The organism is Sphingobacterium kyonggiense (assembly GCF_039536825.1).
GTDB classification, from domain to species: domain Bacteria; phylum Bacteroidota; class Bacteroidia; order Sphingobacteriales; family Sphingobacteriaceae; genus Sphingobacterium; species Sphingobacterium kyonggiense.
In genome coordinates this window covers 32,425-90,095 of sequence record NZ_BAAAZI010000001.1, presented here as the reverse complement: position 1 = coordinate 90,095, position 57,671 = coordinate 32,425, and the positions used below count along the sequence as shown (strand labels likewise).

48 protein-coding genes, 1 tRNA gene and 1 pseudogene are annotated in these 57,671 nt (G+C 35.8%); 37 read left to right on the top strand and 13 right to left on the bottom strand.

The window, feature by feature from the left end; genetic code table 11:
- Nucleotides 1–427: 427 nt before the first annotated feature.
- The 5 genes from ABD676_RS00405 (at nt 428) to ABD676_RS00385 (ending at nt 4,599) form a co-directional block, all read left to right on the top strand.
- Complete coding sequence (locus tag ABD676_RS00405) at nt 428–769, top strand: hypothetical protein (RefSeq protein WP_344672704.1); 342 nt, start codon at nt 428–430, stop codon at nt 767–769.
- A gap of 771 nt (nt 770–1,540) precedes the next feature.
- Entirely contained in the window at nt 1,541–2,374 is an 834-nt protein-coding gene (locus ABD676_RS00400; RefSeq protein ID WP_344672703.1) for a hypothetical protein, read from the top strand.
- Nucleotides 2,375–2,610: 236 nt separating this feature from the next.
- Nucleotides 2,611–2,985 (top strand): hypothetical protein, encoded by a 375-nt coding sequence (locus tag ABD676_RS00395; protein ID WP_344672702.1) that lies wholly within the window; start codon nt 2,611–2,613, stop codon nt 2,983–2,985.
- 591 nt (nt 2,986–3,576) lie between these two features.
- Entirely contained in the window at nt 3,577–4,197 is a 621-nt protein-coding gene (locus tag ABD676_RS00390) for a M17 family peptidase N-terminal domain-containing protein (RefSeq protein ID WP_344672701.1), read from the top strand.
- Nucleotides 4,198–4,206: 9 nt separating this feature from the next.
- On the top strand, nt 4,207–4,599 hold the full coding sequence (locus ABD676_RS00385; protein WP_344672700.1) for a hypothetical protein: 393 nt from the start codon (nt 4,207–4,209) through the stop codon (nt 4,597–4,599).
- Between the two features lie 48 nt (nt 4,600–4,647).
- Here the strand turns inward: ABD676_RS00385 and arsC are convergent, their stop codons facing one another.
- From arsC to ABD676_RS00365, 4 genes are all read right to left on the bottom strand, one after another.
- On the bottom strand, nt 4,648–4,989 hold the full coding sequence (arsC, locus tag ABD676_RS00380; protein ID WP_344672699.1) for an arsenate reductase (glutaredoxin): 342 nt from the start codon (nt 4,987–4,989) through the stop codon (nt 4,648–4,650).
- Between the two features lie 18 nt (nt 4,990–5,007).
- A complete protein-coding gene (locus ABD676_RS00375) occupies nt 5,008–5,652 on the bottom strand; it encodes a sigma-70 family RNA polymerase sigma factor (RefSeq protein WP_344672698.1) in 645 nt (214 codons plus the stop codon).
- A gap of 11 nt (nt 5,653–5,663) precedes the next feature.
- Nucleotides 5,664–6,047, bottom strand: coding sequence for a hypothetical protein (locus ABD676_RS00370; RefSeq protein ID WP_344672697.1), 384 nt, complete (start codon nt 6,045–6,047; stop codon nt 5,664–5,666).
- A 345-nt stretch (nt 6,048–6,392) separates the two neighbouring features.
- On the bottom strand, nt 6,393–7,025 hold the full coding sequence (locus ABD676_RS00365; protein ID WP_344672696.1) for a hypothetical protein: 633 nt from the start codon (nt 7,023–7,025) through the stop codon (nt 6,393–6,395).
- Between the two features lie 222 nt (nt 7,026–7,247).
- Here ABD676_RS00365 and ABD676_RS00360 point away from each other — a divergent pair, with 222 nt between their 5' ends.
- The gene (locus tag ABD676_RS00360) at nt 7,248–7,655 is read left to right on the top strand and encodes a VOC family protein (protein WP_344672695.1); all 408 of its coding nucleotides are present in this window, start codon (nt 7,248–7,250) and stop codon (nt 7,653–7,655) included.
- A gap of 53 nt (nt 7,656–7,708) precedes the next feature.
- Nucleotides 7,709–8,152 (top strand): VOC family protein, encoded by a 444-nt coding sequence (locus ABD676_RS00355; RefSeq protein ID WP_344672694.1) that lies wholly within the window; start codon nt 7,709–7,711, stop codon nt 8,150–8,152.
- Nucleotides 8,153–8,202: 50 nt separating this feature from the next.
- Here the strand turns inward: ABD676_RS00355 and ABD676_RS00350 are convergent, their stop codons facing one another.
- Complete coding sequence (locus ABD676_RS00350) at nt 8,203–9,375, bottom strand: PepSY-associated TM helix domain-containing protein (protein WP_344672693.1); 1,173 nt, start codon at nt 9,373–9,375, stop codon at nt 8,203–8,205.
- Between the two features lie 11 nt (nt 9,376–9,386).
- Nucleotides 9,387–11,699, bottom strand: coding sequence for a TonB-dependent siderophore receptor (locus ABD676_RS00345; RefSeq protein ID WP_344672692.1), 2,313 nt, complete (start codon nt 11,697–11,699; stop codon nt 9,387–9,389).
- 108 nt (nt 11,700–11,807) lie between these two features.
- Here ABD676_RS00345 and ABD676_RS00340 point away from each other — a divergent pair, with 108 nt between their 5' ends.
- The 8 genes from ABD676_RS00340 (at nt 11,808) to ABD676_RS00305 (ending at nt 22,340) form a co-directional block, all read left to right on the top strand.
- A complete protein-coding gene (locus ABD676_RS00340) occupies nt 11,808–12,779 on the top strand; it encodes a helix-turn-helix domain-containing protein (protein ID WP_344672691.1) in 972 nt (323 codons plus the stop codon).
- A gap of 1,286 nt (nt 12,780–14,065) precedes the next feature.
- Nucleotides 14,066–14,821, top strand: coding sequence for an SDR family oxidoreductase (locus ABD676_RS00335; RefSeq protein WP_344672690.1), 756 nt, complete (start codon nt 14,066–14,068; stop codon nt 14,819–14,821).
- A 63-nt stretch (nt 14,822–14,884) separates the two neighbouring features.
- On the top strand, nt 14,885–15,154 hold the full coding sequence (locus ABD676_RS00330; protein WP_344672689.1) for a hypothetical protein: 270 nt from the start codon (nt 14,885–14,887) through the stop codon (nt 15,152–15,154).
- 828 nt (nt 15,155–15,982) lie between these two features.
- Nucleotides 15,983–16,579, top strand: a complete 597-nt coding sequence (locus ABD676_RS00325) for an RNA polymerase sigma-70 factor (protein WP_344672688.1) — start codon at nt 15,983–15,985, stop codon at nt 16,577–16,579.
- Nucleotides 16,580–16,701: 122 nt separating this feature from the next.
- Nucleotides 16,702–17,715: a FecR family protein gene (locus ABD676_RS00320; RefSeq protein WP_344672687.1), complete on the top strand. Its 1,014-nt coding sequence runs from the start codon at nt 16,702–16,704 to the stop codon at nt 17,713–17,715.
- A gap of 282 nt (nt 17,716–17,997) precedes the next feature.
- Nucleotides 17,998–21,072 (top strand): TonB-dependent receptor, encoded by a 3,075-nt coding sequence (locus ABD676_RS00315; protein WP_344672686.1) that lies wholly within the window; start codon nt 17,998–18,000, stop codon nt 21,070–21,072.
- Between the two features lie 161 nt (nt 21,073–21,233).
- On the top strand, nt 21,234–21,677 hold the full coding sequence (locus tag ABD676_RS00310; protein WP_344672685.1) for a hypothetical protein: 444 nt from the start codon (nt 21,234–21,236) through the stop codon (nt 21,675–21,677).
- A 60-nt stretch (nt 21,678–21,737) separates the two neighbouring features.
- Entirely contained in the window at nt 21,738–22,340 is a 603-nt protein-coding gene (locus ABD676_RS00305; RefSeq protein WP_344672684.1) for a hypothetical protein, read from the top strand.
- Between the two features lie 375 nt (nt 22,341–22,715).
- Here ABD676_RS00305 and ABD676_RS00300 read toward each other — a convergent pair.
- A tRNA-Lys gene (locus ABD676_RS00300) sits at nt 22,716–22,788 on the bottom strand.
- A 197-nt stretch (nt 22,789–22,985) separates the two neighbouring features.
- Entirely contained in the window at nt 22,986–23,843 is an 858-nt protein-coding gene (gene prmC, locus ABD676_RS00295) for a peptide chain release factor N(5)-glutamine methyltransferase (RefSeq protein WP_344672683.1), read from the bottom strand.
- A 64-nt stretch (nt 23,844–23,907) separates the two neighbouring features.
- On the opposite strand from prmC, the gene ribD reads away from it, so the two are divergent.
- Nucleotides 23,908–24,957 carry a bifunctional diaminohydroxyphosphoribosylaminopyrimidine deaminase/5-amino-6-(5-phosphoribosylamino)uracil reductase RibD gene (gene ribD / locus ABD676_RS00290; RefSeq protein WP_344672682.1) on the top strand — a complete coding sequence of 350 codons (1,050 nt, stop codon included), beginning with the start codon at nt 23,908–23,910 and terminating at the stop codon, nt 24,955–24,957.
- 44 nt (nt 24,958–25,001) lie between these two features.
- Nucleotides 25,002–26,297, top strand: coding sequence for a DUF2851 family protein (locus ABD676_RS00285; protein WP_344672681.1), 1,296 nt, complete (start codon nt 25,002–25,004; stop codon nt 26,295–26,297).
- Here the strand turns inward: ABD676_RS00285 and ABD676_RS00280 are convergent.
- Nucleotides 26,286–26,936, bottom strand: a complete 651-nt coding sequence (locus ABD676_RS00280; RefSeq protein ID WP_344672680.1) for an ankyrin repeat domain-containing protein — start codon at nt 26,934–26,936, stop codon at nt 26,286–26,288. The genes ABD676_RS00285 and ABD676_RS00280 overlap by 12 nt on opposite strands.
- Before the next feature lie 588 nt (nt 26,937–27,524).
- Between ABD676_RS00280 and ABD676_RS00275 the strand changes: the two genes are divergently transcribed.
- From ABD676_RS00275 to ABD676_RS00240, 8 genes are all read left to right on the top strand, one after another.
- On the top strand, nt 27,525–28,091 hold the full coding sequence (locus ABD676_RS00275) for a UbiX family flavin prenyltransferase (RefSeq protein WP_344672679.1): 567 nt from the start codon (nt 27,525–27,527) through the stop codon (nt 28,089–28,091).
- 210 nt (nt 28,092–28,301) lie between these two features.
- On the top strand, nt 28,302–29,567 hold the full coding sequence (locus ABD676_RS00270; RefSeq protein ID WP_344672678.1) for a dihydroorotase: 1,266 nt from the start codon (nt 28,302–28,304) through the stop codon (nt 29,565–29,567).
- Nucleotide 29,568: 1 nt separating this feature from the next.
- Complete coding sequence (locus ABD676_RS00265) at nt 29,569–30,237, top strand: hypothetical protein (RefSeq protein WP_344672677.1); 669 nt, start codon at nt 29,569–29,571, stop codon at nt 30,235–30,237.
- Nucleotides 30,238–30,239: 2 nt separating this feature from the next.
- Nucleotides 30,240–30,863: a DUF4199 domain-containing protein gene (locus tag ABD676_RS00260; protein ID WP_344672676.1), complete on the top strand. Its 624-nt coding sequence runs from the start codon at nt 30,240–30,242 to the stop codon at nt 30,861–30,863.
- Between the two features lie 69 nt (nt 30,864–30,932).
- Nucleotides 30,933–31,883, top strand: coding sequence for a glycosyltransferase family 2 protein (locus tag ABD676_RS00255; RefSeq protein WP_344672675.1), 951 nt, complete (start codon nt 30,933–30,935; stop codon nt 31,881–31,883).
- 1 nt (nt 31,884) lies between these two features.
- A complete protein-coding gene (locus tag ABD676_RS00250) occupies nt 31,885–32,883 on the top strand; it encodes a glycosyltransferase family 2 protein (RefSeq protein ID WP_344672674.1) in 999 nt (332 codons plus the stop codon).
- Between the two features lie 317 nt (nt 32,884–33,200).
- Nucleotides 33,201–33,965 (top strand): MBL fold metallo-hydrolase, encoded by a 765-nt coding sequence (locus ABD676_RS00245; RefSeq protein WP_344672673.1) that lies wholly within the window; start codon nt 33,201–33,203, stop codon nt 33,963–33,965.
- A 108-nt stretch (nt 33,966–34,073) separates the two neighbouring features.
- A complete protein-coding gene (locus ABD676_RS00240) occupies nt 34,074–34,226 on the top strand; it encodes a lmo0937 family membrane protein (RefSeq protein ID WP_344672672.1) in 153 nt (50 codons plus the stop codon).
- 13 nt (nt 34,227–34,239) lie between these two features.
- Here ABD676_RS00240 and ABD676_RS00235 read toward each other — a convergent pair whose 3' ends face one another.
- The gene (locus ABD676_RS00235) at nt 34,240–34,929 is read right to left on the bottom strand and encodes a 2-C-methyl-D-erythritol 4-phosphate cytidylyltransferase (protein ID WP_344672671.1); all 690 of its coding nucleotides are present in this window, start codon (nt 34,927–34,929) and stop codon (nt 34,240–34,242) included.
- Nucleotides 34,930–35,023: 94 nt separating this feature from the next.
- Complete coding sequence (queA, locus tag ABD676_RS00230; protein ID WP_344672670.1) at nt 35,024–36,073, bottom strand: tRNA preQ1(34) S-adenosylmethionine ribosyltransferase-isomerase QueA; 1,050 nt, start codon at nt 36,071–36,073, stop codon at nt 35,024–35,026.
- A 266-nt stretch (nt 36,074–36,339) separates the two neighbouring features.
- Between queA and ABD676_RS00225 the strand changes: the two genes are divergently transcribed.
- From ABD676_RS00225 to ABD676_RS00190, 8 genes are all read left to right on the top strand, one after another.
- Nucleotides 36,340–38,796 (top strand): glycoside hydrolase family 31 protein, encoded by a 2,457-nt coding sequence (locus ABD676_RS00225; protein WP_425565258.1) that lies wholly within the window; start codon nt 36,340–36,342, stop codon nt 38,794–38,796.
- 30 nt (nt 38,797–38,826) lie between these two features.
- The gene (glgB, locus tag ABD676_RS00220; protein WP_344672669.1) at nt 38,827–40,743 is read left to right on the top strand and encodes a 1,4-alpha-glucan branching protein GlgB; all 1,917 of its coding nucleotides are present in this window, start codon (nt 38,827–38,829) and stop codon (nt 40,741–40,743) included.
- Nucleotides 40,743–42,158 carry a glycogen synthase gene (locus ABD676_RS00215; protein ID WP_344672668.1) on the top strand — a complete coding sequence of 472 codons (1,416 nt, stop codon included), beginning with the start codon at nt 40,743–40,745 and terminating at the stop codon, nt 42,156–42,158. Before glgB ends, ABD676_RS00215 begins: the two co-directional genes overlap by 1 nt.
- A 1-nt stretch (nt 42,159) precedes the next feature.
- Nucleotides 42,160–43,431 (top strand): glucose-1-phosphate adenylyltransferase, encoded by a 1,272-nt coding sequence (locus tag ABD676_RS00210; RefSeq protein WP_344672667.1) that lies wholly within the window; start codon nt 42,160–42,162, stop codon nt 43,429–43,431.
- Between the two features lie 334 nt (nt 43,432–43,765).
- Nucleotides 43,766–44,935, top strand: coding sequence for a SusC/RagA family TonB-linked outer membrane protein (locus ABD676_RS00205; RefSeq protein ID WP_344672666.1), 1,170 nt, complete (start codon nt 43,766–43,768; stop codon nt 44,933–44,935).
- On the top strand, nt 44,911–46,944 hold the full coding sequence (locus tag ABD676_RS00200) for a SusC/RagA family TonB-linked outer membrane protein (protein WP_344672785.1): 2,034 nt from the start codon (nt 44,911–44,913) through the stop codon (nt 46,942–46,944). Before ABD676_RS00205 ends, ABD676_RS00200 begins: the two co-directional genes overlap by 25 nt.
- An 8-nt stretch (nt 46,945–46,952) precedes the next feature.
- Entirely contained in the window at nt 46,953–48,788 is a 1,836-nt protein-coding gene (locus tag ABD676_RS00195; RefSeq protein WP_344672665.1) for a RagB/SusD family nutrient uptake outer membrane protein, read from the top strand.
- A gap of 14 nt (nt 48,789–48,802) precedes the next feature.
- Entirely contained in the window at nt 48,803–49,768 is a 966-nt protein-coding gene (locus tag ABD676_RS00190) for a discoidin domain-containing protein (RefSeq protein WP_344672664.1), read from the top strand.
- Between the two features lie 126 nt (nt 49,769–49,894).
- Here ABD676_RS00190 and ABD676_RS00185 read toward each other — a convergent pair whose 3' ends face one another.
- Together ABD676_RS00185 and ABD676_RS00180 are read right to left on the bottom strand one after the other, a co-directional pair.
- The gene (locus ABD676_RS00185; RefSeq protein ID WP_344672663.1) at nt 49,895–51,049 is read right to left on the bottom strand and encodes an EamA family transporter; all 1,155 of its coding nucleotides are present in this window, start codon (nt 51,047–51,049) and stop codon (nt 49,895–49,897) included.
- Nucleotides 51,050–51,054: 5 nt separating this feature from the next.
- Nucleotides 51,055–51,534: an Lrp/AsnC family transcriptional regulator gene (locus ABD676_RS00180; RefSeq protein WP_344672662.1), complete on the bottom strand. Its 480-nt coding sequence runs from the start codon at nt 51,532–51,534 to the stop codon at nt 51,055–51,057.
- Nucleotides 51,535–51,763: 229 nt separating this feature from the next.
- Here ABD676_RS00180 and ABD676_RS00175 point away from each other — a divergent pair, with 229 nt between their 5' ends.
- The 4 genes and pseudogenes from ABD676_RS00175 to ABD676_RS00160 all read left to right on the top strand — a co-directional run.
- Complete coding sequence (locus tag ABD676_RS00175; protein ID WP_344672661.1) at nt 51,764–54,688, top strand: FAD-binding and (Fe-S)-binding domain-containing protein; 2,925 nt, start codon at nt 51,764–51,766, stop codon at nt 54,686–54,688.
- Nucleotides 54,689–54,732: 44 nt separating this feature from the next.
- Nucleotides 54,733–55,374, top strand: coding sequence for a hypothetical protein (locus tag ABD676_RS00170; RefSeq protein WP_344672660.1), 642 nt, complete (start codon nt 54,733–54,735; stop codon nt 55,372–55,374).
- An 867-nt stretch (nt 55,375–56,241) separates the two neighbouring features.
- On the top strand, nt 56,242–56,874 hold the full coding sequence (locus ABD676_RS00165) for a hypothetical protein (protein WP_344672659.1): 633 nt from the start codon (nt 56,242–56,244) through the stop codon (nt 56,872–56,874).
- Nucleotides 56,875–57,059: 185 nt separating this feature from the next.
- Nucleotides 57,060–57,671, top strand: a pseudogene (locus ABD676_RS00160) (hypothetical protein); the annotation flags it as partial.

Below are 57,671 nucleotides of genomic sequence, written 5' to 3'. Positions count from 1 at the left end.
ATGGCTAATAAATACCTGGAAATAGGGTATAGCTATGTTTACTGAATTTTTTTTACCGAAAATAGATAATAGGATTACCTTGAAATGACGAATGAGTATTACACTTCCAAAGCTCCTTTTCCAACATCAAATTATAGATTATTCTTTTTATAGCTACAGCTATCTTAATTATGAATATTTAATGAAAAATCGCTCTTTACATTATTGATAAGGATGTAAAAATGATTATATGAGTCTAGTTTATAGCAAAATAAAAAGACAGTTTAAATACTATACGTACTTAATTCTTATTTAATTTCCACTTTTAATTACTATCGATTAAGAATAATGTTGTTTGTTATCGGAAATTTAATTTTAAAATATATAATATTTTTTTAAACTTTTATGTTGTTTATACGCTCTAATGGGAAAAGTTAACTCTATAATTATGAAAAAGATCAGGATTTATCTATTCTCATTGGCTTGTCTTATGATGGTTTCTTCATGTGCAGTTTATAATGATCGCTTCGACAACAATATGCTTCTTTGGAAGGATAAGCCTGAGGATGATGTTTATTTGGTTTATGGCCCTCCAATGCGTTCTCAAACTTTAAAGGATGGTAAGAAATTAGTATCCTATGATTATGAGTATCAATCAGGTCAAGAAAACGACTTCTGTATAGTAACTTTCACGATTGAAAATGAAGTCGTATTGAATGCGAAGTACGAAGGTGATTATTCTGCCATAAGAAAATATGTAAAAGGTCCTCAAGGGGTAACTGGTTTCTAACTTTTAGTTTTTGGACTTATTCAAGTATTTATTTTTAACAAATAGTATAATACCTCAGTTATTATTTTATCCATACCGATTAGAAACAGATCGGTATTCTTGTCCTTAGATTTTTAAGAAATTATTTAGTATTATGAATTGAATTTCATTTAAGTTTTCAGGCAATTTAGTATGAGTTTGCTTCGGGATTCTAACGGTATTGTCTCGTATCTTGTATGGATCTTGTTCGGATCTCGTTCGGTCGGAACCGAACGAGATCCGAAGGAGTTCCGAACGAGTTCCGAAGGAGATCCGAAAGAGTCTCAAAGCAAACTCCTAGAAAACCCCTAGGAAACACAAATAACACACGAAGAATATCATGTTAAATAAATAGAAAAGAACAAATGATGTCCCATTAGATTTCAATTAAAATCAGCAATTTTCTACAACTTATTTCATATGATATATGAGCTCGCCAAGGTTTTATTTGACCATAATACCTTTATTTATAAACAACTAGTTATTGAGTTCAAGTGTTTGTGTAGTTAATATTTTAGCTTTTCTGTGATATTTTTTAAATTTTACTTTTTAGATTGTGATAGTCGTTTTCTTTAAATTTCATACCTTGAGTAAAAAATTTCTTTAGAGGTTAATCCTCGAAGAGTTTTGCAAGTCTATATTCAAAAATCTGTTTATATGTTTTTAAAATTTCATTGCTAAAAACATAATAGGATTAATAATTAATGCGCACTTAAAATCTGAATTTACATTTAATAAATTACACGTAACTATATGAAAATCGCAGTCCTACTATTATCAGGTTTATTCCTGTTGCCGTTCAGTTCGAAATCAGAAACTACTGTTATCCCCGTAATTAACAAATCCAAAGTTGATTCCACCATAAATGAAAATGAGGAATTACTGATGATGATTGCAGAGAATCAACTTTATGAAGTCATATATAATGAAATTTTTGGAGTAGAAATCGGAAGTAATGTTCAATGGTTGAATGTTTTTGGTCAAAATGCTTTTGCCTCTTTTAGTAATAGTGATTATTTTATTATGGAGAATAATCGATCTGGAGGATTTGAAATTTACGATGATGAGAATAATTTTTTATCTGTTGCTCCGGATGTACTTAAAAATTACTCATTAGAAACGAATTCAGGGATATGGGTTAAACAAAGTAACAATGGTTTTAATAAAGCTTATTTTTCTAACGATAAAGGCCAGGAATATACCATGACTTTTAAGTTTAGTTTAGGTGGGAAGCAGGAGATTAAATGTCATAATGGATACCAAATAACAGTCAAAGGAAAATTGAATGGCAATTATAATATTACCGATAATGAGGGGCGAAAAATGACGATAATTTATAACCGCTCCGGGATAAAGAAATTATATTATGGTGATAGTTTGTTAAAGACCTTGGTTCTTCAAAGCCAACAGAGTTTTACAGTGCAAGATGGAAATGGTAAAAGCACAAATATTCGAACTCGCGGACGATTTAATGATATCATTATAACTTATCCGGATGGGGAACAAATATTTGTAGAAAACAGATATAGAAAACCAGTGCCACCTCCGAAAGTAGAAACAAAGACTGAAGCGAAACCTGCAGGTTAGTCTTAAGATTGATTTTTCATATAACATTCAAAAATCAGACTACTTTTTTATGTAGTTTCTTTGGGAATAGTATAAAATTGGAATCATCAAACGGAAAAATCTCCATGGTACTATTTTTGTCTTATTTACGCGAAAAATAGAAGTCAATTTTTCAGTAAATTTTTCACTGATACTGACTGCTATTAGGTCATATGATAGCAATAAATAGGTTTTGTTCAGGGTTTAAAAGATTGATTATGCAGAATGTAATGATAAATTTTAAAATGAGAATAATGCTTTTTTTGGCATTACCACTTTGTTTTATCCTATGGAATTGTACCGTACATAGGGAGGTAAACTATTACGAAGGGTATATTTTTAATCAACAAAAACAAGCTATTTCCAATATCATGGTTTATGAAGGAGATAGACCTGAAAATAAAGTGTTCACGGATCAATCAGGTTATTTTCAACTAAAAAAACCTATAAATGTGATATCTAATTTCTTAATGGTAAAAAAGGATACTCTTATTTTAGATTCTATTCAGGTCGTTCGAACTAGTGCTGGAGAACAGGTAAATTATGCATTTGTAGAAGGTAGGCAGGATACACTTTTTTTGAAAATAGAATAAGCAAAAATGTGTTTATTGGGTTAATAAGTAAAGAATGTCCTGAAAAATTTGCAAATTGATATTAAAAAAAATCGTTTCCAATTTAGCAGTAACATATATATTGTTTCCAATTATCTATATATATGATTATTGGGACAACATCTATTATCATGATTATATAGACAATTATAATAATAGATATCCAGATTTGATTTCCTTTTTAAGTAGAATTTATAATGGATTCTTTCTTTATTCATCCGTACTGTTATTATCGTTGATCTTGCTTCAATTTATTAAGGATAACTATCTTTATAATAAGCCGTTGTTTTTATTAAAATCAACATTAGTATATTCTGTAATTAATCTTTTTATCATCTTAATTACTGGGTATAGTTATCTTTTAACGTTGATATTTCCAGTTTCTTTTGGGGTGCCTTTTATATTTATACTGTTATTATTTTCTATAATTATTCAAGGAATACTCTATTTGTTGATAGATAAATCTGTGGAAAAACTAAGAAATAATTAAAAGTCAACAAACGTACTAGGATAAAAAGGGAAGTGTATCAAAGTACTATTATTCATATAAGATGAAATAAGAGAAGAAAAGAGATGGCAACACAAGAAATAAAGCGAATAAAGATTGGCAATTATAAAGGAGTAGAAATTGAGTTGCACACTTGGGATGCTGGAATGGCAGAAGTTGATTTATCCTGTGCCTGTATGTTTTCAGAGGAAGTGGGTATGGATGAGCCAATTGGTGGTCTTAAACATTTAAATGATGCGCTCGATGGGCGCTTATTTTCTTTAAGAAAGCAAGGTTTGTTTAATGGTTTTAAATCTGAGCTTTTATTGCTTGATTCGCTAAAAGAGGCTATTCCTGCACAGAATTTATTGATCATAGGTATGGGATCTCCGTTGGACTGGACATCGGAAGAAAGCGCGATAGCCATCGAAAAGGCGGTTCATACTGCCTACCAGTTACAGGTAGAAAGCGTGGCTATTGCTCCTGGGATTTTGGATACAGGTATAAAACCAAAAACTTATTTTTCAAAGGAAATGCTTGCAGCATTGATCAGCACTATCAGAAAACAACATGAATTATTTCAGTTGGGTTTGGTTCAAGCACCTTCTTTAAAAAAATGGGTTTTTGATGCAGGTTATCAGAATTTTGAAGAGAAGGGATTAAATTTTCAAGAGAATTTCCAACAGATTTTAGATTCAAATAAATAAGAAATTTATATGTCAGAGAAAAATATTAAAACCGAAGAATTACACATTACAGATAGTAAAGGCAATTCGAAAATAGTATTGGCAGTTAAGGATGATATAGCTACTATACAATTTAATCAAAAGGAGGGAAAGCCTGGCATGTCTATTACATTGGATCAAGATGGTTTAGCCGCTATTAAACTGGTAAACCCCAATCCTGAATTACCTTCAACGATTTTAGAAGTAGATGATAAAGGGACACATATTAGATTTGATCATCCAAAGGGCAATTCTGCCTATCTCTTTCTAAATAATGCTGGAGCTTCTGGAATCGTAATGAATGCGGCAAAAGAAGACCGCAGGTATCAAGTAGTCGTTTCAGAAAACGGAAAGGTCATCATTAAAAACATGGATGTAGAATAAACGTATTCTATAGACTTTAATGGACTGCGGTATTTGATGTTTTGGAAGTTATTTGATTAGTTCCATTATTTTTTCTGCTGGTCGAGCAATTACTGCTTTACCATGGTGTAAGACTATTGGTCGCTCAATTAAGATAGGGTTCTTTACCAGAATATCTATCCATTCCTCATCATTGAAATCCTTGTTTTCAAAGTTCTGTTTAAAAAGCACCTCGTTTTGGCGAATAATTTCTTTAGGGCTTTTGTTAAGTAATTTTAGAATATGAGTCAATTCCGCTTTACTAGGCGGATTATTGACATAATTAATTATTTCCGTTTCAAAACCCTGCTGTTTTATAAGATCAAGAGCACAGTTACTTTTGCTGCAATTTGGATTATGGTAGATTTTCATTTTTACAGATATTCAGCATTAAAGATCGTAAATTATTTGCATTGTCCGTTCTGTAAATGGATCGCAATAACGGAGGTTAAATTCGAATAACTCTTCGTTAGAATAGGATTTTTCGATTTCTTTTCTTAGCATAGCTTTGGCTCTATTAAGACGAACCTTTACATTGCTTTCTGTGATTTCCAATAAGCTGGCGGTTTCAGCGAGATTTAAGCCATTGATTTCTCTAAGGGCAAAGACCATTCTATAGGACTCTGGGATTTTTGAAAGAGAATATTCAATAATCTGTCCTAACTCATGACTTTGAATTGTTTTCTGCCCATCATTTGATGATGTGGAGAACATCGGGTTAAGGTTTTCTTGAATAGAGTCCATAGCGGTTTCATTTTTGAAGCTGAACTTCTGTTTTTTATGGTAGCAGTGATTGAGCATGATTCGCATAAGCCAGGTCTTAAAACTAGCACGCGTTTCGAATTGGGCTAAGCACTTGTAGGCATCGACATAGGTATCTTGCATGAGGTCTTGTGTATCTTCATGGTTAAAGTTATAGGCACGTCCAATTTTATACAGTTGGGCATTAAACCGCCTTACAATAAGTTCGTAAAGCGGTTTCTGTCCTTCTAAGACTCTCTTAATTATTTCGGTTTCTGGGAGTGGTTCCATCATTTGATTTCTACTTATTTCAGAATATTGCTAAGCTTAGCCATTGAAAGAGCAGATATCGCCATTACTAAATCTCTGACGGCAACATCTAAGTAATTCAAACTTGTTAATAGACTGATGGCTATTAATGCTAACCATGCCGATACAATATATCCGCCAATAATTGGTTTTTTCAATACAATAAGTCCTGCGACAATTTCAATAACACCTACTATTTTCATAAAGACTGCACCTGAAAAGGGTAAAATGTCAGCCATGGTCGGATTTAAATATTGCTCCCAATTGCAAAGCAAGTTAGTGAATTTGTCGGCACCTGCCACAATGGGAACTATCACAAAGAGGTATTTTAATACATTGACTACTTTGCTGATTTCCTGGTTTTTGATTGTATTTTCCATTTTCTTGTTTTTTTATTGCTTTTACAGATATAGGGTGATTCAGCTGGCAATTGGTTACAAGAAATGGTGACAAATATATTGTGGTCAATTAATATTAGTTATTGAATTAAAGGGGTTTTGGTATTATCTGTAGAATTAGTAAATGGATGTGTACTTAGTCCTAAATAGGAGGAAGAAAGGAGTATAGTTGAAATATCAAAGATCAAATATTTCGGGATTATGATCTACAAAAATTGAATGTAAGGTGATTTATTTGCCCCTTGTGAATCGGGGGGTATATGAGTAACTGATTATAAAAAATATTCAATAGGCTTGGGGTATTAATTGTCATTTGAAAATAGCAGCTTATTTAAACCATATTAAAACATTGGTTACATTGATCGCTCGAATCATTTGTGCCTGTTGCCTAATCCTTTTAAAGTTTTGTTTGATCATTGTGTTATTTTGACCAATTATTTCTTTCATTTGCGCCTGATTTACGTTTGTACTCAATTCTGTTTCGTATAAATTCAAACCCTCCTTAAGACTATCTGTTCGTTTATTATTCATATAGGACAATAAGTGAGAGACTGCGTGAAATGTTCTGTATTTTTCAGGAAGGATATCATCTTCTGCTAATCTATAAGCAATTTGAGACATTTCTTCAACTAATGGAGCGAAACGAATAGATGCCTCTTTTTTCATTTTCTTTCGCTTTAGATCATCAAGAATTGGACATAAAATAAAACGTACTACAATCACACCAAAGATTAGGAAAAATAAAATGTTCATGGGTTTTTGTCCTTCAGCAGTAAGTAATAATCTATTCAGGTTATAAAGAATTATACCAGCTAAGACTCCAAAGAAAAAAAAGAGTCGCTTTCTACTATAAAACATGATTCTATATTTTTCATTGTCTATTTTTTCTTGTATTGCTGAAAAATTACTCAATAATATATGAGCTTCGGAAAGGTATTGTTTTAAGTCTTGACGTTCCACAATAATCGTGTTAGTGAATATTAATTGATAGTTAGGTTAAATATATGGATTTTGTTAAAGAATTTAATCAAAAACAAGTATTTAAGTGTTTGTTATTTGCTATTTAATTGATAAGTACGATCTTGATCATGGGTTATGCTGTAATTTTTCTTGCCATAAGACAAGTTTAAAGAACAATTCAGTTCTTAAATTCGTAACACATATTAATTAAAAATTAGAACGATGTCAAAGCAAGTATTCATTAATTTTCCGGTCAAGGATCTGAACAAGTCAATTACGTTTTATGAAGCATTAGGCTTTACAATTAACCCACAGTTTTCAGATGATACCGGAAAATGTATGGTTTGGAGTGATCATATTTTTGTGATGATTTTGGGTCATGAGAAATTTTCTTCATTTACTAATAAACCGTTGGCTGATTCGAAGAGAAGCATTGGAGGCATTTACTCGATGTCTGTTGATTCTGTTGATGCTATGAATGGCATTATGGAAAAAGGATTAGCAGCAGGAGGATTTGAGCCAAATGAACCAAGAGATTATGGGTTTATGCAACAAAGAACGATTGAGGATCCCGATGGAAATACTTGGGAATTCTTCTTTATGGATTTTTCAAAATTGCCTACAAACTAATTATTAGGTTAGCGTGTATTATTAATCTACCCTTTTCCTTAAAAACTAAAAATATGGAACGAAGTAGTTTGATTGAAATGAACAATGTAGGGATTGTTGTTGAGAATTTAGATGATGCCATTTCATTCTTTCGTGAAATAGGTTTGACTCTTGAGGGTAAAGGTATTGTTGAAGGGGAGTGGGCAGGTCGTGTGACTGGCCTACTTGACCAACAAGTAGAGGTTGCGATGATGGTGACGCCTGATGGGCATAGTCGATTGGAATTATCTAGATTTATTAGGCCAGAGCCAATATCAGATCATAGAAATGCTCCAGTAAATTCATTAGGTTATTTACGGGTTATGTTTCGAGTGGATCATTTGGACGAATTAGTGACTCGATTAGTTCGTAATGGTGCCACATTGGAAGGAGAGATCGTGCAATATGAGGATGTTTATCGTCTGTGTTATATTCGAGGGCCAGAGCGACTCTTAATTGGCCTCGCCGAAAAAATATAAGTGCTCTTTTGGAACCTATAAGAGCCTGGTGCCCCTAATTAGTCGAACCATTAAGTTCCTTCAGTTTGAAAAATAGGATTTTGGGTTTTCGTTTTCTTCTTTTTTTTCTTTCGTCGTCCCCACCAAATAAGGAAGCCTGTTATGGGTAATGTAGTAGAGATTATTCCTGCAAGGAAGGTGCTTAGTTTGCCAAATTGTCCCCACCATTGTCCCATATGTAGCTGCCATATCCAAATTTCTACTTTATTATGCATATGCTGCTGTTTCTGAATAGGGTATGGATTTCCAGTGTATTTATCGAAATAAAAGGTATGGTTGTTTTCGTCGCTCTTTATGCCAGCCCTGTCAGCAAGATTAAATGAAAATACACCCGACTTTTGGTAATCATAAACCCAATATTTGATTACTTTTTTTGTGGGTTGCTCCGCAAATAAATGATCCATAAGAGGGAAGGAATCGATAAATTCTTTATCTGGAATTGCTTTAGGGAGCTGCTTGTGCCAGTCAATCGTTGTGCCTCCGAAGGCTTTCATACTTATGTTCATCAACGGCTGGAAGAAAAGTATTAGGCCGGATAATCCAAGGATAAAGCAAATAATTAGGGAATAGAAACCATATACATTGTGGAAATCATAGTTCAGGCGCTTAAATCTTGCTTTCCAGCGTACGGTAAAGCTCGCCTTTACCTTGTTTTTTGTCCATCGTTTTGGCCACCAGAGTACTAGTCCTGTAATGGTACTAATTACAAAGATAACCGTTGCGATGGCGATGATCCATCCACCGACTGTTCCAATTTTAAAATGGGCATGAAGATGCGCCATGATAAAGAAGAAATGGATAGTTTTATCGTGTTTCAATATTTTGCCAGTGTAGGGGTCGATATAGACCATAGAAAGGGCAATCTTCTTAGGATCAAAGGTGTTAATTACAAGGGCTCGATTAGGATCCTTGTAATATAAAACATAAGAAGGGAGAAGTCCAGGAAATTCCTTTTTTTGGATATTCATTAGGATCTCTAAGGGTAACTTTTTATTTCCAGGTTCAATGTATTTTGCATCGCCTGCTGTCCATTCCACAATTTCGTCCGAATAAACAATGATTGTCCCGCTGAGGCATACAAATATCAAGATGATTCCTGATACTAAACTTGGCCAGAGGTGTAACCAGCTGACCAAGTTTAGCATGAAAGATTTACCCTTTTTTGTCTTACGATTATTACTCATGCAATAGATATTTAGAATCTATAGGATATCGTTCCTAATACCGTTCTTGTTGGTTGTGCATACAGCCAAAAGTTAGTGGTCAAATACTGTTTATTTGTTAGGTTATTTCCTTTTACGCTGACTCTAAAGCGATCACGTTCATAGAAAACGCTGGCATCCAATAAGAAGTAACCAGGCATTTTGAAAGTATTATAGTCATCGCCATAGAAATCGTCGGAATAGTTTCCTCCAAATCCTAAACCAAGGCCTTGAAGTTTTCCTTCGAGTAGACTATAGCTCGCCCAGAAGTTTCCGACATGATAAGGCGTTCCTTGCGGTTTTTTTCCTAATGTTTTCTCATCTCCTTTTGTGAATCGAGAATCGTTATAGCCATATCCTATGATGAGGTGCATTCCAGGAAAAGGCTTGGTCGTCAAGTCAAATTCAAATCCACGGCTTCTTTGACGTCCGTTTTGTACCGTTGTAGATTTTCCAGTTTCCTCAAGAATAGTAAAAGGTACATTGGTTACATCGATGTTATAATACGATGCATTTCCATGTAGTTTTTTGTCGAAGAGTTCATACTTTACACCAAACTCATACTGAGCAGCTTCTTGCGGTTTTATGGTTGCTGCATTAAACTGTACATTTTCCAGAACCATTCTTCCGTTTGTAAATCCATTCGTATAGTTTCCGAATAAGGAGACCTGATTGTCAATAACTTCATAAACAGCACCAAATTTTGGGGAGAAATAGGTTTCTTCGAAGTCGGTTACAAGGTCTTTATAGCGATCCATCCGTAGCCCGGCATTGATGTGTAGACGATTGTTGAGACTAAATACATCTGATAGGTAAATACCCATTGTTCGGTTCAGGGTGTTGATGGCACTTTCTTGCGCATTGGCAAAGAGTTGATCTACTTTTGCCATGTTAATTGCTGGCACATTTTGAAAGCGATTTACTTTGTCATAGTAGTTTAGCATTTTACGTTGGGTATAGTATTTGTCGTCGTTATAATCTACACCAATTAAAAGTTTATTAGTCCATTTTTCATTTCCATATACGCCTACGAAATTCTGCTGAATACTTGTTGTTATGAACTCACTTGGAATCCGCATGATTCGTCTACCTATGGTATCACGGGTGAGTGGTACTGCGAATAGATAATTTGAATGGTTATTTGTATTTGCAGATGAGAAGATCGTTTTTGATGTCCAACGGTTAGAAATACGGTAGTCGGCACTTGTCATGACGTTTAGTACATCCGATTTCATGGTTAGATCATTCGAGGAAAACGATTGTTTTACATTCCAATCGAAAGCAGCCAACTCATTAAATCCTTTTGGGAGGTAACCTACGGCGATCATATTTTTCTCAGCTTTCGAGTATTCAGCTTCAATGTTTAATGTTAATCGATCATTGACTAAGAATCGAAATGCAGGTGCGAAAAATATAGTATTGTCTTTTCCGAAGTCTTGGAAGGTTCGTCCTCGTTGCAGAGCCGTATTAAAACGGAATAATACGGTTTTACTTTCATTGATTGGGGTATTGAAATCAAGCGTAAGTCGGCTTAGGTCATAAGCGCCATAACTGTAGCTTGCTTCGCCAAAGCTATATGGTTTTGGCTTTTTAGTAACAATATTTATGATACCCCCATATGATATTTCGTTGGATGTACCGTATAGTGTTCCTGCAGGCCCTTTAATTATTTCGATTGCTTCAATATTTGCAAGATCTGACATAGTCGTTTGAGATGTTCTGTAGCCGTTTTTGAGAGAACCAGATCCTGTGGAGAAGCCGCGCATTTTTGCGATGACTGTAAATCCTCCAGCACCTAATCCGTTGGTTATATTAGCAATTCCTGGAGCGGCAAGTAGTGCTGACTTCATGTCGGTTACTGAACGTTCTTTCAACAGTTCTTGGGGTATTATATTGTATGATTGGGAGCTTTCGAGGTTTTCCTGCGGCATTTTACCGACCGTCTCTGTTTTCTTTTCAGCGAATTTTCTTGCAGCAGATACGACGACCTCATCAATCTGGTTTTGTTTTGTTCCAATGTAGAAGGTATAGAGATTACGTTCAGCATTCTTGATTTGCTCTTGGTATTGCTCTCCTTGATATTCGATTTGGAAAGTGTAAATCTTATTAGGGTCTAGGTCTAAGAAAACCTTTCCTTGTTTGTCAGTTATAAATACCTCAGCAGATTCTAGGACTTTTAGTTTAGCTGCTTCGATAGGCTGATAATTGAAATCTAAAATTCGAATGCTAGTAGATTTTGTTTGAGCTATAAGCAGTTCGATGCATAAGCAAGAAATAATGCAGAAAGCATATAAGTGTTTTTTCATCTTTATTAAGATTAATTCTAATTTGGACAAAAATATTTGTAATTTTCGCATGATTTTTACGATTTTAAGACGTAAAAAGTACGAGTTTTTGCCATCGCTAATTATTATATGAAACCACTTAAAGAGCGTTTTCAACTAAAGTTTAACCGTAATAAGCGTAATATCGCCTTGGACAAGGAGGGGTATAGAGAACTGTTTTTTAAAACATCATTTTACAATATTCCGGTTCGGGAGAAATTCATTGTGGATGATTCTTTCATTGTAATTTATTCAGAATCCACAATTGATAGTCCGGTGACTGTCCCCATATTTTTGGCGGATGGAGTATTTAAGATGCAATTTGAGTTAGAGGGTTATTCTTCTTTTTGTTCTTCTGATTTGGATATTGAAATTCCTGAGCAGCACTTTAATTTGTTTTTTCTTCCGAAGGTTCATGGTGCATTGCAATATCGTAAATCACGTGTATGTGTTGATGTTATGTTCGATAAGGAGATGTTTGAACGCGATGTATCTAGGCTTATTCCGCAATCGTCGGTGTTTCTGAAGCAGCTATTGGATAACAACGCTTGTAAGCTGTTTGATCAATCGCCAAGGATTACTATAGAGATGCTTACAGTAATTCATCAGATATTGGAAAGCAGGCTACCACACAACCTTCAAGCGACATATAATAGGTTGAAGATTCAGGAATTGTTGGTATTAATATTTTCAAAATTGGCCATGCAAGAAGGGAAAGGCCAGTCAGACCTTTCTTTGGCCGAGAATGAAAAAGTTTTACAGATTTCTGAATGGATTGCGCAAAGAGGTATTCGATTAATATCTGTTCAGGAGCTTGTTGACCATTTCGGTTTATCACAGAAGGTTATTAATCGTGGTTTTCAAAAATACTATGACTGCAGCGTAGCACAGTATATTAAGAAGGTGCAAATGGAAAGTGCAAAGAGGCTTATTAAGGAGCAAGGTTATTCCATTAATGAGATTGCGCAATTAATGGGCTACAGTTATCCGCAACATTTTTCCGTTGCTTTCAGTAAGTATTTTGGATATTCTCCCAAAGAGGTTAAGCAAAAAATTAGTTAGCTATTTCTGGATGTTAGAGTTTGGTTGGTACTGCCGTATGCATATCCTTGCATTATGACATTTTAATTCAGTGGATACAAAAGGTGATTAAAGTTTTGTGTTGTGAAACCGCTGGTACAAAACTCGCACCCTTTTCTTGCTATTTATGGGTAATCATCATTTCTAAATATTTCGTTAAAATTTTTCAAGACTTCCTTAAATTCTTCTTTCTTGGCTGTCAGATTATCCTAAAGTAATTCGTTGTTGTTTTTTGTCTGAATGACTTGCTTTTTCCTGTTGTAAATCCCGTATAAATAACATGGGTGTTATTGGATTTAATATGAAATGATTTATCTAAGACCCTAGCTAATTTGAATTGTATTTCTATTGGGTTTAGTATAGGATTGCTAGTAATCAAGCTTGATATTGCTTCGAGACGCTTAGGGGATTTCCTTGGATCTGATAGGGATCTCCTTCGGATCTCGTTCGCTTCTAACCGAACGAGATCCGAAGGAGATCCGAACAAGTTCCGAAGGAGATCCGAAGGAGTCTCGGAGCAAACCCCTAGGAAACCCCTGTTAAACCCTAAGGAAACACAAAGAAAACCATTGTAATAGATATGAGATATGAGACCGCTACGCTATTAGATAGGAGACAGTAAGGTATAAAGGAAAAAGGAGGAAGTAGAATGAAGGAAGGAGAAGATAAGGGAAAAGAAAGATGTTAGGTGTTATGCGGTTGAAGCATGCATTGCCTCTACAAACAATCATGATTTTAATATCTCTAATCACCAAAACTGTAGGGTCGAAGCATGCTTCGACTTCATAAATTAAAACCATTAAAACACTTAGAAAAAGCCATTAAAATAGACAACAGATTTTTTTAGGTCTGTTGTCTTTGAGTATATGGTTTATTGTTCCCTCATCTTCGATTCGGGATGACCCGATCTTGTGGGTGGGAATTTGAGACTCTACGCTTCGCTCTGAGTTGTAAGGAACGTTATTTATCACCCCTAATATCTAACAGCGAAGCGGTCTCCTATTAACAAACTGTCTAGATAGCACATTAGGTAGGAGTGGTACTGAGTGAGTTTGAGGGAAGGGGGGGATCCCCGACGATTACGAACGGAATGTCCGCCCGTTTTTTGTTGTGATAGATGTCAGAGGAGAGACACTGGAAAATTACTCCTTGTCCTGGTTTTTGTGTTCTTATCATTTATTATTGATGTTTTGTAAACATAGCAAGTTTCGGATTTTCTGGCAATGCATATATTCCAATCTTTGTTATGAAAGTTAAACAGAACAATTATGCAAAGATTTAAAAACAAGTACGCAATTATTACAGGTGGAACAAACGGAATGGGATTTGCCACAGCCCAACAATTCATCAATGAAGGTGGCAAAGTAGTAATTACCGGACGAAGTGATGAAACAGTAAGCAAAGCTGTAGAAAAATTAGGTGAAAATTCACATGGAATTGTGTCAAATGCAGGAAGTATGCATGATATTTTTAAGTTGCAGGAGCAAGTAAAACAATATATAGATACGATAGATTTCTTATTTGTGAATGCAGGCTACGGACGTTTTTCCTCTATTGAAGATGCAAACGAAAACCATTTTGATGAATTATTCAATATGTTGGTAAAAGGAACGTTTTTTACTGTTCAGCAAATTTTACCAATTATGAAAAATGGTAGTTCAATTGTTTTAAATACATCCTTTGTAACTGAAATTGGAACAGCCAATTTTTCTGTATATTCAGCAGCTAAATCAGCAGTGAAATCATTTATTAAAACATTTGCATCCGAGCTGACAGAAAAAGGTATTCGTGTAAATGGTATCAGTTCGGGACATATCAAAACTAATATTTTCAACAATACTGGATTAAATGCGGATCAAATTAAGGCCGCTCTTGAGGGGATTATCCCTACAATTCCATTCAAAAGATTAGGAGAACCTATAGAAATTGCAAATTCGGTTTTATTTTTAGCTTCGGATGAAGCTTCATATATTCACGGCACTGAATTGACAGTAGATGCTGGTATTTCAGTGATAAGAGGATAACACAAGAGTTAAGAAAATTAGATTGTTATAGCTTAACCTAAAAAATGCATGCTATAGGTGTTTATGTTTTGCCTTTTTTTTGCCGTTTTGTATTTCAAAGACCCAAATTTAGCAGAAAGTATACTTCCCAAATGTTTTGACATCAGCAAAAATATAAAGGGATTAGTCAAAACAATATATCTATTAGTAGTAGCAGATATTCAAAGGCAGTTAGTCAAGCAAATTGGAGGCGCCGAATTAAATCAACTATTGAATAACAGTGAAGAGATTGAGGATTGGAAAGCAGTTGGAATTATTTCAACTATGGGGTTAGGCTCAGTGGCATTAGGATAAGTGGCTTTATTAAAATATAATTTAGAGATCTTTAAGGGAGATATCAAAAATGGAAAAGTTGTAATTTGAAATTTATGCTAGAAGTGTCTCGAATACTGTGTAAATAAAAAATACGGAGTCCATATAATTTATTTACTCATTTTATAATACAGTGCCAGAACTTAAGTTAATAGTCTTAATTGATAGATATATGAATTTATAAAACGAATTGATTACAAAAATTCATTAATATAGACACTTTCTCTTAAAATGTGTAAGTTGTAAAAATACGGAGTTCATTGGACTTCGCATTTTTATTTACTTAAATCTAAAATACTATAATTGACAAGGAGTCATTATTAAATGAAAAGGTGTTCTTAAAAAGTTCTAAGGATGCTGCAGACCTGAGTTCCTTTGTAGCTATTTGTTCAATTACGTTTGAACCTGAGTATTCTATCCCTCCTACATAATCCTGTCTGCTGATGACCCCATTTTACAAGTTGTCCAATAACCTAGGAACGGGATATTTAGCTTCGGGAATAGTGCCGCAACATTATGTCAACGAGTCAGACTCATTACCATTAAAAAATCGGTCATCTCTAGATGATTCTTGGATTCAACAAACTTTGACAATTGTTGAAGGAGGCAAGAGTCTAGAAAAACGTGGAGCTGGTAAAAGATCATCTTTAAGTATGTTTCGGATTATGATAGCTATTAAATTACAACAAGCCAATCAGTGGATCTTACATATAAATAATTAACACTTTTCTAACACATACTTAAAGTAGGGATAACTGTAGGTTAATAGTAGCTGATTAACTTTGGGAGATTACCTTCAATTTACTTGTAATGAAAAGCAACGCAACCGAAATCAATGAACAGTTATTGGAAAAAATACGGCAAGGGGATACCGCTGCATTTCAGGAATTGTATTTTCGCATGCGTAGTAAAGTTGTCGGTTTTTCTTACAAGTTTTTGCACTCTCAGGAAGATGCAAAGGAATTAACTCAGGAGGTATTTGTTAAACTTTGGGAACATCGAGAAAAAATCGACTCCAACAAAAATATAGAGAGCCTTTTATTTGTCATGGTTCGATACAGTATACTTGATGCTTGGAAAAGAAAGTTGCGTCACGATGATTTTCTCGAAACGCAAAGTCGAATTGAGCAGCATCAGGATTCCACTTCGCAATATATTGACTATCAAGAATGCTATGAAGTGTTAATCCGTTCTATTGAGAGTCTGCCTCAGCAGGCACGGAAGGTGTATCGTTTGAGTCGGGAGGAAGGGCTGACTCATCAGGAAATCGCTGATCAACTACAGATTTCTACCAATACAGTGAGTAACCATATCAAAAAATCTATGCGCCAGATACGTACCTACTTTAATAATAGCTATCCAGAAGCAATTAACTGTATTCTCTGCTTGGTTTTGGCCTTTATTTAAGCGTCAATTTTTTTATACCAATTATTTATTTTTTTCTTTCGAGTAGCCGTTCTTTCCTTGCCAATCTTTCTATAGATAAATAAGTAAAAGAAGTGCAAGAAAAAGATTATATCCAAAGCATTATGGAACTTTTCCGACGAGGGCAAGCAAGCTCGGCGGAGAAAAGGATCCTCCTGCATTATTTGGAAATAGTTCAGGAAGAAGAGCATATGGAACTCTTAAAAGAGTTGATGTTTGAACTTTGGAAAGGCGAACCTCTTCATCGGGAGGAGTCCAAAGAGACGAAGGCAGAGTTTGATAAAATCTTGTTAAGAATTCCAAATGATAAGAAGAGAAAGCCCATCAGAATAGTACAGTTTTGGTATTATGCGGCTGCATTAATATTAATCTTTTCAATTTTTTCGACGTGGTTTTATTTTCAGAAATCAGAATACGCTGTGCAACCCACAAGCATAGTATGGTCAAGTAAAACTACTCGTGATGGACAGAAAGTGAAAATAAGATTAAGTGACAGTAGTATTGTTTATTTAGCGGGTGGAAGTACTTTACGATGGCCTGACCAATTTCAAAAAGGACAGAAACGAGAAGTTATACTTACAGGGGAGGCATTTTTTGAGGTTAAACGAGATACAAATAGTCCATTTGTTGTTCATACTGAGCAAATGAGTACCTTGGTTTTGGGCACTTCCTTTAACATAAATGCTTATCCAAAGGATAGAAGTCAGATTGTCTCTGTGCGTAGTGGAAAGGTTCGTGTGAGTAGTACAGGAGCGCGCCATTCGAAAAAATTTGCGGATTTGACTGCTGGAATGAGTTTGACCTATGACCAGCAGACAATGGATTACAGTGTAGAAAAAGATCAGGATTCCTCTTCATTTAATAGTTGGATAGAAAACCGTCTTAGTTTTCGAAATGCCAATATCGAAGAAATAACAACCAAATTAAGCAGGTATTATAATATTGATTTTGAGGTCAAGGGTTCGTGCAAATTTGATAATTATCGCATTAACGCCAGTTTTGACAACCAACCTATCGGAAAGATTATGGAGCAGTTAGTAATCATGAGAGGAGGTAGACTTAACTATCGGATCAATAGCGAAAATTCAATAACCATATGGAGGAAGGAATGCCCATGATGTAATCACAGTAAAGCAGCGGATCACGCTAACACAAAAAACGAGAAACAAAAAAGGAAAATAGAACCGTTCTGGTCCAACAGAACGGTTCGAGAAACAAAATTTTAATCAATTGAATAACTAAAATCATTGAATTCTATGAATATAAACATATATTCTCAAAACAAAAGAAAATATTCGAAATCTTGGAATCAGGTAATATTATTAATCTGCTTCGTTATATTACTGTTTTTTATTCCTGTGGTTTTCAATAATGCTAGGGCACAGGGACTTCAGAAAAAAGTGAGCTTAACCGTTAAATCAGTACCCATAACCATTGCCCTACGAGAATTGCAGTCGGCATCTGGATTGCTGATAAATTATGATGGTAATATATTTTCCGCTCAGACTAAAGTCAGTTTAGATGTACAAAATCACACTACCGAAACAATATTAAAACAACTATTAGCAAGTAGCAATGTTGGTTTTAAAACAGCAGGCAGCAATACTGTTGTGTTATATAAATTACCAACTCCGGCTAACCTAGGGCGGATTATAGGGAGTGTTGTTGACGGGAGCGGTGAACCATTGGTCGGTGCTTCGGTATTAGTACAGGGAGTAGGGCGGTCTGCTATGACCGATAACAAGGGGAATTTTAATATTGAATTAAAAGCAGGGACTTATACCATTGATATAACTTATATTTCATACGAAAGCCAGCGGATTACAGATATAAAAATTATTGATGGTCAGAGTACTCCTCTAAATATTGCCATGAAAGCAAGTGCAAATACGATAAGTCAGGTGATTGTGACATCTTCTTATAAAGTAGCTAGCATCTCAGGACTATTGGCGCGGCAAAAGAATGCTTCGGAGATTAGTAATGGTATCTCGGCAGAACAGATTGCACAGACACCCGATCGCAATGTGGGTGAGAGTTTGAAACGTATTTCTGGTGTTTCTACAATCAATGATAAGTTCGTAATCGTTAGGGGGATAGGAGAGCGATATAACTCAGCAACATTGGATGGCACTACATTGCCAAGTACCGAGGCTCAAAGTCGAAGCTTTTCTTTCGATATTATTCCCACGGCTATAATAGACAATGTTGTGGTGGCGAAATCTATCACACCGGATATGAATGTTAGTTTTGGTGGCGGGCTTATCCAGATTAATACTAAGGATATTCCCAATGAAAACTTTATTTCCTTAGGTGCAGGAACTTCAATAAACGGACAATCCATAGGAAAAGACTTCCTGAGCCCGCAACGAGGGAAATACGACTATCTTGGTTTTGATGATGGAAGAAGGTTATTTCCAAAAGATTTATATATCGCATCAGCAATATCTCCAATTGAGGAGGTTGTTTCGCAAAGTAAGCGTTTTACAACGGATAATTTTACCCTATATAAATATAAAACTTTACCATCACAAAATTATCAATTTACAATTGGTCGTCTCTATAACTTAAGGGGGGGAAGCGTCCGGAAATTTGGTTTTGTAGGAGCGCTTAATTATCGCAATCGACAGGACATTACAAATATAGAGGATACCAAACGAGGGTCATGGTACGACGAGTTTCCAGATAAGAATACGGGAACGATTTACGAGTTTAATACAACTTGGGGTGGTTTGTTAAATTTGGGTTTACAGATTGATCAACATCGTTTTTCTTTTCGAAATACATTGACTCGGGTATTCAACAGTAGTTTAACTCGAGTAATCGGAATTGATGCAGATGGTGATCCAGAAGGAATGCCAGATCGGATACGAGAAACTACAATCCCAACTTTTACTACACTCCTGCAAAATAAACTAACAGGACAACATCAGTTTCACGATCTAAAATTAGATTGGGAATTCGCTCGATCTGGAACCAGGCGCGATGATAAGGATATGGGAATATTAAGCCAGAGTTTGACTTCCGAAGCAATTAATGGTGAACGTCTCTTTTTATATGAATATTCACAATTGGTAGAAGGTAGAAGCCAGCCAGCCTCGCGGCATAACTACTCCAATAGAGAAACACATTATTCCTGGGGAGCATCAGCGATGTACCCATTCATTTTTAGGAATATGAAAAGTACGACAAAGCTAGGATATTTTGGTTTACAACGTAATGCAACATTTCGGTATGAAATTGCCGCTATGGTTGTAGATAACAAAACCTTTGACCAGAGTTTAAGATACATTTCTATTGGTGATCGTTTTAAACCGGAAAATATAGGTGCGCATGGTTTTATGTATGAAATGGATGGGTGGGATTTGGATAACTATCAAGGTAAAAGTCAAAATCACTCAGGATACCTCATGTTTGATCATAAGTATTCTGATAAATTACGTTTAGTTTGGGGTCTTCGGGCGGATGCTTACAAGTATACGGAAATCCAAAATCCCAAAAGTGACGGCTCCTTTGTTACTTTTCAATTACCTGAAGAAAAGAGTATTCGTTGGATGCCATCTGCTAATTTGACCTATTCACCAATTAATACTTTAAATATTAGACTGGCGTATGGTAAAACGGTTATTCGTCCTGAAATGCTTGAAAACAGTCAGTTTTTACGGTATAATCCAACTTTTGAAGGCGTGTTTGGCAGTTCAGGAATTAGTAGTACAGGTATTACCAGTTGGGATCTGAAAGGAGAGTGGTTTCCAGGATTAGGTGAAATTCTATCATTGGGTGGATTTTATAAGCATTTTGATAAGCCCACTGAAATCTATGCACAGGCGACGGGAACTTATGATTGGCAATATACACTGACTAACTCTTCTCTGGCCAAAGTATATGGATTAGAATTTGATCTAAGAAAAAATCTCGGTTTCATTTACGATCATTTTATGTTTCGAAATATAGCGGTTTATGGAAACCTGACCTTGCAAAAAGGTGAAGTAGTTGCCTATGTGGATATACAAGATCAGGAAACAAATGAATATCAACGTTTCGAATCCAAACAGTCACGATCGATGTACGGTCAGAGCCCTTATTTGATCAATATCGGATTACAATATGCTGGTGATCGGTTGGGATTAAATTTTGTTTTTAATCGTTCAGGAAGAAAGACCTCTTTCGTGACTACTACACCACAAGAAACGGAATATGAGATGCCACGAAATCAATTGGATGCACAGGTGGGTTATAAATTTTTTAAAAAAAATCTTGAAATGAAAATCAATGCTGGTAATATTCTAGATGCTGTATCTGTGTTTTATAATAATTATAACAGTTATGAGAACAATCCAGATGCAGCAGCAGGGGATTACATAAATAGTCAGAGATTAAAAGATGGGTTTAGTAATGATTTTGATGAAGGGGATCGTGTTATGTTAAGACAGCGATTCGGACGTACTTTAGGGGCAACCGTAACATACAAATTTTAAAAACCATAAATCTTATAAGGAAAGGAGGGTAAAGTGGAAGACTTTAATAACTTTTAGCATTTCACCATAACCCTTGGGTAAATATTAAATATTAAATAAAAATTATTTTTAAACTATTCCTAGATTAACTATATAGTCAATTTAGGTTTTCAAAAAAGATTATGAAAAAATCTATATTTAAATTCATGAGTTTGCTGGTAGTTTCTACTTCTTTGATGCTTAGCTGTAAGAAAGGTGAGTTATTTGATACCAGTTCGCCTAAGATTGTAGAAATCGCTTTTAGTGGTTCTAGTACTATTCCATTGGAAATTGTATACAATAATGCTGTTGTTGATAGTACTCGAGGGATATTCAATACAATGCCGATTCCATTTAGACTAAATATTGCAAAAGGAGGTGAAAAGTTATTTGTTCGTGAAAAAGGAAAGACAACGACGCTGAAAAGTTATGATATAAATGCTGAAAACTTTACGCAGGAATTGGGAATTTTTTATGATAATGGAGTGATTTATGATGTAGGGATAAATTATAAATTGCAAATTTTAGCTAAAGACGGCGGATTGGATTTTTATCTGGATGATCAAATTATCTATCAGAATCCATAAGAGGGTGCTATTACTGAAACCCTTACCATACCTATTAATAAAGAACAAAACCGGAAGCTTGTGGTAAAGAGAATAGGAGAAGATGAAGTTTTGTTGACAAAAACAATTACTGATGCTGACACCAATACAACATTGAAATTTTTTCTTGAAGGCAAAGAATTAATTGAAAACCTAACTATCCCAACATTAAAAAACACAAAATGGATGTCTGTTACCTTTAAGTTACGTATAAACGCAACAGCTGTTGAAACAAAGTTTGTTGCCGGTGATATGGATTTTGTCGCATATGTTCGGAATATGAATACAATGGAAGTTAAAAAATTAAACCCTGAATTTCGGTTCACAGTTCCAGCAAATCAGTCTTTTGTAACAATGGAACTGCCTCCTGTTGGCGAGTCAGAGCATTATACATTTGATCTAGTAAAAAAAGGAACTAACGAACCTGCTTTTGTTAGCAACAATTTAGACAAGAAAGTAAGTTTGGGTTTTGGAAACTATGGTACATTTTATTTTTTTAATCCGGATTTTTCGACTTTTATACCAGGTGAGCGAATTATATGCTTATTGTCCATAGCAGAGGAAACAGGTGGTGATAATTATGATGAGATTTTCGTTACGCCTTCAGTTTCTGAAATCATCACAAGTTGGATTAATTTTGAATGATGTTACATTAGATTATTCAAGAATTTATTTGATGATAGGTATTAGGTACCTTGAAAGTCTCATGGCAAATATCCACACAAAAGAGAAGGCAGAATAGACATAGAAACCCAAAAGAGAAATCGAAATTTTAAAAAAACAAAATAGTGAGGTCTTAAAGTACATTTTCAAAGAGTATCACAAATAGGCTTAGGTAATTTAGTCACGAAATACGAACTATTAATGACCGAACTATAAGAGTTTTGAACGAGAAAGTTGCCTCAGTCGCTCGATTCCCGCACGCTTATCATAAGGCACCTAGCTTGCCGAACCGGCTACTCAACGTTTGAACCCACTGGATACAAAAAAAGCCTCAATCTATGATTGAAGCTTTTTTTGTGATCCCGCTGGGATTCGAACCCAGGACCCATACATTAAAAGTGTATTGCTCTACCAGCTGAGCTACGGAATCTGATTTCTTATGTTAAGAACTACTTCGTTGTTTGAAGTGATGCAAAGGTAGAAAAAAGCCTGATATGTGCCAAATGAATTGTATTTAAATTTTAAGATTAATAAATAACTTACTGTTTCTCAGTTTGAAAAATTTGTGTTTGAACAAGCTTGATAAGGTTTGTTTTTCCAAAATAATGCAACCAGTAAGGTTTTTATTTAAAATTGGGCTTTAATCATTCTTGGAACTTGATTTAGATCTCTCAATACTTCCACTTTCGTAAACCCTTTTTTGATTAAAAGATCTTTTGTCTCTACCGAAAGGTATTGATTAATCTCAAAGTACAATGTCCCGTCCTTTTTTAGGTGTTTTAAGGCAAATGAGGCAATATAATCGTAAAAGAGTAATGGAGCGTCGTTTTCAACAAATAGTGCGGTGTGCGGCTCGAAACGCAGTACATTTTGATGCATTGTGTTTGCTTCATTTTGTGTGATGTAAGGTGGGTTGCTAACAATCACATCAAATTGTTCTTCTTGGAATACAAATTCCCATTCCAATATGTCAATACAACGGAACTCGATATTAGTCGAATTAATTACCGCATTTTGTTTGGCTACTGCCAATGCTTGTGCCGAAATATCTACTGCGGTTACTAAAGAGTTAGGTAGATTTTTCTTTAAACTAATAGCAATACATCCGCTACCTGTACCAATATCAATTATTTGAATTGTATGGTTTTGAGGCTTTTGTTCTTTAATAATTAAATCGACAAGTTCTTCGGTTTCCGGTCTTGGAATAAGGGTATCTTCTGTCACATTAAACATAAGGCCATAAAATGGGGCTTTAGCTATGATTTGCTGAATTGGTTTTCCAGAAAGCAATAGCTTAAGTGCTTTAGATAAAATTTCCTCATGAGCTGAGGAAAGAGGCTCATTCAAGGCAAATAGAAAATTACTTTTGGGGATTTCGAGGTATTCCAAAGCGGCAATTTGGAAGATAGATTTAATTTCATCTTCCGAGTAGAGTTCTATTAAATCTTGAATAAACTGTTTTCTAATATGACCAAGAGTTTGCATAAAGCAAACCTACAAAAAATGGGGCATTCTGCATTTTGTAGAAGATAATTAATAGTTTTGTTTCATGAGCAAAGATGAACTTTGGATGCAACGTTGTTTGGATTTGGCCGTCCTGGGTGCAGGCAAGACAAGTCCAAATCCGATGGTTGGAGCAGTAATTGTAAATAATGATAAGATAATCGGAGAAGGGTATACTTCTCCATATGGTGGCCCGCATGCGGAAGTAAATGCTATACAATCTGTTATTGATCGTTATGGAGAAAACTCTAAAGTACTTTTTAAAGAAAGTACTATCTATGTTTCATTAGAGCCTTGTGCTCATTTTGGAAAAACTCCTCCATGTGCGGATTTAATTGTTTCTAAAGGGTTTGAAAGAGCTGTGATTGCTTGTCAAGATCCTTATGCTAAAGTTAATGGTTTGGGGATTCAGAAATTGAAAGATGCTGGAATCGAAGTGGAATTAGGCATTTTAGAGGAAAAAGCAAAATGGGTAAATCGACGTTTTTTTACACGATTGAAAGAATTTAGACCCTATGTGATTCTTAAATGGGCGGAGACTGCTGATGGTTATTTTGCTCCTCTTAGTAATGTTCAGCGTTGGATTAGTAACAAGGCAAGTAAACAGCTAGTTCATAAATGGCGTGCGGAGGAAGATGCTGTTTTAGTAGGCAAGGGGACGGCTAAGGCTGATAATCCATCTTTAACTGTTCGTGAATGGGAAGGCAGAAATCCGAAAAGGATTTTAATTGATAAAAATCTGGAGATCACAAACGATTTTAATCTTTATAATACAGAAGCTGAAACTTTAATATTTAATGCAGAAGTTACGGATTGGAGAGCGAATATTAAACTAATAGCTTTAGAGAATTTTGACTTATATCTACCTCAGCAAATTCTATATCAATTATATTTAATGGATGTACAATCTATTATCATTGAAGGTGGGAAAAAGACATTGGATATGTTCATTGATGCTGGGTTATGGGATGAAGCTAGAGTGTTTCGGTCGAATGAAAAATGGGGAGAGGGGATGGTATCTCCAAAGATTTCAGGTAAAATGATCGATCATATAAAAGTGGGTACGGATTCATTGTTGTTTTTTATAAAAGCTTAATAATCAGTTTATAATTTATTTTTTTATGATTGTTAGCTTTAGGGATGAGAATTCCAGAAGAGCTATTGCATTTCATTTGGCGGTTTCAGCTATTTAGACCTTTTCACTTACAAACAAGTTGCGGAAAATCAGTTGAGGTTATATCTCCAGGTAGATATAATGTAGATGCTGGTCCAGATTTTCTATTTTCTGAATTGCTAATAGACAAACAACGCTGGTATGGTCATGTTGAATTACATGTGGAATCAAAGGAATGGATGCTACATCGACATCATCAAGATCCTGCTTATAATTCGGTCATCTTACATGTTGTATGGACGGGAGATTCTTCTTGTTATTTATCGGATGGAACCTGGATTCCAAATTTGATTTTAAATAATCAAGTAGAAGAGGGGTTACTGGGTAAGGCAATGGATCTTTTGCATAATGGCAATTGGTTAGCATGTGCTTATAGGATGAAGCATATCCCGATGCATGTCAAGTTGCAAGCCATACAACGTTCGGCGGTTGAACGACTAGAATCTAAAACAATGCAAATCATGACATTGCTTGAACGGTATAATGGAGATTGGGAGCGGGTCACTTTGAGTTTAATTGCTGGTTCTTTTGGTTTTAAGGTTAATAAACAAGCTTTTTTAGATTGGAGTGAGCTTATTTCTCTGCGGATTTTAAGCAAGATAAGTGATAAGCCTCTGCAAATACAGGCCATGTTTTTTGGTCAAGCCGGTTATTTGAATGCCTATAAAGGTAAGGATAGTTCCGTGTTGAATTTAAAAAATGAATACCATTTTTTAAAACATTCTAATGGACTTTCTGAAATGACTTCCTTTCAATGGAAATTCTTACGGATGCGTCCTTATAACTTTCCTACCTTAAAAATGGCGCAATTAGCAGGTTTATATTCGTTGCATATTAATTGGTTCTCTAGGATTTTAAATGTATATGCAATCGAAGATTTGAAACAAGAAATTAGAGATATTGTAATTCCTACATTTTGGCGAAGACATTATCACTTTGAGAAATGTACAGATGATCATAACACTGCTTTAACCGAAGCATTTTTGGATATTTTAGCTATTAATTGTTTTGCACCGTTGCTGTTCGCTTATGGAAAACATATTCGCCAAGCTAATTATATGGACAAAGCTATGGAGTGGCTGGAAAGGATTGCCGCAGAGGATAATGTAATAAGCAGAAACTACAGAAAGGCCGGGTTGCCTAGCTACAGTGCCATGGAAAGTCAAGGTTTAATACATTTACAATCAAATTATTGTGATGTAAAACGTTGTTTAAGCTGTCCAATCGGTGCTTATATATTGCAACAGCCACTAAGCTTTTAATATAGCGGCAATTTCATGGAAACCTTTTTCCTGAGCTAAATCAGAAGCAGTTAATCCGAAATCAGTTCGGATACCGATATCTGCTCCATTTTCCAATAAGATAATAATCATTTCGATGTTACCTTGTTGGGCAGCCAAATGTAAAGGGGAAATTCTTGATTGTTGAAGAACATTGACTTCTGCACCAGCTTCGATTAGCATTTTTGCAATCATGTCATGTTGATTTGATAATGCTGCATGAATTGGATAGACCATATAGCCATTTTGCGATGGAGCATTTGGATTTGCACCATTTCTAAGTAAGATCCTAATGATATCTTCTTTTCCAAAATGAGCTGCAATACCTAATGGATAGAAACCATGTGAGGAGAGTTCGTTTATAACTTCTGGTTTTTGTTCAACCATAAATTGTACATGTTCCGTCAAACCTGCAGCACATGCTTCATGAATGGAAATACTAGTAATGTACTTTAGGATGGTTTGTACTATATGCGTTTTTTGATAATAACATGCTAGGAGTAATGGTGAAATATCGTGACTTGTATTTTCTCTTACTAATGCAGGATTTCTACTTAATAAAAGATCTAAATCTTGATGGTTTCCAGTTTCAATATATTCTTCCAATACCGATAAGCTCATAAAGTGACATTTTATTACGAAATAAATAAAAAAAAGTTAATTTCGTATTGTCAATTCAAGAAAATATGGAGTTTAGGTCCCTAGACTTTATGCAAAATTTACTGTATCTATATTAATATTTTTTAACGTTAACGAACATCATTTAATTTTTGTAGCTAATCGTCTACAAAAAGTGATTTAAGAATATAATTTCTATTAATTTTTTAGAGTTATAATTACTTTTGTAATGCCCTCCCCAAGGGCATGTTTTTCATAGGTAGATGTAGGGTCGAATTAGTCAAATTCGACCCTTTTTTATTTTTCGGTGCTTTCTCACCTTCATCCAAGGTAGATGAAATTTTGCTTTAAACCCAATAAGAACAGACTTTTCTAAAAATTTTAATTTATATCCTGTATATGAGAGTTGTAAAAAATCCTATAATTATTCCTTTATAAGCATCCTAAGGAATATTTTACAACTAGGTTATAAATTCAACTATAATGATTGGTGTTTTTAAATTTTACTTAATCGTCTTTATGTTGTTCTCAAGCGAAAAGAAATGCTTATAAAATAGATTGCAGATAGCTTTTATGTTTAACTTTACAGGTATGAATCCAAAGAAGAAAATCGTTGTTGCTATAACTGGTGCATCAGGATCAATTTATGCAAAAGTCTTATTAGATAAATTGCAATTATTACAAGATCAGATTGAAGAGGTGGGTGTTGTTATGTCAGATAATGCAAAAGATGTTTGGCGATTCGAATTAGGTAATCAAAGTTATTCAGACTATAATTTTAAGTTTTACCAGAAGAATGATTTTATGGCTCCATTTGCGTCTGGATCAGCAAAGTTTGACTCCATGATCGTTGTACCATGTTCTATGGGGACAATGGCTAGAATTGCACAGGGTACTTCTTCAGATTTGACGACACGAGCTGCCGATGTTATTCTGAAGGAGCGTAGAAAGTTGATTTTAATAACCCGGGAAACTCCATTGAATTTAATTCATATTCAGAATATGCAAGCAATTACGCTTGCAGGAGGGGTGATATGTCCAGCATCGCCTTCATTTTATAGTAGACCTTCCACTTTTGAGGAATTAGCTGCTACTGTGATTGATCGGGTTTTGGATATGATTGGATTAGATTTAGATACATACCGTTGGGGTAAATAGTTTTTACGATAATTTTATCCGTTAAATAGAAACGTTTTTGTATTTTTGTTTTTTAATGAAACAAGGGTTTATTACTTCATTAAAGGCAAGTCGATTGCAAAGAAAGGTTTTTGAGAATGCTCATTTGAAAGAATCTTTTCTATCTGCCCTAAGTTTCATCAAATTAAGCAAAACAAGCAATACTAATTTTTTGATTTTTCAACAATATTCATGGCAACAATATTAATCACTTCTGCAACATTGGTTTCAGCTGGACATCCACTGCATATGACATCGGTAGATGTATTGGTAAAAAATGGCAAGATCGAACAGGTCGGAAAGAAGGTTAAAGCTGAGGGTAAATTCGAAGAGATAGATGGGAAGGGAAGTTATTTATCAATTGGTTTCTTTGACCTCAACGTTAATTTTGGTGAGCCAGGGTATGAAACTAAGGAAGATATTCAAACAGGTACTGCAGCATCGGCAGCTGGAGGTTTCACAGGAGTTGCTGTGCATCCTAATACTAATCCTCCAATTCATTCACGTTCAGAAGTGGCATTGATTGTAAATTCAGCAAAAGGAAATCTGGTTGATGTTTTCCCGGTTGGGGCATTGAGTAAGAAACGTGAAGGAAATGAGCTAGCTGAGTTATATGACATGAAGATTACTGGTGCTGTTGCTTTTACAGATGGGACCCGCAGTGTTCAGCAGGCAGGTCTAATGGGTCGTGCTTTATTATATGCGAAAGGATTTGATGGGTTAATTCTATCTTTTGCACAAGATGAATCAATTGCGGGAGATAATAAAATGAATGAAGGAGAAGTTAGTACCTATTTGGGTATGAAAGGGATTCCTAATTTGGCCGAATCAATTATGATTTCAAGGGATTTGTTTCTTGCCGAGTACAATGAATCTAAAATTCATTTCAGTACCATTTCAACAGAAGAATCAGTCGACTTAATCAAAAAGGCGAAAGCTAAAGGCATCAAAGTAACTTGTGATGTAGCAGCTCATAATTTGTTGTTCACGGATGAGGATGTTAAATCCTTTGATAGCCATTATAAAGTTAGTCCCCCATTGCGAACTAAAAAGGATGTAAAAGCCTTGTTAAAAGGATTAAAGGATGGAGTGATTGATGCAATAGTTTCACAACATACACCTCAAGAAATTGAGTTTAAGGATGTAGAATTCCAAATTGCAAAGGATGGGATTATAGCTTCACAAACTGTATTACCTATGCTGTTAAAAGCAGGATTGAATGTTGAGCAAATCGTTGAAAAATTAGCGGTAAACCCTAGAAATATATTGAATTTGCCAGTTCCAAAAATAGAAGTTGGAAATGAAGCAAATCTTGTATTGTTCAGTACAGACAAAAAATGGACTTTGGATACTAAATCAAATAAATCCAAGTCTTCAAATTCACCATGGTTCGGACAGGAAGTGACTGGAAAAGTAATAGCTGTTTTGAACAATAACCAGGTAATAAAAAATAATTAATATGGAAGCAAACGTATTGAAAGCATTTGATGCTAGTTTAGAAGCATATGCTAAGAATGAGAACATAGATGCAGCAGAGTTTCGTGCTGCTTTGGTGGCAGTATTTGATGCTGACAAACCATTCATGGATAAGGTAGCAGATCTAGATTCAGTATTCGATGATCACCAGCGCTTTGAAGAATTGCGTGAATATTATTTCGACCTATTAATGATTAATTTCTTCTCGGAGGATGTACAGAAACTAGAAGAGGATTATTTGGAATCTGAAGAATGGGAAGCGATTGAGGATGAAACAATCGATAGAGGCTCTGAATTGTTAAATATTCTTTTGTACCTTAAAGAGTGTGCTGACGATGAAATCGAACCGTCTTTAGATGATTTCCTTAAAGAATTTCTTTTGGTGGAAGAAGATGAGTTTCAAGATGAATATTCAATCTATGAGCCTGTAATAGCGAATCAAATATTAGTTGATAGTTCATACGCCGAAATTGCTAAAGTGGCAAATACTCTTGATGAAGAGGAAGAATTATCGGAATTGTTTTATCCATTGATTTCATTTTTCAATGAACAAAAACCAAATGAAGCTCAAGTTGAAGATTTTAAAAAACATGCTGCAAATAAATCCCTATCTTTAGCATTATATGAACTAATGCAAAACTACAACCAATAATTATGGAATTAACAGCAGAAAATCCGATCCTTAAGAAAAAAGTAATTACCTATGGTATTATCCTAGGGGTGGTATCCTTTATTTTAGCTCTAGCATCTATGTATGTAACTAAGAATGGAACCAGTTTAATGACTTCTGCAATTTATGCAGGAGCGATTAATTATGTCCCATTTTTAATTTTAGTCGTAATTTTTTGTCGCTCTCTAAGAACTGCAAATGGCGGTTATTGGAGCTTTACTACAGCATTAAAAAATATTTTCATTATGCTTGCCATTACTGCAACAATTGGTACTATCGGTACGATGTTGTTGAATTGGCAAATGCCAGGTTTTCAAGATGCAGTTTTAGAAAACACTAAAAATATGACCTTAGAATTCTATGAATCAGCAAATGCTACTGATGAGCAAATTGATGATATCATGGCTAAATTGGATCAACAACAAGAAGCTTTAGGTTCCTTGTCTATTGGTCAAAATATCTTCGGGTTATTTATTTATTTTTTAGTTTACTTTGTTTTTGCGTTGATTTTGGCTGCTATTTTCAAGAAAGAAGCACCAATTTTCAAGCGTGTTGAAAATGATGATGCTGCTCATCCTTGGCAGAATGATACAAATCAACAAGTATAATTTAAAAGAGAATCTTTTTGTGAAATAAAAGGTATCATCTAAAAATGATACCTTTGTTCATTATTTAATATGGATATATCAGTAGTAGTACCTTTATACAACGAAGAGGAGTCGCTTCCGGAATTATGTGCATGGATCAAACGTGTCATGGATGAGAATAATTTCACTTATGAGATTGTATTGGTTGATGATGGAAGTAAGGATAAGTCTTGGCAAGTTGTTCAAGCTCTTAAGGCTAATAATGAACAGATCACAGGAATTCGATTCCGTAGAAACTATGGTAAATCCGCTGCCTTAAATGTGGGTTTTGCTGCAGCTCAAGGTGATGTTGTGATTACTATGGATGCTGATTTACAGGATAGCCCAGATGAAATTCCAGAACTCTATGACCGCATTAAGAACCAAGGCGCAGATTTAGTCTCCGGATGGAAAAAGAAGCGTTATGATCCATTAACGAAAACTATTCCTACAAAACTTTTTAACTCTGCCACCCGTAGCATGTCAGGTATTGATAACCTCCATGATTTCAATTGTGGTTTAAAAGCCTATAAGAAGGATGTGGTGAAGAGTATCGAAGTTTATGGAGAAATGCACCGATATATTCCTGTATTAGCGAAATGGGCAGGATTTAACAATATTCAGGAACAAGTAGTTCAACACTATCCTCGAAAATATGGAACCACCAAATTTGGTCCTGGGCGATTTGTAAAAGGATTTCTAGACTTAATGTCCATCTTCTTTGTTGGAAAGTTTGCTAAACGTCCAATGCACTTTTTCGGACCATTAGGAGTAATCAGCTTTTTATTGGGGATATTCATTACCATTTATTTGATCATCGAGAAATTGATGAGTATTGCTAATGGAACTGAATACCGAAATGTTACTGATCAACCTTTATTCTATCTTTCTCTGGTAGCAATTTTAATAGGATCTCAATTGTTTTTAACAGGTTTTGTTGCAGAATTAATTTCAAGAAACGGCAGCGATAGAAATAAATACCATATTGACCAAGTCATCTAAGATGTTCTTTTCTATAATTATTCCACTTTATAACAGACCAGTAGAAATAAAGGAATTACTAAATTCTCTTTTGGATCAAAGCTATAAGGATTTTGAAATAATTATTGTTGAGGATGGATCTATAAATAAGGCCGATCATATTGTTGAGCAATTTAGTGATAAATTGAATGTTCGTTATTTTTTTAAAGATAACGAAGGTCAAGGGTTTGCTCGAAATTATGGTTTTGAGCAGGCCAAAGGTGATTTCTTTATCGTTTTTGATTCCGATATCATAGTACCCCCAGATTATTTATTAAAAGTAATAGATGGAATTGAACGTGATCAACTAGATGCTTTTGGTGGACCTGATGCTGCACATGCATCTTTTACGCCAATTCAGAAAGCCATTAGTTATTCAATGACTAGCCCTTTTACTACTGGTGGAATTCGTGGAAATAAAAAGCATGTAGGACAGTTTCATCCTCGTAGTTTTAATCTTGGAATATCTAGAAAAGTCTGGGAAGAAACCGGTGGTTTTAAACTTTCAAGACGTTCTGAAGACATTGAGTTTAGTATTCGAATGATCAATTCTGGCTTCAAGGTAGGATTGATACCTGAAGCCTTTGTTTACCATAAAAGAAGAACGAGTTTCCAACAGTTCTATAAACAGACCAATAGTTTTGGAAAGGGGAGGATAGATATTTTTAAACGATATCCATCAGAATTAAAGCCAGTGCATGCACTACCTGCAGTATTTGTGATAGGATTAGTCGTACTCTTGATGATCAATGCAATTAATTTATTGACAATGAATGGAATTTATTTCTTGAGCTTATTGGGCACTTTAGGAAATTTTCTGCTGTTGTTATATACATTTATGTTGTTCATTCATGCACTAATTACATGTAAGAGTTTGAAGGTGGCAATCCTAGCGGTTATTGCGGCATATACACAACTGATTGCTTATGGTTCTGGTTTTCTTAGTGAATATACAATAAGTAAACTATATCCTCGAAAGTAAGGGTTCTTGATAAATTTAATTAGCTTTTGTAAATTGTAATTTGAGATCATGGTCGCATTGACACAAACTAGTTTGGATAAATTGGAGCTCTTATTTAAAGAGCAAGGATATAGATTAAGATTTGAGAAAGGGTCTTTTAGAACTGGAGCCTGCATGCTTCAAAATTCAAAAGTTATTGTGGTTAATAAATTTTCAAGTGTAGATATGAAGGTTCAATCTCTTATTCAAATCCTGCAGTCTATTCCTATAGATGAACAATTAGTAGGAGAGAAATTGAAATCCTTTTACCAACAGATAAAACAAACGAAATTAACGATTTGAGAGTAACATTTTTAGGAACAGGAACTTCGCAAGGTGTGCCCGTAATAGCTTGCCAATGTGCTGTCTGCCAATCCGAAGATAAGCATGATAAAAGACTGCGCTCATCTATTCTTTTGGAGTACAATGGACATTCAGTGGTTGTCGATACTGGACCTGATTTTCGTTATCAAATGCTTAGGGAAAAAGTTTTACGTCTTGATGCGGTCTTGATGACCCACTCGCACAAAGACCATGTTGCAGGTTTAGATGACGTAAGAGCCTTTAATTACCAGCAACAGCAATCTATCCCCATCTATTCTAATAAAGCAACGCACGAAGCTTTAAAAAAGGAATTTTATTATGCTTTTTCAGATTTTAAATATCCGGGTGTCCCTCAGCTTGAATTAGAAGAAATATTCCCAGGTCAAGCCTTTGAACTATACGGGAAAAACATCTTGCCTATTGAAGTACTTCACTATAAAATGCCTGTTTTAGGTTTTCGGATTGATGATTTTGCTTACATTACGGATGCCAAAACCATTTCAGAGGAGTCCTATGAATTGCTAAAAGGAGTAAAGGTACTTGTACTAAATGCCTTACAGCAAGAGCCTCATATTTCCCATCTTACACTTGAGGAGGCTATTGAAGTTTCTAATAGAATCCAACCGGAAAAGACCTTTTTGACCCATATTAGCCACCGATTTGGTAAACATAAAGATATTGAAAGACTACTGCCATCAGGAATATTTCTGTCTTATGACCAGTTACTTGTCGAATTTTAATAAAAAATAATTGACAGAATCAAACAAATTTTAAGTTCCCTTGTTCAACTTAATGAAATCACATTTATTGGTATAAATTAATTGTTAAACATTAAAATTTGATCTATTATGGGAAATATTTTGTATTTAATCGCAGTAATTCTAGTAATTATTTGGGCTATTAGCTTCTTCGGAGGTTATGCAAGTGGTGGTATTATCCACATTTTATTGGTGATTGCAATTATTGTTGTATTACTTAGAGTAATTCGAGGCAACGCCTAAAACCTAGAGTTTATTACATTAATAATAACTGAGCAATAGCTAAATCAGATTCAAAGGTGATTTTCATGTTTTCATGTTCGCCTGGTAAAATGAGAATGTTATTGCTCATTTTTTCTACTACTGATGCATCATCAGTAAACTCTGGATTTTCTTGTTGCTTATAGGCTGCCTTTAAGATAAAAGCATCAAACACTTGAGGAGTTTGAATTAACCATACACTTTCTCGGTCCATGGCGGAATTTACGTTCCTTGTCCCTATACGGACTGAGCTACTACTTTTAATTGCTGGTATCACAGCTTTATTTCCTTTTTCTACTTCAAGAAATAATGCATCAATCAATTTGGATGAAAGAAATGGTCTTGCAGCATCATGGATAGCAATGACACCTTCGGTAGATTGTGCAGATATTTCATAGTGGATATAATCAATGCCATTTTTTACACTTTGGAAGCGTGATTCGCCACCAAAACAAAGATGATGAGGAATTTGAAATCCATGTTTTTGACAAAGTTCACTCCAAAGATTTTCCATCTCTTTTGCAATTACGACTACAATTTCTGGTTTAGTTTCAGAATGATAAAACTTTTCGATGGTATGCATCAGTATAGGTTTCCCATTTATTGGAACATACTGCTTTGGCAAATTCCCGCCAATTCGAGATCCTGTTCCTGCTGCAACAATAATTACATATCTGTTTTCCATGAATTATAGTTTAGATAGTAGTATACAATATACTTTGAATTTATAACAAAAAAGGCAGGTTGACTAACCTGCCTATCCATATTTTGTGTTGAAATTATATAATCAACATCGCATCACCATAGCTGTAGAAACGATATTTTTCTTTTACAGCGACTTCGTAAGCATTCATGACATTTTCATATCCTGCAAACGCGGCAATCATTACCAATAAGGTAGATTGCGGTGTGTGAAAATTAGTAATCATCGAGTTTGCAATACTGAAATCGTATGGCGGATAGATGAATTTGCTCGTCCAATCGTTTGCTGCTTTCAAGTGTTTATCAGCAGACACTGAGGATTCAATAGCACGCATGGATGTAGTTCCTACAGCACAAATACGACGCTTGGTATCAATAGCTTTATTCACTACGCTAGCGGCCTCATTAGTGATAATAAACTGTTCTGAGTCCATTTTATGTTTGGTCAAATCTTCTACCTCAACAGTACGGAAAGTTCCTAAACCTACATGTAAAGTTACCTCAGCAAAATCTACTCCTTTTAATTCTAGGCGTTTCATCAATTCTCTAGAGAAGTGAAGTCCAGCAGTAGGAGCAGCAACTGCACCTTCATTTTTTGCATAGATTGTTTGGTAGCGGAATTTATCCTCAGGAGTTGCTTTACGTTTGATATATTTAGGAAGGGGAGTTTCACCAAGAATTTCAATATTCTTACGGAATTCCTCATCAGTACCGTCAAATAAAAATCGAATTGTACGACCACGAGATGTTGTGTTGTCAACAACTTCTGCAACTAATAAATCGTCATCACCAAAATATAATTTATTGCCTACGCGGATTTTACGTGCCGGATCAACCAGCACATCCCATAAACGTAATTCTTTGTTTAATTCTCTTAAAAGAAATACTTCAATAGTAGCACCAGTTTTCTCTTTGTTACCATACATACGGGCTGGGAAAACTTTGGTGTTGTTTAAGATCATTACATCTTTATCATCGAAGTAGTCAAGCACATCTTTAAAGATTTTGTGTTCTATTTTACCTGAATCACGGTGTAAAACCATTAAACGAGATTCGTCTCTTTGTTCAGAAGGTTCAGAAGCCAATAAAGACTCTGGCAGATTGAAGTTAAATTGAGATAATTTCATTTTATATAAATGCGTCAAAATTTGCCCTCTAGCCTTACTGGGGCTAGAATTTAAAAAGGCATACAAAAGTACGAAAAATTAAATAATTATTAAGTCACAATACTTTATACAAACTAAGCAAGAAAATGTTCGTTATTTGTAAATGGTGATTTAAAAACATAACAGAAAAACCAATAAATTTTTAATTAATATTGATTTCATTAAAATATATTGTAATTTAAAACGAGCTTTCACAGGCTATTATAAATTCTACAGAACTAACTTTTATGGCAGATACTACAAGAAAAGAAGATTTTGCGAATGACCTATTTCCAATACAAGATACTTTAGAAGAAATGCACCACGTGAATAATCCAGTTTTGGATTTACCACGTATCGAAAAACAGTACCTTTCTCAGGTTACCGGATATACTCAAGAAAGAAATTCTTTCTACTTTACGGACGGTCGTTCGAAAGTAGAGGTAAAAGTATTTTCTGAAGATATTATCCGAGTACGATTGGCCCCTGAAGGATCCTTCTTAGAGGATTTCTCTTATGCCATCAGTTTTAAAGAAGATAACTATGTGTCTTATGAATTGGAGGATACTGAAACGCATTACCATGTAAAAACAAACACAGTTACATGTTCCGTTAAAAAAAGTAATTTTTTTATCAGTTTTTCCGAGGAAGATGGTGAAGTACTGAATAACGATTTTTCTGCTATGCATTGGGAGGAAAACCAAGACTATGGTGGATATTATGTGTATTGTACCAAGGAAGCTCAATCGGATGAAGTTTTCTTTGGATTAGGAGATAAGGCTTCAAATTTGAATTTACGTGGAAGACGGGTAAAGAATTGGAATTCTGACACCTATTCCTATGCTTTCAACCAAGATCCATTATATAAAACCATTCCATTCTATATCGGAATTACCAAAGGAAAAGCTTATGGAATTTTCTTTGATAATACGTTTAAGACTTTTTTTGATTTTGCTTCAGAGAATCAAAACCAAACATCATTTTGGTCTGAGGGAGGAGAATTACAATATTATTATATCCATGGTCCTCAAATGATGGATGTAGTTAAACGTTATCACAGTTTAACTGGGACGCATTATATGCCAGCACTTTGGGCTTTGGGCTACCATCAATGCCGTTGGAGTTATTACCCTGAAAACAAAGTTCGCGAGACAGCCTACGAATTTCGTAAGCGTGAAATCCCTTGCGATGCCATTTATCTCGACATTGACTATATGGATGGGTACCGTTGTTTTACTTGGAACAAACGTTATTTTCCAGATCCAAAGAAAATGATTGCTGATCTATCTGCAAACGGATTTAAAACTGTTGTAATGATCGATCCAGGAATCAAAGTCGATGATAGTTATTGGGTATTTAAACAAGGGCATCAGAATAATTATTTCTGTAGGAGAGGTGATGATTATTTTATGGAGGGCTTTGTCTGGCCAGGTAGATGTCAATTCCCCGATTTTACAAATCCAGAAGTTAGACAATGGTGGGGGACTCTTTACAAGGGTCTAGTAGAAGACGGGGTTGCAGGGTTTTGGAATGACATGAATGAGCCAGCAGTTTTTGGTCGTGGTACTTTTCCAGATGATGTTAGACATCAATTTGAAGGACATAGAGGTTCGCACCGGAAGGCACACAATATCTACGGTATGCAAATGGTCCGTGCGACCTATGATGGTCTGAAAAAACTTTATAAAAATAAACGTCCTTTTACTATTTCTCGAGCTGCATATTCAGGAACACAGCGTTATTCTTCCGTTTGGACTGGTGATAACATTGCTACATGGGAGCACCTGCGTATAGGAACCTTGCAATTACAGCGATTGTCCGTTTCTGGTTTATCTTTCTGTGGAACCGATATCGGTGGATTTACAGGTGAACCTGATGGTGAATTATATACTCGTTGGATGCAATTCGGTGTTTTCTCACCTTTTATGCGTGTGCACTCTGCTGGTGATACCCGTGATAGAGAACCTTGGAGTTTCGGCCCTGATTGGGAAAAAATCTGTAAGAAATTTATTGAATTACGTTATAAACTTCTTCCGTATATTTATACTAGCTTTTGGTTGCAGCATAAATATGGCGAACCGATATTAAGACCAATTGCCTTAATTGAACAACACCTCGCTAAAAATTTACAACGTGAAGAGGAATTTACATTTGGAAGCCAATTATTGGTTTCCCCAGTACTACACCCAGGTCAATTAGAGAAAATTGTATATCTACCTGAAGGTACTTGGTATTATTATTTTGATAATAATACTTATGAAGGAGGAAAGGAACATAGCATTGCCACTCCACTTGATGAAATGCCATTTTTTGTTCGTGGAGGATCTATTATTCCTGAATATCCAGTAATGCAGTTTACTGGAGAAAAGAAAGTAGAATCTTTGCAGTTGAACTTTTACTTTGCATTAGGGCAGCATGAATCTACGCTTTATTCGGATCATGGTGAGACTTTTGCATATGAACAAGGGGTTTATGTAGAAAAACACTTTATTGCAGATTGTACTCTTAGCTCGGTAAGCATTATGCAGGGAGAGCAAGGAATTTATACACCTTATTATAGCGATTTTAAACTATATTTAATCGGATTACCGTTTGTGCCAAAAACCGTTAAAGTAGATGGTTTACAAGTAAATTTGGAAAAAGATGCTGAAGGCAATACATTTATTAAAATAGAACGAGATTTCAAGAAAATCACAATACATTAACCATTGAAAAACACTTTTATAGACCAATTTATGCCAGACGCTGTAGTATCGCATACTTTATTATCCGAATTCGATGTTTTCCTTTTTCGAGCGGGAAGACATTATAAACTTTATGAGAAATTAGGTTCAAAGGAAATTACCGTTGATGGTGTTCCTGGCGTCTACTTTGCCGTATGGGCACCGAATGCTTTGGAAGTTTCTGTAATCGGAGATTTCAATGGTTGGAATCCATATTCGCATAAATTGCAGGTCCGTTGGGATAGCAGTGGTATATGGGAAGGATTTATTCCTACATTGAAAAATGGAGAGGTTTATAAATACCACATTCATTCCAATACGGGTGAACATTTGGAAAAGGCAGATCCATTTGCTCTACATGCTGAAGTACCACCTAAAACAGCTTCCATTGTTTCCACAACTTGGTATGATTGGGAAGATTCGGAGTGGATGTATAACCGAAGGGAAAGAAATGCATTAGATAGACCATTCTCTGTTTATGAAATGCACCTTGGTTCTTGGATGAGAGATCCTAAATCTCCAGAGAAGTTTTTAAGTTATCGTGAAATTGCTGAAAGACTGGTTCCATATCTACTTGAGATGAATTATACACATGTAGAATTTATGCCGGTCATGGAGCACCCGTATTATCCTTCTTGGGGATATCAGATAACGGGTTATTTTGCAGCTACTTCTCGTTATGGTGGTCCTCAAGATCTTATGTTCTTAATTGAGGAACTTCATAAGCATAATATTGGCGTTATTTTGGATTGGGTGCCATCGCATTTCCCAGGTGATAGCCATGGTCTGTACAAGTTTGATGGAACACATCTTTTTGAACATGCTGATCCTAAGAAGGGCTTTCATCCCGATTGGCAATCTTATATCTTCAATTATGGACGAAATGAGATTCGTTCATTCTTAATTAGTAATGCTTTTTTCTGGTTAGATCGATATCATATTGATGGTCTGCGTGTAGATGCAGTTGCCTCCATGTTATACTTGGATTATTCACGTAAAGAAGGTGAATGGGATCCTAATGAATTAGGAGGAAATGAAAACCTGGAAGCCGTTTCGTTCTTAAAGGAACTGAATGAAGCTGTATCTAAATATTTTCCACACGTTCAAACTATTGCTGAGGAGTCTACCTCTTGGCCGGGTGTAAGTAGAGCTACTTTTGATAATGGATTAGGTTTTGGAATGAAATGGATGATGGGATGGATGCATGATACTTTATCATATTTCAAAGAAGATCCCATTAACCGTGCTCATCATCACGATAAATTAACCTTTAGTGCTGTGTATGCCTATACAGAGAACTTTATGTTACCATTGTCTCATGATGAAGTAGTATATGGGAAACAATCTTTAATTTATAAGATGCCGGGTGATGAATGGCAGAAGTTCGCCAATTTGAGAGCCCTTTATTTATTTATGTACACCTTCTCTGGAACAAAACTTTTGTTTATGGGAGGAGAATTTGGACAGACTTCCGAATGGAATGTTAACCAATCCTTAGATTGGCACTTATTACAATTTAAACCTCATTTATCTATTAAAAAGTTTGTTAGTAAGATGAATGAGCTCTATCAGGCATACCCTGCGCTTTATGAGAAGGCTTTTAGTCCTGAGGGCTTCTTTTGGATCGAATTAGAAGATCGCGCAAATAGTGTGTTTGCCTATTGCCGAAGAGGGCATGATTTAGAAAATGATTTAGTCGTTGTTTTGAATTTAACACCGATAGTCCGTAGAAACTTCCGATTAGGTGTTCCTCATCCAGGAGAATGGGAACTCTTATTAAATTCAGATGACCAAACCTACAATGGATGTGGTATTGCTGTGAAAAAATCAGTTAATGCTGATCCTGTATTTTGGATGAACCAAAAACAATCTATATCCTTAGACTTGCCTCCTTTAGCTGGATTAATTTTTAAAAGAAAAATGAAGTAATGAAAGTTTTCCATCTAAGCGTAGAATGTTTTCCAGTCGCCAAAGTAGGTGGCTTAGCTGATGTTGTCGGAGCATTGCCGAAATATCAACGGGAAATGGGTATAGATGCTGCCGTCATCATGCCTTATTTCCAGAGGAAATTCGTTAGAGATCATGATTTTGATATAATTGCAAAAGGTGATTTTTATCAAGGATCCATATTGCTGAATTATGAAGTGCTTAAAGAGAAGCAGGACACCTTAGGATTTCCTTTGTATTTAATACGGATACCAGGTTTACTGGATCGAGAAGAAGTGTATTGTTATGCGGATGAGGCCGATCAATGGATCGCTTTTCAACACGCATTTCTTCATTATATCAAATCAAATTCTATTTTTCCAGATATTATCCATTGTCATGACCATCATGTTGGTTTAATACCTTTTTTAACTCGACACAGTATAGACTTTAAGGTGTTTGATAAAGTGAAGACCGTATTTACGGTACATAATGGTCAATATCAAGGTTGGATGAATTGGAATAAAGGTATTATCCTGCCTGCCTTTGATACTTGGAAGTGGGGTTTATTAGATTGGGATGGATTGATCAATCCACTCGCTACTGCCATCAAGTGTTGTGATGCTTATACCACCGTTTCTGAAGGCTATTTAACTGAATTATTTCAAGACGCTAATGGATTACAAAACCTATTCTATGATGAACGTCAGAAAGCAACTGGCATAGTGAATGGAATAGATACAGCTTATTGGGATCCTGCGATTGATGCACAAATCAAAGCAAATTATGAAATAGCCTCTGTAGAAGATGGCAAAATGAAGAATAAGGAAATGTTATGCTCCAGATATGGCTTAGACCCAACACTTCCTTTATTAAGCTTTATAGGTAGGTTTGCTGGTGAAAAAGGAGCAGATATTCTACCGGAAATTGTAGAAGAGTTAATACCTGAACAATCAGGAAAACTAAATATTTTCATTTTGGGGTCTGGCGATCCTGAAATTCAAGCTCATATTGCAGAATTATCCGATCGATTTGAACAAGGTCTTGCTGTTTATTTGGGTTACAATGAAGAATTGGCACATCAAGTTTATGCCGCTTCAGATTTACTTATTATGCCCTCTCGAGTAGAACCATGTGGCTTAAATCAGCTTTATGCCTTAAAATATGGAACTATTCCAGTGGTCCGTAATATCGGAGGATTGAAAGATACGGTTATTGATGTGGAGGAAGGAGGATACGGTTTTAAATTTGAAGAAGTAGATGCCGCTCAAGCAGTTGAAGCAGTTGATCGGGCATTAAGCTATATTAGTAATTCAGAGAACCTGAGTCAATTAAGAGAAAGGGCAATGAATTTAGATTTCTCTTGGGGGAAATCAGCAGGAAAATACATCGAGTTATATAACCATTTACTTAAATAATATGTCGCACAAAGTAGTTTCTATTGTCCTGGGAGGCGGAAGAGGCACCCGATTGTACCCATTGACCGACCAACGATCAAAACCAGCGGTACCTATTGCAGGGAAGTACAGGTTAGTAGATATTCCTATCTCTAACTGTTTGAACTCGGGATACAATAAGATCTTTGTATTGACCCAGTTCAATTCAGCATCCTTGAATAAACATATCAAGAACTCCTACAATTTCTCCATTTTTAGTAAAGGATTTGTAGATATCTTGGCTGCAGAGCAAACGAGTGAAGGTGATTCTTGGTTTGAAGGTACTGCAGATGCGGTTAGAAGAACCCAAAAGAATCTAGTGAATGTGGATTACGATTATGTGCTAATCCTTTCTGGTGATCAATTGTATCAAATGGATTATTCGGCCATGGTTGATTTCCATGTGAAGAATGGTGGGGAAATTACGATTGCAACCATTCCTGTAACTAAAAAAGAAGCAACAGGCTTCGGAATTCTTAAATCCAATGAGGAAAATGAAGTCGTATCCTTTATTGAAAAGCCTGGTAAAGATATCTTGTCTGAATGGACTTCAGAAGTTCCTGAGGAATTAGATAAACAAGGTAGAAATTATCTAGCATCTATGGGAATCTATGTTTTTTCAAAAAATGTGATCCGTAGATTGCTTGAGGAAAATAAGGGAATGGACTTTGGTAAAGAGATTATTCCAGATGCGATTGGTGAATCCAAAGTATTGAGCTATCAATTTGATGGTTATTGGACCGATATCGGTACAATTGCTTCTTTCTTTGAAGCTAATATCGGTTTAACGGAGGACATACCTTCCTTTAATTTATTTGGAGAAACGGTCTACACGAGAGCTCGCATGCTGCCTCCATCTAAATTATCAGGAACTACATTAAATCATACTATTATTGCTGATGGATGTATCATTCTGGCTGAAAAGATACAACAATCGGTTATTGGTATTCGATCTAGAGTAGGTTCAGGTACCGTAATTAAGCTTACCTATATGATGGGTTCTGATTATTACGAAGACCTAAATGAAGTTGTCGAATTGGCAAGTAGTCAACAGCCACCGCCAATCGGAGTAGGAGAGCGCTGCTATATTGAAAATGCAATCTTAGATAAAAATTGCCGTATTGGTAATGATGTACGAATTAAAGGTGGAAGACATCTTCCAGATGGCGAGTTTGATGAATATACTATCCGAGATGGAATAGTAGTCGTTAAGAAAAATGCCGTTATTCAACATGGAAGAACGATAGGATTTTAAATTTTCCTTGTTATAAAACTCAATAAATCCGGAGGTCAAAATAAAACCTTCGGATTTTTTTTGCGCAATGGTTTTAGCATGCGCAAAAACTAAATATTTAACAAAAGTATTTGATTGTTTAATTTTTTTGCGCTATCAGGTTAATAGTTTTCTTATTAGGATTAAATAGTTTTACTTTAAATTGACGTATCTATATAAACGCTTCTGTTTTCATTAAATTATGTAATGAAATATTAAAATTTTGTTAAAATTGCGCAAACGATTGCAGTTTTTTATTAAATATTTCATGCTTATACTTACCAAAATAATCAAAGAATAACCACTAATTATCAGCATGAAAAAAAGACAGCCAATTAGAAACACTTGGGAATTTCTTTCAAAAAATTCACCAAGGTTGGGGAAAACCTCCATCGTTGCTTTATTGCTATGTCAGATGTTTCCGAATGGAAACACAGGCATTTTGAATGCCGCCACTTTTTCACCAAAAGCTGCAAATTATGCTTATTTCCAACAGAACTCCATTATTACTGGGGTTGTAAAGGATGAAGCAGGAAATGTTTTGCAAGGTGTAACAGTTGCGGTTAAAAATCAGTCGAAGATTGCAACGACGACAGATGCTAATGGTAGGTTTGTTTTGGAAGTACCTTCCAATGCGACCTTAAAAATTAGCTTAATGGGTTTTCAAACGGTAGAATTACCAGTTGAAGCAAATCAAAAGGACATTTCAATTACTTTAAAAGAGGACCTTGAAGGTATCGATGAGGTAGTTGTTGTTGGTTTTGGTACCCAAAAGAAAGAAAGTAACGTAGGTTCTCAAGCCACGATCAAACGTGAAGAGTTGAAAGTTCCTGTTGCCAATCTTTCTACTGCCATTGCAGGTCGTTTAGCTGGGGTTGTAGCAACACAACGTTCCGGCGGTCCTGGCTCAGATGGTGCCAATTTATTTGTTCGTGGGGTTGCCACCTTTGCAAGCTCACCACAATCGCCATTATTAATTGTGGATGGTGTGCCAGATCGTGATATTAATAATATCGATCCGGAAGATGTAGAAAGCTTTACCATCCTTAAAGATGCTACTGCTACTGCCGTTTATGGTACCCGTGGTGCAAATGGTGTAATTATCATCAATACCCGTAAAGGTAAAGCTGGTAAACCTACCATTTCTGCAGAATTGCAAAATGGTTTTACAGGTTTTACTTATTTACCAAAATTCATTGACGGGCCTACTTTCATGGAGTTATTTAATGAAGGTTTAACCATGCGTGGTAAGCAAGCATTTTACACGCCAGAACGTATTGAGAAACATCGTACAGGAGAAGATCCAGATCTTTATCCAAACGTAAACTGGTATGATGCCTTATTTAAGGATTATGCTAACTCTAACCGTGCGAACCTAAACATTACTGGTGGTGCGGATATTGCCCAATACTACCTTTCATTAGGATATTATCGTGAAACTGGTCAATTTAAAACAGATGAATTCAATCTTATAATTCAGAACTGAAAGAAGATCGTTTCAATTTCACCAGTAATTTGACAATTAATATATCACCTAAGACGAAAATCGACTTTGGTCTTAACGGTTACTTGAAGAACTATAATGAGCCTGCATTAGGAAAAAACATCATCTTCCAATTGGCTTCCCAAGCTTCACCACACGTTATTCCAGTTCAATACTCGAATGGTTTATGGCCTATGGTTAAGGGTACAACAGAAAACCCTTATAAGGCTATGACCCAAACAGGTACGAACAATACCTATAATAATGTCTTACGTTCAAACTTACGTTTGACTCAAGATTTAGGTCTTATTACGGAAGGGCTTAAATTATCTGGTTTATTTGCTTTTGATGCAACCATATATTCAGGTTTATATCGTGTAAGAACGCTTCCTTCTTATTTTGCTGAGGGTCGTGACGCACAAGGTGAATTAATCATGACTAATACCCAAACAGGATCACCAGACTTAGATTTTGCATTATCCCGCGGTACTTCAAGAAGGTTGTACTCAGAAGCTTCCTTAAATTACAACCGTGCTTTCGGCTTGCATGATGTTGGTGGTTTGATCTTGTTTAATCAATCTGATTATTCGGATGCAAATACCAATGTAGATTCTTATAAGAAAGCTATTCCATTCCGTCAAAGAAATGTAGTGGGTCGTGCAACTTATGCTTACGATCGTAAATATTTGTTCGAAACCAACTTCTCTTATTCTGGTTCTGATAACTTCACACCAGATAACCGTTATGGTTTATTCTCCTCTGTAGGTTTAGGATGGGTTGTTTCCAATGAGAAATTCTTTGAACCAGTAAAAGACGTGATGAATCACTTCAAATTACGTTATTCATACGGTTCATCGGGTAATGCAAGTGTATTAGATGGAAACAAACGTTTCATGTACCTTACACAGTTTGCTTCCGGTGGTGGTTCTTATTCTTTTGGATTACCTGGTTCGCAGAGAACTTATACAGGGTATCTGGAATCATTAATGCGAGGTAATGTTACTTGGGAAACTTCCTACCGTCATAACGTAGGTATTGAGATGAACTTCTTCAATAACGAATTACAATTTATTGCTGAATTGTTCAGTGAAAACCGCGAAGGTATCTTATTGCAAGGTTTAGATATTCCTTATGTATCTGGATTTAATTCATCCAACGTGCCTTTCAAAAATATGGGTGCTACCAAAAATAAAGGTATGGATTTAACCCTTGAATACAACAAGAATATGGAAAATGGATTTTTCATGGCTCGTGGAACCATGAACTACAACTCCAATAAAATTGTTGCTGATAACTTACCGCCTTGGGCTTACGAATATAGAAATTACGAAGGACAACGTATTTCTCAACGTATGGGTTATATCGCTACTGGATTATTTAAAACGGATGATGAAATTGCAAATGCAGCAACTCAAGTTGGTGATGTTCGTGTTGGTGATATTCGTTATAAAGATTTGAATGGTGATGGAGTAATCAACTCGAATGACCAAACAGCTATTGGCTATGGTGCTACACCTTTAATCACTTATGGTTTGACTTTGGGTGGTGGCTATAAAGGTTTTGATTTAAGTTTATTCTTCCAGGGTGCAGGACTTGTTGATTTAAATTATCAATCTGGTTTTGCTGTAACGCCTTTCTCACAAGGGGCGACTTATGGAAACATGTATACCAATGTTTTAGATCGTTGGGATCCTGAAAACCCTGATAAAGAAACCTTATATCCTCGTTTATCAACTAACGAAACTGTTACTACGAACTACTACACCAGTTCTTGGTGGGTTAAACGCTCTGACTACATCCGTTTGAAACAAGCTGAATTGGGATATAATTTCACCGATAAACCTTGGTTGGACCGTGTGGGAATGAGCAAATTGAGATTATACGTGAATGGTACTAACTTATTCACTGTATCGAAATGGGATTTCTGGGATCCAGAAATTGGTGATGGTCGTGGTATAGTATATCCTAACCTTCGCGTTTACAACGTGGGTTTAAGGTTGAACTTTAAATAAGAATAACAATGAAATTTAAATATAGAAAAATCAAGGTTGCTTTAATAGTTGCAATGGCAGCGGTGACCTTAAATAGCTGTAACGATTCGTTCTTTGATGCTCAACCAGATAACTTGTTGAATATCGAAACTATCTTCTCCAATCGTGCACAAACAGAAAACTACTGGGGAGGTTTATATGCACAGATTCCTGATATTTGGGATCAACCATACAACTATACATTCTCTGCTACTACTGATGAGGTGGATATTTCCAATTGGCAAGAATTCCCTTTAAATAGTGGGGCAGTTACTGCGGACAATGTTTCAACGCCGTATGTGAATATGTACAATAAAATCAGACAGTGTGGTATTTTCATAAACAATGTTGATAAATGTCAGGAGCTTTTAGAGGCGGAAAATGGTCCAACTTTAATCAAGCAGTATAAAGCGGAAGCTAAATTTTTGAGAGCTTTTTATTATTGGCATTTAATGAAATTACATGGTCCAGTTGTGATCATGCCGCTTGATTCTGATGAGGCAGCTGGTAACAATTATCAGATTCCTAGAAGTTCTTGGGACGAGAGTGTGAAGTTTGTCATTGACCAAATGAACGAAGCTGCAGCAGATATGCCAGATGAATTTTATCAGGAAGGAACAACTACGATTAACGGTACACAAATCGGTCGTATCAATAAAATGATCGTAGAAGCTGTTAAATCTGAAATCACTTTGTTCTCTGCTAGTCCTTTATACAATGGAAATACTGATTTGGCCAATTGGAAGAACCTTGATGGTAAACAATTAATTTCCCAATCTAAGGATAACAACAAATGGGCGACTGCTGCCTCTCAGGCTAAAACAGCAATTGATCTTGCAGAAGCGAATGGCAAGAAACTTTATGTGAAAAAAGGAGCTAATGATTTCGAAACAGCCTTCCTTTCTACACGTGATGTGTTCTGGGATCAAGCAGGTTATACGACTGAAGGTGTTTGGATTCGCCCTTATACCAACCGTACCCAATGGGAAAGTCACTCTGCGCCACGTGCTGTAACGGGTACTCCTTACAACGGTATGGGTGTTATTCAAGAATTAGTGGATGATTTCCGTATGCAGGATGGACTTGATCCAAATCAATTCCCAGGTTATAGTGAAACAACATATGCAGCTGCTGGAAACGATTATTATGTGGCTGGAACCAATAATATGTATACCAAAAGAGAGCCAAGATTTTATTCTTATATCACATTCAATGGTTCTAAAATAATTGGAGCTCCTAAATCAGGTATGACTCGTGTTGAATTCTATCCTACTGGTAACTCTGGTAAAAACGGTTCACCTCGTGACTGGCCTAAAACAGGATATACAGCTAGAAAGAATATCAATCCGACTTATAGTATGAGCCCTTCAGTGGTAGTCAACAGGTCTGCGATGTTAATTCGTCTTTCTGAGCTTTACTTAAATTACGCTGAAGCATTAAATGAATCACAACCTAACAATCCGGATGTCTTGAAATACTTAAATGCTGTTCGTACGCGTGGTGGTATTCCGGCATTAACAACAGGATTATCTCAAGATCAGGTTCGTGAGGCTATCCGTAGAGAAAGACGTATAGAATTAGTATTTGAAGGTAAGCGTTTCTTCGACGTAAGAAGATGGAAAGTTGCAGATAAACCAGGATATGTTCAAGGTGGTGTATATTATGGTATGGATATGAATAGGGGAACCTCACTAAGCGATCCAGCTTTCCACAAACGTACGCCAGTTCTTAACCGTGCAAGATGGAATAATAAGTACTATTTCATGCCTTGGTCTCAAGCAGAAATTGATCGTAATAAACAATTAGTTCAGGCTCCAGGTTTTTAATCATTGAATAAGTTATGAATAAATTAAATAAAACTTTAATCGCAATAGCTGTAGGTTTGGTGACTTTTACCTCGTGTAAAAAAGATATCCCAACCTATGAGCAAACTTCCGATACGCGTGAAGGAGCTTGGTTAAGTGTGCAAAAGGCCGTAAATGGAATGCAGAGCTTAACAATCTTCCCTCAGGTGGAGGAACGTAAGGACATTTTCACTGTAAATTATGGTGGATTAGGTCTTCCAGCAAGTAATATTAGTGTAGATTTTACAGTAGATCAAGCTGCTTTTGATAGTGTGAACCGTGTTCGCGAAACTTTAGGACAGCCTGCTTTGAAACCTTTCCCTGCAGGTAGTTATACGCTTGATAAAACTACTGGTACTATACAAGCTGGAAATATTAGTTCAGAAAATATCTCCCTTACGTATAATCCTACAAAATTTGACCTTGATGAGCAATATCTATTAGCTATTAAAGCTACCAACGGTCAAGGATATAATTTCCGTCCAGGGGCATCAACTCTTCTTTATTATGCAGCCGTAATTGAAAAAGCTCATAATAAAACTGGATGGTCAGCGACTGTATCTTCAGACCAGGCGTCTGAAGGTAATGGTAATGGCGTAGCAACTGCTTTAATTGACAACAATGTGAATTCCTTCTGGTCATCTACATGGAGTCCGGCAAATTTACCTTTCCCACATTGGGCTGAAGTGAATTTCGGTAAAGAGCTTTATGTTACCCAAATTGGCTTGACTCGTCGTCAAAACAATGCGAATGGCTTCAAAACCTTTGATGTTCTTGGTTCTAAAGATGGAACAACATGGATAACCTTGTTACAAGATCAAACAATGGTACAAACAGAGCTTGATATGCAAAAATTCCCTATTCAACCTCAATACTTAAGCAAAATTAAGATTGTAATGAAGGATAACTTTAATAAACAAATGTCAACCCACTTAGCTGAGATTGATGCAATTGGTTACTAAGGATAAAATTTAGATGTAAAGGAAAAGGGTTGGAGCACATGCTTCAACCCTTTGTTCTTTTATTCTGGTATCTGAAAGGATAATTCTTCCTTAAGATTCTATTTACTTAATCTTTAATCCCAATTATTATTCCTCTTCATCATTCATTTCACCGGGCGTCTCTTCGTTGTTATCACCTTTTAGCTTCTTTTTATTTGGGGTTTTCTGAATGTACTCAGCTACTTCAATAATACGTGGGATACTACTCTTAGGTGCCATGTGGCGCATTTTACGAATCTTTCTGCGACGTTTAAACTTGCGCACAAGATCACTTTCTACATAAAGGTTCCAGTTCATTAGGAGCACACTGAAAAGCACGACTGCTAAACCTATAATCTGCATTTTGGTCACTTCGTTCTCCGTAAAGAAATGTACGAGAATTAAAGCAACAATTGGATTTACGTAAGCATAGGTACTAACCTCAGTCGCGGGGCGAACCTGTAGTAAGTAGATATAACAACTAAAGGCAAGAATCGACCCCATTAAGGCCAGATAAATCATAGCTCCCCAATATTCTGGCGTAACAGAAGCAATATCAAATCGAGCATATTCCCCATTTATTAAAGCAACTGTTGTAAAAGTGACCCCTGCTACAACCATTTGCCAGGCCGTTTTTACCATCACATTGAGATCCTCAGGTTGTTCCTTTGGATTTATAGCCAATTGTTTTGCCTTGGTTTTTTCCTTACTATATTTTGAGAAAAGCGAACCTATTGTCCAACCAATGGTACCGATCGTTAAAACAATCATGGCCAATAACCTGTTCTCTCCAGCATCTGAATTTGCAGTAGGTGAAAAAATCTGCTCGGCAAATAACATGAAAACCCCAATGAAGCCTAAGATTAAGCCTAAAAGGGTAGGGATGGAGGAAAAGTTTTCTTTCCATTTCGGTTTATCTAAAATAATAAACCAAATTGCTGTGGCTGCCGATAAAATGGAAACAATACCACTAGAAATGTATTGCTCTGACCAGATTATCGCTGCCATATCCACAAATAGCAGTAAGAAACCGACCATCGCCGCATCCTTCACAGCTGGTTTATAATAGATCCTATAGCCCTTTATCCAACAGTACAACATCAATAAAGATCCCGCTATGATAAAGCGAATAGAGCCCAGTACAAAAGGAGAGAAGGCATGCAATGACTTCTCAATAAAGAAAAAGGTAGAACCCCAAACGATATAAACAACCAGATAGGCGAAAATAATCGTACTGTTTGACGCTTTTTTGTTGTTAACCATATAACCTAATCCTTAAAAGGAATTACCAATTTATTGTCTTCTTTTACTGTTTCTAATACGATCGTTGTTCTGGTAGAGATAATGCCATCGATTTTACTTAAGGTATTACGCATTAAGTCCACTAGACCAGCAGAGTCGTTTGTTCTTACTTTGATTAAGTAGCCATCTTCACCAGCAATATCATGTACCTCCAATACTTCAGGTATTTCTGCCAGCAATAAGCCAACTTTCTGTACCCCAATAATATCTTGTGTTTTGATGAAAATAAAGGATAACATTTTTTGGTCTATCGCAGCAGGGTTGATTCGCGCATTATACTGCAAGATCACTTCTTTCTGCTCTAATTTTTTAACACGCTCTAAAATTGCGGAAGGAGCCATACCCAATTCGCGTGCGATATCCGCATTGTTGGTGCGGGCATTATCCTGCATAATGCGAAGTATCTGTAGATCAATCTGATCAAGGGAAATTTCTAGTTTTGCCATATCGTGGCAAATATCGGTAATACAGAATGAAATTCAAAATTTTTATACTAAAAAAGAATTTTATTCAGAATAATAAGGTCTATTTTGTAGAAACATAAGTTCGTGTAGGGCTTACACTATCTATATTTAACTACTAATATAAGCAATTTCTCTTACTTATTAAAAATCTATAGAAAGTGGGTTTATTTGTGTAACAATGCTTAGTTTTGCTATTCAATCTATACTAGTCGTGTCAATACAGTCAAATTTAGCAGCTTTAGCAACATCTCTTCAGGGGGATTTATTTTATGATGCAGCACAAGTATCGCATCAAACTATGCGTTTAGCTTATTCTACAGATGCTTCTGTTTACCAAGAATTACCTCTAGCGGTTTGTATTCCTCAAGATATTGCAGACCTCAAGAAGTTAATTGTCTTTGCTCGCGAGAATCAAGTTAGCTTGATTCCTCGTACCGCAGGAACTTCACTAGCTGGTCAAGTCGTGGGTGATGGAATCGTATTGGATGTTTCTAGATTCTTTAATAAGATTTTAGAGGTAAATGTAGAGGAAAGATGGGCAAGAGTACAACCTGGTGTCATTCGAGACGATTTAAATGCCTATTTAAAACCAATGGGATTGATGTTTGGTCCCGAAACATCTACAGCTAGTCGTGCTATGATTGGAGGTATGATTGGAAACAATTCCTCTGGACTGCACTCCATTGTTTGGGGAGACACTAGACAAAACCTATTGTCTGCTGAGGTCTTATTGGATGATGCTTCTTCTGTACGTTTTGCGGCTTTAAACGAACAAGAATACTTTCAAAAGCTAAGTGCATCAAATCGCGAAGGCGAAATATATAGACAGATTAACGAACTGATTAGCAATAAAGAGAATTTGAATGCTATTCAATCCGGATATCCTAAGAAAGATATAACCCGCAGAAATACCGGCTATGCCTTAGATATGCTTACCGATACTACTGAGCCTTTTAACTTTTGTAAATTGTTGGCAGGTTCCGAAGGTACAATTGGTATTATTACGGAGGCTAAGATAAAACTTATGCCATTACCTCCTAAGGAGATAGGCTTGTTATGTGTACATTTTAATGATATGGTAGAATGTATGCGAGGGAATGTTGTTGCCTTGCGCAATAAGCCTGAAGCTTCTGAATTGGTGGACAAATATATTTTAGATTTTACGGTTGGTCATCCAACTTATCAATATAATCGCTTCTTCATTGAAGGCGATCCTCAAGCTTTATTGATCATCGAATTCCGAGGAGATACGGTAGAAGAAATACAAGCAAAAGCCGATAAATTAAAAACTGAGTTAATCCAAGAGGGATTGGGCTATGCCTATCCATTCATTTTGGGAACTGAACAAACGAATTTGGTATGGGATGTTCGTAAGGCGGGCTTAGGGTTGATTCGTAACCTTCCAGGTGATTCCCAACCCGTGAATCTAATCGAAGACTGTGCGGTTTCTCCAGAAGACCTACCTGATTATGTCCGTGATGTGCAACAATTGCTAGCCGAGGAACAAGTGCATGCATCCTATTATGCGCATGCTGGTGCAGGTGAATTACATATCGAACCATTTATCAATCTTAAAACTGGTCACGGTAAAAAACAGTTTCGTAGGATATTAGAGAAAACTACTGATCTCGTACTGAAATATAATGGGTCATTAAGTGGTGAACATGGTGATGGTCGACTAAGAGGGGAGTTCATACCTAAAGTATTGGGTGAACAAGTGTATCAATTGCTATTGGAGGTTAAGCATATATTTGATCCAAAGGCTGTATTCAATGCTAAGAAGATTGTTGATACGCCTGCAATGGATACCCATTTACGCTACGATAAAGTCACGGATGCGAAACAAATAAAAACCTATTTTGACTTCACAAAAAGTGAAAGCATCTTGCGCTTGGCAGAGAAATGTTCCGGCTCTGGAGACTGTAGAAAAACAGAAATTACCGGTGGTACCATGTGTCCATCGTTTATGGCTACCCGCGATGAAAAGGACACTACTCGTGCAAGAGCCAACATGCTCAGACAGTTTTTGACCAATTCAAATCAGGAAAACCGATTCGATCATGAGGAATTAAAAGAAGTGATGGATCTATGTCTAAGTTGTAAAGGATGTAAAACCGAATGTCCTTCCAGTGTAGACATAGCGAAAATGAAAGCCGAATTCCTTCAGCATTATTACGATGCGAATGGAAGTAGCTTCCGTTCCAAGCTGATAGCCAACTTTACCCAATCTCAAAAGTTGGGTTCTTTAGTAGCTCCGCTCTATAATTTCTTTGCTACAAATGGATTGACATCCTCTTTAATTAAGCAAGTTGCTGGATTTGCTCCTAAGCGTTCTTTGCCTAAGGTTTATGGAACTACATTGAGTAAGTGGGCCAATAAGCAAACTCCACAACCTGAGAAGCCAAAAGTTTACTTGTACAGCGATGAATTTACCAATTACAACGACACAGAGATAGGTATTACTGCTTTTAAGCTTTTAACGGCTCTAGGATACGATGTGCTGGTTCCAAACTTAAAAGAGAGTGGCAGGACCTTTCTTTCAAAAGGGTTCGTTAAAAAGGCTAAAACCATTGCTAATGCGAATGTCGATCTAGGCGCCGCTATTATATCGGCCGAAACCCCACTTTTAGGTGTTGAGCCATCAGCGATCATCACTTTCCGGGATGAATATGTTGATCTCGTAGATTCTTCAAAACGCGAAAAGGCTGTTGAGTTAGCGAAACATGCTTTAATGATTGATGAATTCTTAGTTCGAGAAATTGCTGCTGGTAAAATTCATCCAGAACAATTTACTGCACAACCTCAAAAAATTAAGCTACACGGTCACTGTTACCAAAAGGCATTCAAATTAGTGGATTACACTAAGCAGGTGCTTTCTTTCCCTCAAAATTATGAAGTAGAAGTTATTCCTTCAGGATGTTGTGGAATGGCAGGATCATTTGGATATGAAAAAGAACACTATGAAGTGTCCCAAAAAGTAGCAGAATTGGTGTTGTTTCCTGCTTTGCGAAAAACTGGTGATGAGTATGTGGTTGCGGCTGCAGGGACATCCTGTAGACACCAAATAAAGGATGGATTAGCACGAAAATCCTATCATCCCGTTGAAATTCTTTATGACGCTTTGATTAAAAAATAAGAACATTTATTTCTTATGTTTGTTAATCCATAAATAAAAAAATTATGAAAAAACGTACGTACATCGGCTTAAGTTTTGCAACTTTAATAGCATTGGCATCCTGTAATAATGCATCTAAAACTGCAAATCAATCTTCAGATTCAACAGGTACATCAGTAAGTGCATTAAATCAATTGACCAGCAATAAAGACGCAGAGAAATTGCATTTATATTTTCATTTAGAAGAAAAGGGACAAACTGATTCTTCTGTAGTTTATCAGGCAAAGTCTTTGTACAACCAAGATACAGTAGGTTTTAATGTAGAGGTAGTTAAGGATATTGCACCAGGAGTTACAGCAACAGGTGGAGCAGATGAAAATGCCGGTTTCCGTGAAGGAGCGGTTAAAATTTCTTCGCTTGGACCTATTTCGGATAATTTCGTGAAAAGCTTAGGTGACTTGATGAAATTACCGACCGATGGCAAAATGAGTTCTTCAACACTATTACCACTTGTATTTTCATCAAACAAGGATAAGGTGGATTTATCTAAATCCGCAACCTATTCTTTCAAATATTTCTTTGAAAATGGAACTGGTACTCCTGCTGAACTATTTGGTGTTGTAGATACCTACAAAAAATCCTTCGAGTTAACAGAAAAAGACTCAACCTACAGAAAAGCAGTGATTGCCTCTTTTGAAGGTAAATAATTAAGGGGGAGACCGCTTCCCTGATAGATTTGAGATGTGAGACCGCTTCGCTGTTAGATATGAGATCGCTTCGCTGTTAGATAGGATTTGTGAAAAATAATGAGACATTTGTTTCAACGTTGTTTGTAGGGTCGATGCATGCATCGAGCGGCACTTTTAACCTAATTTCCACTTACAACTCAGAGCGGAGCGAAGAGTCTCATCTCACTCACCAAGGCATCGCCATCCTGAATCGAAGATGAAGGAACTCTAAACTATATAGAAAAGGCAACAGATTTTCAAATTCTATTGCCTTTTTTTATGGCGTATTTGAATTTGATTAATGGCTGTAACTGGCTGCGGACGAAGCATGCTACGACCCTACAGTAAAGGTTGTTTTTGATATTTTTTCCACGTTTCATGTAGGGTCTATGTATGCATAACCCGCCCTGTAAAGTTTCAATTTTCTACATTTTCCCATCTATTTCTGATGTTTTTTGTCTCCTATCTCACTTCTATTTCACAGGGGTTTTCTAGGGGTTTGATTCGATACTTCTTCGGATCTCCTTCGGAACTTGTTCGGATCTCGTTCGGATCTCGTTCGGTTAGAAGCGAACGAGATCCGAACGAGATCCATATTAGATCCAAGGAAATTCCCTTAGAGACTCGAAGCCATATGGAGGGAATATCCCTACTGAAACGTGTCATTATGCTTGCAATAAATGGTAATACTTCTATTCTTTCATTAAAAAGTATCTTTGCTTTGTATCCAACAATTACAAAATGAAGTGAGGGTTATGATACATGCTTGTTTTGATATTTTTTTAATACTAAAATTAATTCTTTTTCGTAATTTTCTCCCATCAAACCAATCACACATAACTTGAAATGAAATTTAAAATCGAAAAGAAAAAAATTCCTATTACAGGAAAGCATATATCGCTATTTATTGTTTTCTGTTTAGTCACAGGGATTTTCTTTGTTGGCGTGTCTGTTGCCAAAAATTATAAAAGACAGCATAAAAGAACAGAAACTTCCTTAGATCAGATTAAAAATGACCCGATTATGTATAATTATGTGGCAAAGGATCTAAAAGGTTTGAAGGATTTTTATTATTCCCAAAGTGAAAACGGCGCATCCTATGTGCAATATAAATTGAATGGTAAAAGAGTCATCTTAGTAAAGTTACCTTTTGAAGTGGATAGCTTGAGTTTGCAGAAAGGTAATCTGCCCGAGGTTGAAACTGGCTTTACTCGACTGAGTTTTGAAAACAATATGGTAGTCAAATATTTTTACCCTACGATAAACTCAAAAATTAACAGAAAACAGAATTTGGTATTAGAAACGGATAGTTCAATGATATTATCAGATAACTTAAAGGATTTCCACTACAATTCTAATTTAATCTTTAAAATCAAAGACGAAAATTTGTTTGTGGTTGAAAATAAGGATCTTCAAAAATTTAGTTTTCACACAGAAAACATTTCTGGTACTTCCATCTGGGAGTTTAGAGCTGAGTAATATCTTTTTGCTTCATTTCCTGTCAATTTAGTTCATCTTAAGTCAATCTTTGATAATTGATTTAAGAGATTAGGTCGACGTGAATAGATTGTTTATTTTTAAGCCAAATTCTAATTATATCCTAATTCTGCTGGAAAAAGGAAGTCGTTAGAAAATGATTTTAAATAAATAATAATTTGGATAAGATGATCAAAAGTGCCTTACATATTTTAAGCTTTCTTTTATTTAGTTCAGTATTCATTGGACTAAATGCCCAAACGACAATCCCTACAAATCGTACTGCGAAAGGTAAACTGGTGGCACCCGAGCTCAATGAAATCTCTGGATTGATAGCTTCGGATTTAAATCCGGGATCTTTTTGGATGCACAATGACAGTGGCGATAAATCAAGATTGTTTTTAGTGGATTCCATTGGTCATCTTCAGCAGACCGTTAATCTGGAGGGGATAGTTGCCATTGATATGGAAGATATTGCTAAGGTGGAGCTGCAAGGTAAAACCTATATTGTATTAGCAGATATAGGCGACAATAGGGGCGTCAGATCTTCCATCAAATTATATAAGTTTGAAGAACAAAAATGGGATACCTCTTCAAAAAAACAGATTAAACTAGCTAAAGAAGATATAGAGGTAATTACCTTGAATTATGATGGTCCAGCTAGAGATGCCGAGGCCATTTTCATCGATCCTATTTCGAAAAACTTCTATCTGATTAGTAAGCGTGAATTTCAATCAGCTTTATATACAGCCAACATTTTTCATGGAGATAAACAGCATCAGTTAAAGAAATTGTTAAGC

What these genes read in the sequence shown, in the direction of transcription:
- ABD676_RS00405 (WP_344672704.1), top strand. Translation starts at nt 428, where the DNA reads ATGAAAAAGATCAGGATTTATCTATTCTCATTGGCTTGTCTTATGATG.
- ABD676_RS00400 (WP_344672703.1), top strand. Translation starts at nt 1,541, where the DNA reads ATGAAAATCGCAGTCCTACTATTATCAGGTTTATTCCTGTTGCCGTTC.
- ABD676_RS00395 (WP_344672702.1), top strand. Translation starts at nt 2,611, where the DNA reads ATGCAGAATGTAATGATAAATTTTAAAATGAGAATAATGCTTTTTTTG.
- ABD676_RS00390 (WP_344672701.1), top strand. Translation starts at nt 3,577, where the DNA reads ATGGCAACACAAGAAATAAAGCGAATAAAGATTGGCAATTATAAAGGA.
- ABD676_RS00385 (WP_344672700.1), top strand. Translation starts at nt 4,207, where the DNA reads ATGTCAGAGAAAAATATTAAAACCGAAGAATTACACATTACAGATAGT.
- arsC (WP_344672699.1), bottom strand. Translation starts at nt 4,989, where the DNA reads ATGAAAATCTACCATAATCCAAATTGCAGCAAAAGTAACTGTGCTCTT.
- ABD676_RS00375 (WP_344672698.1), bottom strand. Translation starts at nt 5,652, where the DNA reads ATGATGGAACCACTCCCAGAAACCGAAATAATTAAGAGAGTCTTAGAA.
- ABD676_RS00370 (WP_344672697.1), bottom strand. Translation starts at nt 6,047, where the DNA reads ATGGAAAATACAATCAAAAACCAGGAAATCAGCAAAGTAGTCAATGTA.
- ABD676_RS00360 (WP_344672695.1), top strand. Translation starts at nt 7,248, where the DNA reads ATGTCAAAGCAAGTATTCATTAATTTTCCGGTCAAGGATCTGAACAAG.
- ABD676_RS00355 (WP_344672694.1), top strand. Translation starts at nt 7,709, where the DNA reads ATGGAACGAAGTAGTTTGATTGAAATGAACAATGTAGGGATTGTTGTT.
- ABD676_RS00350 (WP_344672693.1), bottom strand. Translation starts at nt 9,375, where the DNA reads ATGAGTAATAATCGTAAGACAAAAAAGGGTAAATCTTTCATGCTAAAC.
- ABD676_RS00345 (WP_344672692.1), bottom strand. Translation starts at nt 11,699, where the DNA reads ATGAAAAAACACTTATATGCTTTCTGCATTATTTCTTGCTTATGCATC.
- ABD676_RS00340 (WP_344672691.1), top strand. Translation starts at nt 11,808, where the DNA reads ATGAAACCACTTAAAGAGCGTTTTCAACTAAAGTTTAACCGTAATAAG.
- ABD676_RS00335 (WP_344672690.1), top strand. Translation starts at nt 14,066, where the DNA reads ATGCAAAGATTTAAAAACAAGTACGCAATTATTACAGGTGGAACAAAC.
- ABD676_RS00330 (WP_344672689.1), top strand. Translation starts at nt 14,885, where the DNA reads ATGTTTTGCCTTTTTTTTGCCGTTTTGTATTTCAAAGACCCAAATTTA.
- ABD676_RS00325 (WP_344672688.1), top strand. Translation starts at nt 15,983, where the DNA reads ATGAAAAGCAACGCAACCGAAATCAATGAACAGTTATTGGAAAAAATA.
- ABD676_RS00320 (WP_344672687.1), top strand. Translation starts at nt 16,702, where the DNA reads ATGGAACTTTTCCGACGAGGGCAAGCAAGCTCGGCGGAGAAAAGGATC.
- ABD676_RS00310 (WP_344672685.1), top strand. Translation starts at nt 21,234, where the DNA reads ATGAAAAAATCTATATTTAAATTCATGAGTTTGCTGGTAGTTTCTACT.
- prmC (WP_344672683.1), bottom strand. Translation starts at nt 23,843, where the DNA reads ATGCAAACTCTTGGTCATATTAGAAAACAGTTTATTCAAGATTTAATA.
- ribD (WP_344672682.1), top strand. Translation starts at nt 23,908, where the DNA reads ATGAGCAAAGATGAACTTTGGATGCAACGTTGTTTGGATTTGGCCGTC.
- ABD676_RS00285 (WP_344672681.1), top strand. Translation starts at nt 25,002, where the DNA reads ATGAGAATTCCAGAAGAGCTATTGCATTTCATTTGGCGGTTTCAGCTA.
- ABD676_RS00280 (WP_344672680.1), bottom strand. Translation starts at nt 26,936, where the DNA reads ATGAGCTTATCGGTATTGGAAGAATATATTGAAACTGGAAACCATCAA.
- ABD676_RS00275 (WP_344672679.1), top strand. Translation starts at nt 27,525, where the DNA reads ATGAATCCAAAGAAGAAAATCGTTGTTGCTATAACTGGTGCATCAGGA.
- ABD676_RS00270 (WP_344672678.1), top strand. Translation starts at nt 28,302, where the DNA reads ATGGCAACAATATTAATCACTTCTGCAACATTGGTTTCAGCTGGACAT.
- ABD676_RS00265 (WP_344672677.1), top strand. Translation starts at nt 29,569, where the DNA reads ATGGAAGCAAACGTATTGAAAGCATTTGATGCTAGTTTAGAAGCATAT.
- ABD676_RS00260 (WP_344672676.1), top strand. Translation starts at nt 30,240, where the DNA reads ATGGAATTAACAGCAGAAAATCCGATCCTTAAGAAAAAAGTAATTACC.
- ABD676_RS00255 (WP_344672675.1), top strand. Translation starts at nt 30,933, where the DNA reads ATGGATATATCAGTAGTAGTACCTTTATACAACGAAGAGGAGTCGCTT.
- ABD676_RS00250 (WP_344672674.1), top strand. Translation starts at nt 31,885, where the DNA reads ATGTTCTTTTCTATAATTATTCCACTTTATAACAGACCAGTAGAAATA.
- ABD676_RS00240 (WP_344672672.1), top strand. Translation starts at nt 34,074, where the DNA reads ATGGGAAATATTTTGTATTTAATCGCAGTAATTCTAGTAATTATTTGG.
- ABD676_RS00235 (WP_344672671.1), bottom strand. Translation starts at nt 34,929, where the DNA reads ATGGAAAACAGATATGTAATTATTGTTGCAGCAGGAACAGGATCTCGA.
- queA (WP_344672670.1), bottom strand. Translation starts at nt 36,073, where the DNA reads ATGAAATTATCTCAATTTAACTTCAATCTGCCAGAGTCTTTATTGGCT.
- ABD676_RS00225 (WP_425565258.1), top strand. Translation starts at nt 36,340, where the DNA reads ATGGCAGATACTACAAGAAAAGAAGATTTTGCGAATGACCTATTTCCA.
- glgB (WP_344672669.1), top strand. Translation starts at nt 38,827, where the DNA reads ATGCCAGACGCTGTAGTATCGCATACTTTATTATCCGAATTCGATGTT.
- ABD676_RS00215 (WP_344672668.1), top strand. Translation starts at nt 40,743, where the DNA reads ATGAAAGTTTTCCATCTAAGCGTAGAATGTTTTCCAGTCGCCAAAGTA.
- ABD676_RS00210 (WP_344672667.1), top strand. Translation starts at nt 42,160, where the DNA reads ATGTCGCACAAAGTAGTTTCTATTGTCCTGGGAGGCGGAAGAGGCACC.
- ABD676_RS00205 (WP_344672666.1), top strand. Translation starts at nt 43,766, where the DNA reads ATGAAAAAAAGACAGCCAATTAGAAACACTTGGGAATTTCTTTCAAAA.
- ABD676_RS00195 (WP_344672665.1), top strand. Translation starts at nt 46,953, where the DNA reads ATGAAATTTAAATATAGAAAAATCAAGGTTGCTTTAATAGTTGCAATG.
- ABD676_RS00190 (WP_344672664.1), top strand. Translation starts at nt 48,803, where the DNA reads ATGAATAAATTAAATAAAACTTTAATCGCAATAGCTGTAGGTTTGGTG.
- ABD676_RS00185 (WP_344672663.1), bottom strand. Translation starts at nt 51,049, where the DNA reads ATGGTTAACAACAAAAAAGCGTCAAACAGTACGATTATTTTCGCCTAT.
- ABD676_RS00180 (WP_344672662.1), bottom strand. Translation starts at nt 51,534, where the DNA reads ATGGCAAAACTAGAAATTTCCCTTGATCAGATTGATCTACAGATACTT.
- ABD676_RS00170 (WP_344672660.1), top strand. Translation starts at nt 54,733, where the DNA reads ATGAAAAAACGTACGTACATCGGCTTAAGTTTTGCAACTTTAATAGCA.
- ABD676_RS00165 (WP_344672659.1), top strand. Translation starts at nt 56,242, where the DNA reads ATGAAATTTAAAATCGAAAAGAAAAAAATTCCTATTACAGGAAAGCAT.